A 57,671-nucleotide genomic window follows, 5' to 3' on the forward strand; every position below is an offset into this window, starting at 1 on the left:
TGGTGATCATGCGGAACGGGAAGGTCGCCGCGACCGGGACGCCCAACGAGCTGACCGCCGCGGCCGGGATCGACCTGCTGGAGGTGCGCGCCGATCCGGGACTGGACCTCAGCACGCTCCAGCGGACGATCACCGAGACGTCCCCCGGCGAATACTCGATCACGGGGGCGCTGGACACCCGCGACCTCGCCGACGTGCTCGGGTGGTTCGCGGCCCGGGGCGCGCACGTCACCGCCGTGAGCAGCCGGCGCCGGACGCTCGAAGACGTCTACCTCTCGTTGACCACCGATCTCGTGGGAGCCGCCAAGTGAGCGCCGGAACCTTCGCTCCCGCTCCCGGCCGGGCGCCGATGCGGACGATCATCGGCCGGCAGATCCGGATGGAGCTGCTGTTGACCGCCCGCCGCGGCGAGGCCGTGGTGCTGGCCATGGGCGTGCCGCTGCTGGTGCTGCTCGGGGCCGGCCTCTTCGAGGTGACGAACCTGCCGACCGACGACCGGCTCGGTTTCGTGGTGCCCGGCGTGCTGGCGCTGACCGTGATGTCGACGGCGTTCACCGGGCAGGCGATCACCACGGGCTACGAGCGCAGCTACGGCGTCCTCAAGCGCCTCGGCGCCTCGCCGCTGACCCGGCCCGGCCTGCTGCTCGCCAAGACCGCCGCGGTGCTCGTCCAGATCGTCCTCCAGGTGCTGGTGCTCGGCGCGGTCGGCTTCGCGGTCGGCTGGCGCCCGCACGGCGACCAGGTGCTCCCGGCCGTGGCGGTGACCGTGCTCGCGGCCGCCGGATACAGCGGGCTCGCCCTGCTCCTGGCCAGCGTGCTCAAGCCGGAGACGACGACCGGCGCGGCGACGCTGATCTACGTGGTGATGCTCTCGGTCGGCGGGATCATGTTCGCGGCGCCCGACCTCGGGACGGCCGGCTGGTTCCTGCTGCCGCTGGCGGCGCACGCCGAGGCGCTCCGGGCCACCCTGCTCCACGACTCGTCGGTGCCGTTCACGATCTGGCTGAGCCTGGGCCTGTGGGCGGTGGTGTGGCTGACCGCCGCGGCCCGCAATTTCCGCTGGGAGTAGCGCCTCTGTCCATCGATCGGTTGACAGCCGATGACGGTCGCCCGGTCGTCCTTTTCACAAGGCGTCCAGAGGCACGATCAGTGGCATGGAAGCGATCGAAGTAACTGGGCTTCGTAAGACTTACAAGGATCGGGAGGCGGTCGCGGGCGTCGACCTCGTCGTCGCCCGTGGCGAGATCTTCGCGCTGCTGGGCCCGAACGGCGCCGGCAAGACCACCACTGTGGAGATCCTCGAGGGTCACCGCCGGCGTACCTCCGGTGACGTGCGGGTGCTCGGCGAGGATCCGGGCCGGGCGGGGTCGGCCTGGCGCAGCCGGATCGGCATCGTGCTGCAGGACGCCGACGACGCCGCCGATCTGACCGTCCGCGAGATGGTCGGGCACATCGGAGGCTTCTACCCCGACGCGCGCCCGGCCGACGAGGTGATCGAGCTGGTCGGGCTCACTGCCAAGAGCAAGAGCAGGATTCGTACGTTGTCAGGCGGCCAGCGCCGCCGGGTCGACGTCGCGCTCGGCATCGTGGGGCGTCCGGAGCTGCTCTTCCTCGACGAGCCGACCACCGGGTTCGACCCGGAGGCCCGCCGCCAGTTCTGGGAGCTGATCCGCCGGCTCGCCGCCGACGGCACCACGATCGTGCTGACCACGCACTACCTGGACGAGGCCGAGGCGCTCGCCGACCGGCTCGTCGTGATCGCGGACGGGAAGATCGTCGCCGAGGGCACGCCGGCCACGCTCGGCGGCCGGGGAGCCGCGGCCGCGCAGGTCCGCTGGCGCTCGCCGGACGGGGTGGCGCACGAGGAGCAGCACGAGGATCCGACCGATCTGATCCGTCGTCTGGTCGCCACGGGGGCAGATCTGACGACGCTCACGATCACCCGGCCGACCCTGGAAGACACCTACCTTCGCCTGATCGGTGGTGCGGCATGAGCACGCTGGGTATGAGCGCCCGTCGAGGAAACGTCGAGCTGCTCCAGTTCGTCCGGGACAAGACGGCGCTGGTCTTCACGTTCGCCTTCCCGGCGATGCTCCTGCTGCTCTTCGGGACGATCTTCGGGGACGAGTACAACGACGCCGGCGTCAGCGCGAGCCAGGTCTTCACGGCCAGCATGATCGCGTACGGGGTGCTCAACACCGCGTTCGTGACGATGGGGGCCGGGCTCGCCATGGACCGGGAGGACGGGACGCTCAAACGCCTCCACGGGACGCCGATGCCGGTCTCCGCGTACCTGATCGGCAAGGCTCTTCTGGTCCTGGTTCTGAGCCTCGCCGAGGCAGCGCTGCTGATCCTCATGGGTGTGCTCGTCTTCGACATGCCGCTGCCGGACGCCCAGCACTGGGTCACGTTCTCCTGGATCTTCCTGCTGTCGGTGATCGCCTGTTCGCTGCTCGGCGTCGCGGTGAGCGCGCTGGTCCGCAACGCCCGCAACGCCGGCGCCATCCTCAACGTGCCGGTCGTGGCGCTCCAGTTCGTCTCCGGCGTGTTCATCCAGCCGATGAGCCAGCTGCCGGACTGGCTGATCACGGTCGCCTCGCTCTTCCCGGTGCGCTGGATGGCGCAGGGCTTCCGGTACGTCTTCCTGCCCGAGTCGGCGGCCAGCCAGGAACTCGACGGCTCCTGGCAGCTCGGCACGGTGGCGTTGGTGCTCGGCGCGTGGTGTGTGATCGGATTGGTGCTGTGCCTGGCGACCTTCCGGTGGAACAACAGCGAGCGTTAACGATTCCCCCCGAATAGGTTCGGGGGGTTTCCTCCCTGCACACCAGGGATTCCCCAGCTCGGACCGCAGTGATCCACCGTCCCGGGAGGAGGCGATCAGATGTCTTACGTCGTCAGCGCCGGCACGGTTGCGTTCAGCCGTGACGAGGATCGTCCTCGCGGCGTTGAGGTCGCGGTCTGCGATGTAGCCACAGATCGTGCACTCGAAGATGCGCAGACCCAATCCGAGGCGTTCCTTGGTTCTCGTTCCGCACTCGGCGCAGGTCATGGTGGTGTACGCGGGCGGCACCAACACCACCTTCCGGCCCGCCCGCTTACCTTGAACGATCAATTCTTTTTTGCAGGCGCCGATGGCTGCGTCGGCAGCCTTGCGGGCCATGCGTGTCTTGGCGAGGAACGTAGGCTTGAAATCCTCGACCGCGATCAGCGCGTGGTGCTCGGCCACCCGTCTCGCCCAGATGCGGGCGTCGTGGCTGTTCTGCCGCGCGGCCCGCTTCTCGACCCGGGCGGCTTGCCGCTTGGCGTTCAGGTAGCCCTTAGATGGCGCGAGACCCTCGGGGCGGCGTCGTCGGGCCATCCTGCGCTGGGCCTTGGCTCGTTCGGCGGCACAGCGGCGACGGTGGCCGAGATGCGGCAGGTCGAATGCCGGGTCGGTCGTGGTGGCCGTGCTCTTCACGCCCCAGTCGACGCCGATGCCAGGCAGGTCCGCCTCAGGAGTCTCGGCACGATCGCGGCGCACGACGAACGAGGCGTACCAGTGGCCGAGGTTGTCTCGATAGACCCGCACGCTGGTGGGATCGGATGGCAGCTTGCGGGACCACACGATCGGGACGGTGACCTTGCCGGGAAGGCGCAGGCGACCGTCCTTGATCCGAAAGCCCCGCGTGGTGTATTCCAGGCTCGGGAAGACCTCCTTGAGCCGCTTGACTTTCGGCCGGCCCCGGCCTTTGACCTTGAACGAGGCGTCCAGGGCCGCGGCGTAGGAGCGCAGCGTCTGCTGCTGAGCCACCTGGGAGCCCTCGCGCAGCCAAGTGAACCGGGCACGCGCCTCAGTCAGCATCCTCGACAGTTTGCAGAGGGTCGGCTTGCGGCCTGCCTTCTGTTGATGGACAGCCTCATTCCACAAGAACCGGCATTTGCCCCACTCGACCAGCATCGCGGCCTGCGCCTGAACGCCTGGCCGCAAACGGTAGGTGTATCGCACCGTCTCGATCATATTGATCATCATCATAGTCGAAGTTGTGGTCGGCAGGTGCAGGCGAAGCCTGGAAGTCCCACGGAAGTAGGTTCAATGAGCTCCACCACCTCACCTCCGGCGCTCTGGCTCTGGGATCTCTACTTCGCGGTGGTCGCGGTCGCGGTGGCGGCCGCGATCGTCATGGTGGACGGCTATTCGATCGCGCTCCGCGCCGGCGCGATCGCCGCCATCGCCGCGATGGCGGTCCTGCACGCGGTCGCCGGCCGGCAGCTGATCCGGCGGGAGGCGGCGAACACCTCGGCCCTGGTCGTCTGCGTGGCGCATCTGATGCTCTTCGCCGTGGCGATCGCCTGCGTGCCGGTGGCGACCTGGCTCATGTTCGCGGTCCTGCCGATCTTCTTCATGCTGGTCCCGCTGCGCCGGGCGATCGTCCTCGTGGTGGTCGCGAACGTGATCCCGGTCCTGCTGGAGCTCCGGGCCGACCCCGGCGGCATCGGCATCGACCTGGTGATCGCGGCGATCTCCACCGGCGCCGGGGTCTGCATCGGGGTCTGGATCACCAAGATCGTCGAGCAGAGCCAGGAGCGCGCCTCGCTCATCGCCGAGCTCTCCGAAAGCCGGGCCGAGCTGGCCCGGCTCTCCCACGAAGCCGGCGTCGCGGCCGAGCGGAACCGGCTGGCCGGGGAGATCCACGACACCCTGGCGCAGGGCTTCACCAGCATCATCACGCTGATCCAGGCGACCGACCCGGAGCTGAAGGACGAGCGCCTCGCCCTGGCGGTGCGCACCGCGAGGGAGAACCTGGCCGAGTCGCGGGCGCTCGTGGCCGCCCTCTCGCCCGCGGCGCTGGCCTCGGCCTCGCTGCCCGAGGCGATCCGCCGGCAGGCCGCCCGGTTCAGCGAGGAGGCCGGCGTGGATTCCACGGTCCGGGTCACCGGGGATGTGCGGGAGCTGCCCACCGCCGTCGAGGTGGTGCTGTTGCGGGCGGCGCAGGAGGCTCTGACGAACGTACGCAGGCACGCGAACGCCGGTTCGGTGTCCGTGGTGCTGGCGTACTCGGTCGATGCGGTGCGGCTCATGGTGCGGGACGACGGGTGCGGTATTTCCGACATTTCCGAAATGTCGGGTGGGTTCGGGCTTCCCGGCATGAAGGCCCGCGCCGATCAGGTCGGCGGCACGCTCACCGTGCACGGCTCCGACGGCACCACGATCGAACTGGAGATCCCCGCATGATCCGGATCCTGCTCGTCGACGATCATCCCGTGGTGCGGATGGGCCTGCGCGGCATGCTCGACGCCGAGAGCGACCTCACCGTGATCGGCGAGGCGTCCTCCGGTACGGCGGGGGTGGCCCAGGCGGTCGTCCTCCGCCCGGACATCGTGCTGATGGACCTGCGGATGCCGGACGGCGACGGGGTGGAGGCCACCGGCCGGATCCTCGCCGAGGCGCCCGGCGTCCGGGTCATGGTGCTGACCACCTACGAGTCGGACCGGGACATCCTGCGGGCCATCGAGGCGGGTGCCTCCGGATACCTGCTGAAGGACGCCTCCCCGGCCGACCTCGCCGACGCGGTCCGGGCGGCGGCCCGCGGCGAGACGGTCCTCGCGCCGAGCGTGGCCTCGACCCTGGTGCGGCAGGTCCGCACCCCGGCGCCGCCGGCGCTCTCGGCGCGGGAGACCGAGGTGCTGCGGCAGGTGGCGGCCGGCCTCACCAACGCCGAGATCGGCAAACGCCTGTTCATCTCCGAGGCGACCGTGAAGACCCACCTCCTGCGGATCTTCAACAAGCTGGACGTGGCGGACCGGACGGCGGCCGTCACCACAGCGATGCGGCATGGGCTACTTGAGGGCGATTCGACTTAAAAAACCGTTCTGCCGGTAAGGGGACGATACGCCGGTTAGATTACGGAAGGCGCGACCTCATGCCGGATCACGATCCGGTGTTTGCGCTGCTCACATACCGGTTCCCCGGTGCCTGGGCGGCCATTTTCGTTTTCGGCTGTCAGGCGCGGTACCCGAACAGGCAAACCCGTCGTGAGGCGGGGGCGCAAAGCCAGGGGCCTCCCCGAACGGAGGTAGCCCAGCCGCCGAAGGAGAAAGAAACACATGCGCTATCCACAAGCCCATGCGGCCAAGAGCGGCTCGATTCCGTTCGCGCTGCGTGGCCCGAAGTCGATGCGACGGGCCCTCTCGATCGCTGTTGCGGCGGCGGTGGGTCTCGTCCCGACGGTCATGATCACCTCGCCCGCACACGCGGCCGCCGGTGACGTGACGATCTCGTCGCCCACGATCACCGAGGGCGGTGACCTCGTCTTCACGCTGACCCGGGAAGGCGCCGGGTCCGGCCAGACCATCCCGACGGCGACCTACACGCTCCGGACGGAGGCGGGATCCGGTAACGCCGCGACGGCGGGCACCGACTTCGTCACCTCGCCGTCACCGACCTCCGTCAGTTTCCCGGACAGCGAGACCAACGTGACGCGGACCGTGACGGTCCGCACGATCGACGACGCGCTCTACGAGGGCGCCACGCCCGAGACGGTGAAGCTCGTCGCCACGTCGGGCGGGACCACGGTGGAGGGCTCCGGCTCGATCAGCGACAACGACGACGCGCCGGGATACACGCTGACCACGACCGGTCCGGTCACCGAGGGCAGCGGCGCGAAGGCGACCCTGACCGCCAGGCTGGACGCTCCGTCCGGGCTGGAGACCGTGGTCACCCTGACCGCGGTCGACGGCACCGCGACCAAGGGCAACGACTACACCGACTTCGGCTCCGGTCAGAACACGATCACGATCGCCAAGGGCAAGACGAGCGCGACCAAGGACATTGTGGTCGGCAAGGACGACGTCCGGGACTCCGCCGAGCTCGAGAACTTCACGGTGACCGGCACCGCGACCAACGTCGCGGCCCCGGCCAACACGTCGGTCCAGGTCGGCATCACCGACATCGACCCGCTTCCGAAGGTCAGCATCGCCGACTCGCTGACGGCCACGGTGTCCGAGGGCGCCGGCACCAAGACGATCCCGCTGGAGCTCGACCTCGGCTCGGACAAGCCGGTCACGGTCCGCTGGGACGCGATCCCGCCGACCGCCAAGAACGAGGACCACGAGCTGGCGACCCAGGGCACCGACTTCGGGTACCCCGCGTCGACGTCGCGGACGGTCACCTTCCCCGCGCGGGACACCGCCGAGGACGCGACCATCACCATCACCGACGACTCGTTGAACGAGGCGGACGAGGACTTCGGCGTTCAGCTGGCGAACCCGTCCAACGCCGAGCTCGGCACGCCGTCGAAGGCCGACATCACGATCACCGACAACGACAGCAGCCAGCCCGACGTCACCATCGACACCACCACGGTGCAGGAGGGCAACAGCGGGCGTGCCAGCCGTACCATCACGGCGAAGCTGAGCGCGGCCTCCGGCCGGACCGTCAAGGTCAAGTGGGCGACCGAGGCGGAGGCGCCGGCCATCGGCAAGGCCACGGCGGTGAAGGACTTCGTCTCGAAGTCCGGAACCCTCACCTTCCCGGCCGGCACCACCACCCAGACCTTCTCCGTGGACGTCGTCGGCGACACGGTCTACGAGCCGGGTGGCGGCACCGGTGAGACGTTCAACATCGTCCTGAGCGACCCGGTCGGCGCGGCCAACCCCACGCCCACCAACGCGGTGACCATCACCGACGACGACTCCAAGCCGACGTTCGTCTTCGACGACATCGCGATGCCGGAGGGGAACGAGACCAGCGCCGTGCTGCTGCCGGTCAAGCTCAGCAACGGCAGCGAGAGCCCGGTCACCTTCGAGCTCACCGACCCCGGATCCGGCACGGCGGTGACGACCAACAGCGGCGTCGGGGGGAACGACTACGCGGCCGGCAGCGCCGAGGTGACCATCCCGGCGGAGAGCACCACCGGTTACGGCGTCATGCTGATCAACGGTGACCTCGTCAACGAGCGCGACGAGACCGTGAACCTCACCCTCACGCCCAAGTCAGGTGACTCCTACCTCAGCAGCACCCGTGTCACCGGCACGTCGGACTCGCTGGTTCTGACGCTCGAGAACGACGACAAGGCGCCCGAACTCAAGATCAACGATGTCACGGGCGAGGAGGGCGGCACCGTTGCGGTGACCGGAACCGTCTCCGGCGTCTCGGACCAGGCGATGACCGCGACGATCGCCTTCGCCGGTGCGTCCGGCAACGGGGTGAAGGCCGCGGACGCCGCTGACTTCATCAACCCGGGCACCCAGACCGTCAGCATCGACCCGGGCACCGAGCCGGGCTCGGTCGTGGCGATCACCGATGTCCAGATCGCCGATGACGAGGTCAACGAGCCGAACGAGACCATCCGGGTCAGCGGCACGAGCCTCGGCGGCTTCGGTTCGGTGACCGAAGGCTGGATCACCATCGCGGCGAGCGACGGCGGGGCTCCGGAGACGCCGGGTGCGCCGACGATCAGCACGCCGGCCGCCTCGATCAAGGGTGCGGGCAACGCGACCATCACCGGTAAGGCCACGGCCGGCGCCACCGTCGACCTGTGGGGCGCGCCGTTCGGCGCCGAGGGTCCGGCGGTCAAGCTGAAGAGCGTCACCGCCAACTCGACGGGCGCGTACACCTTCACGCACGCGATCACCCAGGGCTTCATCTTCCAGGTCGCCGTCGGGGACATGAAGTCGAAGGAACTCGCGGTCCGGGTCATGCAGACCCCGGTCCTCACCGCCACCTCGCCGAGCCGGGGCAACTTCACGGTCACCGTCACCGGTAACCCGAAGGGCGCCGGCCAGGACATCCTGGTGCAGAGCTGGGTGAGCGGCGCGTGGAAGACCGTCTACAAGGGCAAGACCGGCACCAACGGTGTCTACAGCATCAACAAGAAGCTGACCAGCGGGAAGTCGCTGACGTTCCGGGCCTTCGTCGCCGGTAACACCGGCGTCGGCGTCCTGGGCGGCTGGAGCGTCTCCAAGAAGGTCACCGTCAAGTAGTCCTTGAGAAAAGGGGGCGGCCATGCGGCCGCCCCCTTTTTCCGTGGGTCAATCCACTTCGGCGACCGCCTGCGCGAACTGCGCAGAGTACAACCGCGCGTAGGCCCCGCCGGCCGCCAGCAACTCGTCGTGCGAGCCCTGCTCGACGATGCTGCCGTTCTCCATCACCAGGATCACGTCGGCGTCGCGGATCGTGGAGAGGCGGTGGGCGATCACGAAGCTCGTACGCCCGGTCCGGAGCGTGTTCATGGCGCGCTGGATCAGCACCTCGGTCCGGGTGTCCACCGAGCTGGTGGCCTCGTCGAGGATGAGGATGCTCGGCTCGGCCAGGAACGCCCGGGCGATCGTCATGAGCTGCTTCTGCCCGGCGCTGATGTTCGAGCCCTCTTCGTCGATCTTCGTGTCGTAGCCCTCGGGGAGCATCCGGACGAAGCCGTCGACGTGGGCGGCCTCGGCGGCCTGCCGTACCGCTGTCATCTCCGGCGAGCCGGAGGCCCCGTACGCCAGGTTCTCCGCGATGGTCCCGCCGAACAGCCAGGTGTCCTGCAGGACCATGCCGATCTGCTCGCGCAGCTGCTCCCGCGGCATCGTGGCGATGTCCACCCCGTCCAGGGTGATCCGCCCACCGGTCACGTCGTAGAACCGCATCAGCAGGTTGACCAGGGTGGTCTTGCCGGCGCCGGTGGGCCCGACGATGGCGACGGTCTGACCCGGCTCGACGGTGAGCGTCAGGTCCTCGATGAGCGGCTTGTCCGGCAGATAGCGGAACGAGACGTTCTCGAAGGTGATCCGGCCCCGCACGTGCGGCATGTCGAGGGGCGCCGGGTCGGGCGTCTGCTCGGCCGCGTCGAGCAGGGCGAACACCCGCTCGGCCGAGGCCACGCCGGACTGCACCAGGTTCGCCATGCTGGCGACCTGGGTGAGCGGCTGGCTGAACTGCCGGGAGTACTGGATGAACGCCTGCACGTCGCCGAGGGTCAGCGTGCCGGATGCCACCCGCAGGCCGCCGACCACCGCGACCAGCACGTAGTTGACGTTCGAGATGAACATCATGGCGGGCTGGATCAGGCCGGAGATGAACTGGGCGCGGAAGCTGGACGCGTACAGCTTGTCGTTGTGCTCGCGGAACGTCTCGGCGGCCTCCTGCTGCCGGCCGAAGACCTTGACCAGCGTGTGGCCGGTGAACATCTCCTCGATGTGGCCGTTCAGCTGGCCGGTGGTCTTCCACTGCGCCACGAACTGCGGCTGCGACCGCTTGCCGATCACCGTGGTCAGCCAGAACGACACCGGCACGGTCACCAAGGCGATCAGGGCGAGCAGCGGGGAGATCCAGAACATCACCCCGAGTACGCCGACGATCATCAGCAGAGCCGTGACGAGCTGCGCGAACGTCTGCTGGAGGGTCTGCGCGATGTTGTCGGTGTCGTTGGTGGCCCGGCTCAGCACCTCGCCGCGCGGCTGCTTGTCGAAGTAGGAGAGCGGCAGCCGGGCCAGTTTCGCCTCGACCTGGTTGCGCAGGTCGAAGACGGCGGTCTGCACCACCTTGGCGGTGATCCGGCCCTGGAGGACGCCGAACACCCAGGCGAAGAGGTAGATCACCGCGACCCAGGTGAGGACCTGCCCGAGCTTCGTGAAGTCGATGCCCTCGCCGGGGACGGCGCCGGAGCCGGCGACCAGGTCGGCCTGGCTGCCGTCGCCCCGGGCGCGGAGGGCCTCGACGGCCTGCTCCTTGGTGAGGCCGGCCGGCAGCATCCGGCCGATCACGCCGTTGAAGATCACGTTGGTGGCCTGGCCCAGGAGGTAGGGGCCGATCACCGAGAGCGTCACGCTCGCGATGCCGAAGATCAGCACCACGCCGACCAGGGCGCGCTGCGGCTTGAGCAGGCCGAGCAGGCGCTTCGTGGACCCCTTGAAGTCCTGCAGCTTCTCCGGCGGGCCGCCCGCCATCATCATCCGGGCGGCCGGCGGGCCACCCATGGGCCGCGGTTGCGGCCGGTTCTCGCTCATCGGGTGACCGCCTCCTTCTCGGTGAGCTGCGAGAGGACGATCTCGCGGTAGGTGGGGTTCGACCCCATGAGCTCGTCGTGCGTGCCGGTGCCGACGACCCGGCCGTCGTCCAGCACGATGATCCGGTCGGCGTCGCGGATCGTGCTGACCCGCTGCGCCACGATCACGACGGTCGCCTCCTGGCCGCCGCCGGCCGTCAGATAGTCGGTGAGGGCGGCCCGCAGCGCCGCGTCGGTGGCGTAGTCGAGGGCCGAGAACGAGTCGTCGAAGAGGTAGATCTCCGGCCGGTGCACGAGCGTCCGCGCGATGGCGAGGCGCTGGCGCTGACCGCCGGAGACGTTCGTGCCGCCCTGCGCGATCGGGGCGTCCAGGCCGCCCTCCATCGACTCGACGAACTCCCGCGCCTGGGCGATCTCCAGCGCCTTCCAGAGATCCTCGTCGGTGGCGTCGGGGTTGCCGTAGCGCAGGTTGGAGGCGATCGTGCCGGTGAACAGGTAGGGCCGCTGCGGCACCAGGCCGATCGTGCGGGCCAGCAGGGCCGGGTCGAGCTCGCGGACGTCGACGCCGTCCACCAGGACCGTCCCGCCGGTCGCGTCGAAGAGCCTCGGCACGAGGTTGAGCAGGGTCGTCTTCCCGCTCCCGGTGCTGCCGATGATCGCTGTCACTTCACCGGGAAGAGCCTTCAATCGTACGTCCGAGAGCACCGCGGCCTCGGCTCCGGGGTAGCGGAAGTCCACGTCCCTGAGTTCGAGCTCGCCGTGTCGCGCCAGCGTGGTGACCGGGGTGGCCGGCGGGGTCACGCTGGTGTCGGTGTCCACCACCTCCTTGATGCGCTCGGCGCACACCTCGGCGCGCGGGATCATCATGAACATGAAGGTGGCCATCATGATCGACATGAGGATCTGCATGAGGTAGCTGATGAAGGCCGTCAGCTCGCCGACCTGCATGCCGCCGGAGTCGATCCGGTGCCCGCCGAACCAGACCACCGCGACGCTGGAGAGGTTCACGATCAGCATGACGGTCGGGAACATCAGCGCCATGATCCGGCCGACCCGCAGCGACACGTCGGTGAGATCGTCGTTCGCGACGCCGTAGCGCTCCCGCTCGTGGTCGTCCCGGACGAACGCGCGGATCACCCGGATGCCGGTGATCTGCTCGCGCATGACCTGGTTGACCCGGTCGAGGCGCTCCTGCATGAGCCGGAACAGCGGCCGCATCCGCGAGATGATGAAGCCGACCACGGTGATCAGGAGCGGCACGATCACCAGCAGCAGCGAGGAGAGCGGCACGTCCTCGCGCAGCGCCAGCACGATGCCGCCGACGCACATGATCGGCGCCGACACCATGAGCGTGAAGGTGAGCAGCACCAGCATCTGGATCTGCTGCACGTCGTTCGTGGTCCGGGTGATGAGCGACGGCGCGCCGAACTGGCCGACCTCGCGGGCCGAGAAGGTCTGCACCCGTTCGAAGATGGAGGCGCGCAGGTCACGGCCGACCGCCATGGCGGTCCGGGCGCCGAAGTACACCGCGACGGCCTGCGCGGTGATCTGGACCAGCGTGATGCCGAGCATGCCGGCGCCGACCCGCATGACGTAGCCGGTGTCGCCCTCGACCACGCCGTTGTCGATGATGTCGGCGTTGAGCGCCGGCAGGTAGAGCGTCGCCAGCGTCTGCAGGAACTGGAAGAGCACCACGAGGGTGATCTCCGTTCGGTACGGACGCAGATGGACGCGAAGTAACTTGATCAGCACGGTGACTGATCCCCCCGCTCCGATTCGGTTGTCAGGATTCCGTCGAGCAGTAGTGACGCCAGGTCGGCGCCGCTGAAGGTGGACGGTTCGCCGAACGGCCCGAAGGCGTCGGCGCCGCAGTGCAGCAGGAGCAGGCGGGCGGCCCGCTCCGGGGAGATCCGGAGCCGGTCGGCGTCCGGCGCGAAGACGCCGACGACCGCGGCCGACAGCTTCTCCCGCGAGGCGACCATCCGCTGGTGGGCCTCCGGTTCCGGCCCGCTGCGATCGAAGATCAGCTTGCGGGCCGCGTTCATGAGGTGCGCGTGCTCCTGGAAGCGCTGGTGCACGAGGTCGGCCGCGGCGGCCACCCGTTCCCGCAGGCCGGCCGCGGGGTCGATGGCGGCGATCCCGTCGAGGGTGTGCTGCGGGTCGAGCGCCTTGATCACCGAGCAGACCACGAGCTGGCTCTTGCTCTCGAAGACGCCGAAGATCGTGCCCTCGGCGACGCCGGCGGCGTGCGCGATCTGCCGGGTGCTCACCTCGAGACCGTGCTCGTGCAGCAGCGGGATGGTCGCCGCGATCAGCGCCTCCCGCCGTTCCTCGGGTGCCATGGCCGGCACCCGTCTACGCCTGGCTTCCATACCGGGAACTCTAATGAGCGAGCACTCACTCATCCACTGACTTTTGTCATGGGTAGGCCGGTCGAACCGCTTTCAGGTAGGAGGCGTATCAACAGACTGTGAGCAACGAAAAGCCGTACCGCCGCGCAGCAAGGCACCTGACCACCGGTTTCGCCGCCGTTCTGGTCTTCCTGGCGCTCATCGTCCCGGACCAGATCTTCCGGCTGCCGCCCGGCAATTCGGCATTCACCGCTCTCCTGCGCATCCCGGTCGAGGCACTGGTGGCCGGCACGGTCCTGCTCCTGCTGCCGGAACGGGGGCGCCTCGGCCGGGCCCGCCGGCCGATCGTCCTCTCCCTCGGCGTGCTGCTCGGCCTGCTCACCGTCGTGAAGTTCATCGACATCGGGTTCTTCGCGGTGCTGGCCCGCCGGTTCGACCCGGTCCTCGACTGGATCCTGGTCGACGACGGCTTCAACTTCCTGACCGACTCGATCGGCAAACCGGCCGCGATCGCCGCGGCGGCCGGCGCCGTCGTGCTCGCCGCCGGCCTGGTCGCCGCGATGGCCTGGGCGGTCAACCGGCTGGCCGCAGTGCTGTCGGACCACCGTGGCAGCGCTCGCCGGGTCTGGGCCTGGCGGGGTCTCGGCACGGTGGGCGTCGCCTGGGTCGCGCTCACCGCCATCGGCTTCCAGCTGATCGGCGGCATCCCGGTCGCGTCGTACACCGCCGCCGAACTCGCCGCGCACACGGCGCTCGCGCTGCCCAACGACCTGCGCGACCGCAAGCGGTTCGCCGAGGAGGTCCAGGTCGACGCGTTCCGCGACCGGCCCGCCGACCAGCTGCTCACGGCGCTGCGGGATAAGGACGTGATCGTCTCGTTCGTGGAGAGCTACGGGCGGGACGCCGTGGAGAACCCGCAGTTCAACGGCCCGGTGCTGGCGAGCCTCGCGGCGAACGGGGACCGGCTCGCGAAGGCCGGCTTCGCGTCCCGCAGCGGATACCTCACCTCGTCCACGGCCGGCGGCGGCAGCTGGCTCGCGCACGCCACCTTCCTGTCCGGCCTGTGGATCGACAACGAGCAGCGGTACCGCAGCCTCGTCTCCACCGACCGGCTCACCCTGACCCGGGCGTTCAACGAGGCCGGGCACCGCGCCGTGGGCGTCGAGCCGGGGATCACCTTCGCCTGGCCGGAGGGACAGTTCTACGGGTACGACCACATCTACGACTCGCACACGCTGGGCTACAACGGTCCCGCGTTCAGCTGGTCCACGATGCCCGACCAGTACGTCATGTCGGCGTTCCAGAAGCTCGAGTACGCGAAGAAGGACCGCGGCAAGCTGCTCGCCGAGATCACCCTGACCTCCAGCCACACCCCGTGGGCGCCGGTGCCGGACATGGTCGGCTGGGACCGGGTGGGTGACGGCAGCGTCTACGGCCCGATGGTCACCGGCGCCGAGTCACCGCAGAGCCTGTGGAAGGACGGCGACCGGGTGAAGTCCGCATACGCCCGGTCGGTCGCCTACTCACTGGACAGCCTGCTCGGGCACGCCGCCGAGTACGGCCGGGACGATCTCGTCATGGTCTTCCTCGGCGACCACCAGCCGGCGCCGGTCGTGGTCGGGCAGAACGCCACCCACGACGTGCCGATCACGATCGTCGCGAAGGACCCGGAGGTCTTCCAGCGGATCGCGTCGTGGGGCTGGACCGACGGCCTCAAGCCGGCCCCGGACGCGCCGGTCTGGCGGATGGACACCTTCCGCGACCGTTTTCTGACTGCTTTCGGCCCGGACGGTGACCCACACTGACCTTTCTCCACCCTGGACCGGCCGGCCACAACGCCCCGTGGCCGGCCGGTTCGCCTTCCCAGCTGTCCCGGCGGCCGGGATCTTCCGGCCGCGGCCCTCCGAAGGGGCCGGTCAGTCGAGGATCTCGATGACCTGGCCGGCGGGGAGGCGCGGGGTCTTGGGCGGCGCCGAGTGGGCCGGGTCGAGGGTGCCGAGCCGGAGCGCCAGGAACGGCCAGCCCAGGCCGCCGAGCATCTGCCGCAGCGCGACCCGGCTCGACGGGATCTCCACCGGTCCGCTCAGCGGCAGCAGGCTCACCGCCTGCTCGGCCGCGGTCAGCCAGAGCCGGCTCAGCGCCTCGCCGCCCCGCAGCCAGTCGGCGGAGTCGTCGCCGGTGCCGTAGAGGACCGCGTACGTCGCCCCTTGATCATGCCCCCCACCTGCCGGAAGCGTCCCCCGGACCGAGAAGTCGCGCTCCGCGACGGTGGTGAGCGGAAGCTCCTCGGGGAGGGCCGAGGCCGGGATGCCGGTGCCCTCCTCGCGCTCGCCGCCCACCCAGTTCGCCGTCTCGGCGCGCAGCCGATCGTCGGTGTCCTGCGCCTTCTGCGCCTGCTCCACCGCGACGGCCAGCTCGATGACCTGGTCGCGCTTGAGCACGTGCAGCTTCGCCCCGGCCTCCTCGGCGGCCTTCGTCAGGAACGCCAGCACGCTCTCCGGGATCGCCTCGTCGGTGACCGTGCGCCGGTCGGTGCGCCGGACCTGCAACATCTGGAAGTGCCGGGTGGCCTCGGGCCGGATCGCCTCCCGCTCGGTCGGCCTGATCACGGCGAGCGGGCCGTTCTCCGGGGTCTCCGGCCGGGAGATCTCGTAGCGCCAGCCCTCGGCCTCGAGCGCCACCTGGGCGTGGTGCAGGGCGGTGCCGCAGCTGAGCAGCAGCATCCGGCCCTCCGGGTCCTGCTCGGCGAGCTGCCGCTCGGTGACCCCGAACAGTCGCAGCTCACCGCCCTGCACGACCCAGCGCCACGGCTGAGTGTTGTGGATCGAGGGAGCGAACCGGGCGGCGTCCGCAGCCTGCACCAGGGCCTTCTTGACCTCTTCCGCATTGCTCATGGCACCAGTATTGCCGGTACCTGGTGCTCCGAGTACGGCCTTCAGGCCCTAGTCTGCGCAGGTGTTCTCCATTGATCTCGGCGACGGCGCGCAGCTCCGGCCGATCGAACCCTGGCAGGCCGCGGAGTTCCTGGCGCACATGGACCGGGCCCGGGAGACCGTCGATCCGTGGATCCCCTGGGCCAGCATCAGCACCGACCTGGCGACTGCAAGAGCAACCCTTCAGAGGTACGCCGACAAGCAGGCCGCCGACACCGGACGCCTCCTCGGCATCTGGCGGGACGGGACGCTCGTGGGCGGCGTCATGTTCGTGGCGTTCGACACCGGATCGGGCAACTGCGAGATCGGCTGCTGGCTGGAGCCGGCCGCCACCGGCCGCGGCCTGATCACCACGGCGGTCCGGGTGCTGATCGACTGGGCGTTCCGGACGCGCGGCATGCACCGCGTGGAGTGGCACTGCGACCCGCGCAACGTGGCCAGCTCGAACATCGCCCGCCGGCTCGGCATGACCCTGGAGGGCACGCTGCGCGAGGCGTACCCGTGGAAGGGCACCCGGCGGGACACCGAGATCTGGGCCCTGCTGAATGTTCGCTGAACCCTCCCTCACCCATCGGCGGGAGGACGGCGCGGACGTCCCGCTGCTGCTCTGGCGGTTCCCGTCGCCGCTGCTCGGGGCGTCGACGGCGGTCCTCGGCGGCGGCGTCGGGCCCCGGGAGTGGCTGATCAACGCCAGCGTGCCGATGTCGTACTCCCGGCCGGACCCGGACGCGCACCTCGCCGGCCTCGCCGATCAGCTGGGCCTCACCGGTCCCGGCGTCGGCATGATGACCGGCGTGGACGTGGCCGACGTGGTGTCCGCGCGCGACGACGGCGTGCAGGTCTGTGCCACGGTCGGGCTCGGCGCGCCCATCCCGGCCGCGGATCCGGACGCGGTCGGCTTCGAGCATCACGCCGGGACGGTGAACATCGTGGTGTGGATTCCGCAGCGGCTCGGCGACGGGGCACTGATCAACGCGGTGGCGACCGCCACCGAGGCGAAGGCCCAGGCCATCGGTGATCTGGGGCTGGCCGCGACCGGGACGGCCACCGACGCGGTCGTGGTGCTCTGCCCGCTCGGCGGGCCGGTCGCGGCGTACGGCGGCCCGCGCTCGCGCTGGGGCGCCCCGATGGCCCGGGCCGTGCACCGCGCCGTGCTCGACGGCGGCGCGGTCAACCTCGCGACCGGCCGGTCCTGGTCCGACCGGCGCTCCTGAGACCGGCGCTCCTGAGACCGGAGTTCCTGAGATCGGCGCTCCTGAGACCGGCGCTCCGGTGGTGTCGGCATCGCGACGCTCGGTGGGCGGGTTCGGGGTCGTACCGGAGGAAAACGCCACGAAAGAATCGACATTCGCGGCGAATCGCCTGCGCGCAAGGACGTTGCGTACGTCACCCCGACGCCCCATGCTGGTGGGCGTGCCCGAACGCATCGCCGAAGTCACCGCCCTGCTCGCCGAGGTGCTGGCTCCGCGCGCCCCGCTCACCGTGATCGTCGACGGCGGTGATCCGGGCGCCGCCGCGGCGTTCGCCTCCCGCCTCGCCGCCGCGTTCCCGTCCGCGTCCCGGGCCTGGAGCATCGACGCGGTGCTCGGCCTGACCGGCCCCGGCGGCGGCCTGTCCGACTCGGCGCTCAACGTGCTCGAACCCGCCACCGACCGGATCCTGGTCTTCCTGCGCGGCGGCCCGCGGCACCGGTTCGCCGAGGGCGACGGCGAGCGCCGCGCCCAGGTGGTGATCGACCACCGCGACCCGGAGTGGCCGGTGATCAGGCAGATCGACCCCGACCTGGCCGACCCCGACCGGTGGTACCTCTCGGAGAGCCGGGCCTTCTTCGCGGCGAAGGCGGAGGACTGGGACGCCAAGTTCGGCGACGACATGCCGCGCTACGCCGAAGCGGTCCGGCTCGCCGGCGTCGAACCCGGCCACGTGGTCCTCGACGTCGGCTGCGGCACCGGCCGGGCGCTGCCCGCGCTCGCCGCCGCGGCCGGGCCCACCGGCCGCGTCCTCGGCCTCGACTTCACGCCCGAGATGCTGGAGGAGGCCCGCAAGGACCGGCGCGACGAGTGCGCCACCCTGATCCTCGCGGACGCCCGGCGGCTCCCGGTCGCCGACGCCTCGGCCGACGTGCTCTTCGCGGCCGGCCTGGTCCACCACCTGCCCGACCCGGTCGCGGGCCTGGCCGAGCTGGCCCGGGTGACCCGCCCCGGCGGCACGCTGGCGATCTTCCACCCCACCGGCCGCGCCCAGCTGGCCGCCCGGCACGGCCGCACCCTGCGCCCCGGCGAACCGCTCAGCGAGGAACGCCTCGGCCCGCTGCTCGCCGGGTCCGGGTGGGAGCTGCGCGACTACGAGGACGTCCCGGATCGCTTCCTGGCGCTGGCCGAGCGCTGTTGACGGCCCTCGATAGCCTCCGCTGCCATGACCGACGTCAGAGATGCCGCCCGGCGCTGGGCGGAGACCTGGACCCGGGCCTGGCCGGCGAAGGACGCCGCGGCGATCGTGGCGCTCCAGGCCGAGGCCGGTGACCACTGGGCGTCGATGTTCCGGCGCTATCCCGGGCGCACGGGGCTTTCGGCGTACCTGAAGGAATGTTTCTCGCAGGAGAGGCTCCCTGCCGAGGTCCGGTTCGCGGAACCGCGGGTGGACGGGGACACGGCCGCGGTGGAGTACTGGGCGGTCATCCATCCGGGCGACGAGCCGCTGACCATCTCCGGGTGCACGGTGCTGCGCTTCGACGAGGACGGGCTGGTGGCCGAGGCGCGCGACTACTCCCACGTCGAACCGGGCCGGATCCCGCTGCCGGACGGGTTGTTCCGATGATCGCGCTTCCGGTCTCTTCGGCCTAGGTTCCTAGGACGTCCATCGCCCCGCCCCGGCGTCGAGGTGTTTCAGTTCGTCGGTCAGCAGGGTGGTCAGGTAGTCGTGGCGTTCGCCGTCCGCGGGGATGCCCCGGCTCGGGCCCTCGGTCAGCATCAGCGTGTAGAGGTGGATGCGGTAGAGCGCCATCCGGACCAGGGCGGGCCTGTCCCAGGGCTCGGTGCGGGCGTAGCCGGCCAGGAAGGGGTGGCCGGGTTCCTCCTCGATGCGGCGGAAGAGGGCGGGGGAGACCAGGTCCAGCAGGGGGTCGCCGTAGAGGTAGCGCTCGCCGTCGACCACGCCGCTGAGGGAGCCGTCCGGGGCGACGAGCACGTTGCCGTCCCAGAGGTCCCAGTGCAGCAGCGCCGGGCGGGTCACCTCGGCGAGCGCGTCGTGGTAGCGGGCGACCAGGCCGTCGAGCGGGGGCAGCGGCACGTTCCAGTGGGCGGCGTCGGCGCGCAGCTGGTCGAGCATCGCCGCGAAGACGGCGGGCCAGGAGTCGCCGGAGGGGCGGTCGCCGGTGTAGCCGAAGTGCGGGCCGGTCACGGTGTGCACGCGGGCCAGGGCCGCGCCGAGCTGGCGGCGGGCCTGCGGGGAGTCGCCCTCGGTGAGCGCGCGGCCGGGGAGCAGGGTGGTGATCAGCCACGCCGGCTCGGCGCCGGCTTCCGAGGTGGCGAGGACCAGGGGCACGGGTACGCCGGGAACGCGCTCGCGGACCAGCCGGAAATACTCCGCCTCGGCGGCCAGCACGTTCTTCTCGTACCCGAGAAGGCGGGCCTGCGGCGGAGGTCCCACCTTGACCACCACCTGATCACCCGAATCGAGGGTGACCCGCCAGACGGTGGCGAAGCCGCCGCCGGTCAGCTCGGCGCCGTCCCGGACGCCGGAGCCGAGGCCGGAACGCACGATCGCGGCGACGTCGTCGAGGATGAGTGATCGCTGAGTCGGACTGCGCATGACAGGCATTGAACACCGGGACATCCCCGGCAGCGTGTGCGCCGCCACGGCGGAGGGTGTCGCCGAACACGTGACGGCGTGCAAGGCTGCTTAGGTCGCAACGGAAAGAGCGGGGAAGCTTCCATGGGGATGGTCAAGGTCGTGGGGCTGGTGCTGCACCCGCGGCGGGACTGCGGGTCGGCGGTCGACACCATCGTGAACTGGGCGGCCGAGCGGGGAGTCACCGTGCTCGGGCTGCCCGACGAGATCACCCGGATCGCGTGCACGGCCGTCGCGGTGCCGCAGGAGGAGATGGTCGAGCGGGCCGGGCTGCTGGTCAGCCTCGGCGGTGACGGCACGATGCTGCGGACCATGCGGCTCGTCGAGGGCCGCAAGACGCCGGTGCTCGGGGTCAACGTGGGCCGGCTCGGCTTCCTCGCCGAGGTGGATCTGCCCGACCTCAGCGACTCGCTCTCGGCGATCGACCGGCACGATTTCACGATCGAGTCGCGGACGGCGGTCCGCACGGTGCTGCCGGACGGCCGCGCGGTGACAGCGTTCAACGACATCGCCCTGGTCCGGGTGCCCGGTCACGGCCTCGCCGCGGTCGGGATCCGGGTGGAGGAGCACGGTTTCGTGAACTACGCGGCCGACGCCGTGATCGTGTCGACGCCGACCGGGTCGACCGCGTACAGCTTCTCGGCCGGCGGTCCGATCGTGTCGCCGAACGTCGAGGTCCTCATCGTCAGCGCGGCCGCGGCGCACTCGTCGTTCAACCGCTCGCTGGTGCTGGACACCTCGGAGAAGGTCGCGCTCGACGTGCTGCCCACCAGCGGCCGGCTCGCGATCGAGGTGGACGGCATCATCGAGGGCTACGCCGAACCCGGCACCCGGCTGGAGATCGAGCCGCTGCCCGCCGCCGCGCAGGTGATCCGGTTCGGCCGGACCTCGTTCTACGAGCGGGCCCGCCGCAAGCTCCGGGTCGAGGGCAGCGCCCAGGTCGGCGCCCCGGACACCGGCGACGCCGTGGTCGTCGACAGCTTCGAGCAGCAGCGCTACGAGGTGATGCTCGGCGGCGAGGTGGCCGGCGTGCTGCACTACCGCCGGCACGGCGACCGGGTCGAGCTGCTGCACACCGAGGTCGACCAGGCCTTCTCCGGCCGCGGCCTGGCCGGGCGCCTGGCCGCCGCCGCCCTGAACGACGCCCGCTCGCGATCCACCCCGGTTACCGCCACCTGCCCCTTCGTTGCCGGATATCTAGAACGCCACCCGGAGTTGAGGTTTTGATGGGCCAGCCCGCGATCCTGACCGTCGACGACGACCCCTCGGTCTCCCGTGCCATCGCACGAGACCTGCGCCGCCGCTACGGCGACCAGTACCGGATCATCCGGGCCTCGTCCGCCTCCGAGGCCCTCGACGTGCTGCGCGAGCTCAAGCTGCGCGGCGGCCGGGTCGCGGTCATGCTCGCCGACTACCGGATGCCGCAGATGAACGGCATCGAGTTCCTGGAGCAGGCGATGGACCTGTTCCCGCACGCGCGGCGGGCGCTGCTCACCGCGTACGCCGACACCGACGCGGCGATCCAGGCCATCAACGTGGTCGACGTCGACCACTACCTGCTCAAGCCGTGGGACCCGCCGGAGGAGAAGCTCTACCCGGTGCTCGACGCCCTGCTGGACGCGTGGCAGGCCACCGGCGACACGGAGCTGCCGGACATCCGCGTGGTGGGCCACCGCTGGAGCGAGCCGTCGTACCAGATCCGGGATTTCCTGGCCCGGAACCTGGTGCCGTACAAGTATTTCGGCGCCGACGAGCCGGAGGGCCGCCGGCTGCTGGAGGCCGCGGACGCCGGGCCGGAGTCGGTCCCGCTCGTGGTGACCGCGGACGGCAAGGCGCTGACCCGGCCGAGCGTGCAGCAGGTCGCCGAGGCGGCCGGCCTCTCCACCACCCCGGGACGCGACTTCTACGACCTGATCATCGTGGGCGGTGGCCCGGCCGGCCTGGGCGCGGCGGTCTACGGCGGCTCGGAGGGGCTCAAGACGCTGCTGGTCGAGCGCCGGGCGGTCGGCGGTCAGGCCGGGCAGAGCTCGCGGATCGAGAACTACCTCGGCTTCCCGGACGGCATCTCCGGCGCCCAGCTCACCGAGCGGGCGCGCCGGCAGTCCGAGAAGTTCGCGGCGGAGACCCTCAACACCCGCGAGGTGGTCGGGATCCGGGCCGACGGCTCGGCGCGGACGCTCACCCTCGCCGACGGCCGGGAGATCTCCTCGCACGCGATCCTGCTCGCGACCGGCGTCTCCTACCGTCCGCTGCTGGCCGACGGCGTGGAGGGGCTGACCGGCTCGGGCGTCTTCTACGGCTCGGCGTCGACCGAGGGACCGGCCTGCGCCGGCACCGACGTCTACATCGTCGGCGGGGCGAACTCGGCCGGCCAGGCCGCGCTCTTCTTCGCCAAGTACGCCCGGAAGGTCACCCTTCTGGTCCGGGGCGACTCGCTCGAGTCGTCGATGTCGTACTACCTCATCCAGCAGCTCGCCCGGATCGAGAACATCGAGGTCCGGACCCGCTGCGAGGTGGTCGGCGCGCACGGCGACGGCCACCTCCAGGCGATCACGATCTGCGACAGCAAGGACGGCACGAAGGCGACCGTGGAGTGCGGGTACCTCTTCGTGTTCATCGGCGCGGAGCCGCGGACCGACTGGCTCGGCGACACCGTCGCCCGGGACGGGAAGGGCTTCATCCGTACGGGTCCGGATCTCGTGGCGAACGGTGAGCGCCCGCGGGGATGGGATCGGGACCGGGATCCGTTCTATCTGGAGAGCAGTGTCCCCGGCATCTTCGCGGCCGGCGACGTCCGGGCCAACTCGATCAAGCGGGTGGCCTCGGCGGTCGGCGAGGGAGCGATGGCCGTCGCGCTGGTGCATCGTTATCTGGAGGCGCAGTAAGTCATGACCATCGAGACAGAACAAGTCCGGCTCGAACCCTGTGACCCCGGCCGGCTCACCGTGGACGAGCTGCGCACCCTGTTCCTCTTCGAGAAGCTGACCGACGACCAGCTGTCCTGGCTGGCCGGGCACGGCTGCACCATGCGGGTGCCGGCCGGCGGTCTCGTGCTGCGCGAGGGCGACCCGGCCGAGTCGTTCTTCGTCCTGCTCAGCGGCACGATCTCGCTGACCCGGCGGGTCGGCGCCGACGACGTCGAGACGAACCGCACCGAGCAGCGCGGCGTCTACATGGGCGCGACCCAGGCCTACCTGCGCGACGACGGCGTGCCCCGCAACTACATGGGCTCGATGCGGGCGCTCTCCGACAGCGAGTTCTTCGTCCTCTCCGCGTCCGACTTCGGGTCGCTCATGCGCGAGTGGTTCCCGATGGCGATCCACCTGCTTGAGGGCCTCGCCTTCGGAATGCGCAGCTCGCAGGCGGCGATCGGGGAGCGGCAGCGGCTGGCCGCGCTCGGCGCGCTCTCGGCCGGCCTCATGCACGAGCTGAACAACCCGGCCGCGGCCGCCGCCCGGGCCACCGGCGCGCTGCGCCAGCGGGTCGCCGCCATGCGGATGAAGCTCGGCAAACTGGCCGCCGGCAAGGTAGCCCCGGACCGCCTCGTCGCGCTGCTCGAACTCCAGGAGGAGGTCATCGAGCGGGCCGCGAAGGCGCCGGCGCTCACCGCCATGCAGACCGCCGACCGGGAGGACGAGCTCGGTGACTGGATGGAGGAGCGCAACATCACCAACGCCTGGGACGTCGCGCCGGTCTTCGCCCAGGGCGGCCTGGACACCGACTGCCTCTCCGAGATCGAGGAGCGGCTGGCTTCGGACGAGCTGCTCGACCAGGCGATCCACTGGATCGGGTACGCGCTGGAGACCGAGCAGCTGATGACCGACATCGAGGACGCCTCGGGCCGGGTGTCGTCGCTGGTGTCGGCCGCCAAGCAGTACTCGCACATGGACCGGGCCGCGCACCAGTGGATCGACGTGCACGGCGGCCTGGACAGCACTCTCGTGATGCTCGCCCACAAGCTCGGCGGGGGCGTCCGGGTGGTGAAGGAGTACGACCGTACGCTGCCGCAGGTCCCGGCCCACCCGGCCGAGCTGAACCAGGTGTGGACGAACCTCATCGACAACGCCGTGCACGCGATGGCCGGGGAGGGGACGCTGACGATCCGGACCTATCGGGAGAACGACCGGGTGGTCGTGTCGGTCGGCGACACCGGCCCGGGGATGCCGCCCGAGGTGCGCAAACGCGTCTTCGAGCCGTTCTTCACCACGAAACCGGTGGGCGAGGGGACCGGCCTCGGGCTGGACATCTCGTACCGGATCGTGGTGAACGGCCACGGCGGGGACATCCTCGTGGAGTCCCAGCCGGGCGACACGCGGTTCCTGGTCCGGCTCCCGATCGCGGAGCCGGCCTCGGCCTAGCCTTTCGACGCGCCTTTCAGAGCAGGCCGCGCACGTAAGCGGCCTGCCCGGCGTGCTGGACGTCGTCGTCGATCACGCTGACCAGGCGGACGCCGAGCGTGACCGGCGGGTCCCAGTTCTCGTCGACGACGCGGTCCAGGTCGTCGCCGGTCAGGCCGCGGAGGTAGCCGAGGGTGCGGGCGTGCACGGCCGCGTAGTAGTCGGCGAGGGCGTGCCAGTTCTCCGGCTGCACCGCGGCGACCTGCTCGGGCGAGTGGCCGTACCCGTGGTCGGACGGGTCGGGCTTGAGGCCGAAGCGCGGCGCCCACTCGCCGGTGAGATAGACCTGCTCGGCGTCGATCAGCTCGGCGATCTGGGCGTCCTGCCCGCGGGCGAGGTGCCAGACCAGCCAGCCGATCGTGTTGGCGCCCGCTTTCGGCGCCCAGCGCAGCTGCGCCGGGGTGAGGTCGCGGACGGCGACGTCGACCAGCTCGGGGAGGCGTCCGTGCGCCTCGATCAGGATGTCCTTGGCGTCCATGGTCATTCGGTGCCTCCCTGGATCTCGCTGCCGCCCGTGTCGCCGCCGCCGGTGGTCGTGTCGCCGCTGCCGGTGTCCTCGCCCGACGTGCTGTCGCCGCCCGTGGGCTGCTGCGTCTCCGCGGGGGCTTCCGGGGCGGCGGTCTCGGTGCCCTCCTCGGCCGGCGCGGTCGGCGTACTTGTCTCGGGCATTTCCTCCGAGGTCTCCCTCTGCTGCTCCTCCTCGGCCGAGGTCGCCGGCGCCGGCGTCTTCTCGTCCTCCGTCTTACCGGACTCCCCGGACGAGTCGCCACCGTTTCCGGAGAGCTGGAACAGCGTCGGGCTGCCGCTGTCCCCGCCGCGGGTGGCGTCCGCCGCGGACTTGCCGGTCATCAGCTCGACGGCGGTGAGCGTGCCCAGGCCGAGCACGAAGAGCGCGCCGGCCACCAGGGCGACCCGCTTCCACCGGATCGGGCGGGCCGGCTCGCCGGACGGCGGCTCGTCGGTGGCGGGCACGTCCGGGGTGCCCACCGCGGCCGGCGCCGTCACGAACGTGGCCTGCAACTTCTTGGTCCCGTGCTCGAGGTAGCGGTGGTAGACCTCGGTGGCGATCGAGCTGATGAGGCTGGCCACCGCCGCGCCGATCACGGTGCCCGCCAGGCCGAGGAACGAGCCGACCACGGCCGCCGAGACGGCCGCGAGAGTGCCGGCGATGGTCTTCGGAATGTCGATCTTCGACCAGATCCGGGGCTGCGCGAGGTCGGACATTTCCCTCCTCGGGAGTGTGGGGTGTCAGCGCCAGCCCTTGCCCTTTACCGCCACTCCCAGGGATAAACCTCTATCCCTGCCGGCCGGCCCCTATCCCTGCCGGCCGGCCACGGCGAAGCGGGACGCGAGCGCCTCCCGCAGCGGCCGGATCACGATGCCGTCCTCCAGCTCCATCTTGCGACGGGCCAGGCGGCGGGTCCGCAGGATGCCCAGCACGCCGATCGCGGCGACGGCGAACTGCACCGACATGGCGACCCGGAAATCGTCGATGTGATAGTCGGCACTGCCACCCGTACGGGCGTCCAGGACCAGGCCGATCAGCAGGATCGAGAGCAGCGACGCCACGAAGCCGCCGACGTTCACGACGCCGGTCGCGGTGCCGAGGCGGCTCGGCGGGTTGAAGCTGCGCGCGTAGTCGAACCCGATCATCGACCCGGGGCCGCCGAGGCCGAGCGCCACCACCAGCAGCACGAGCAGTGCCGTCGGCGCCTGCCCGGGCCAGGCCAGGACCAGCGCCCAGGCGCCCATGTTAGCGGCCACGATGCCGAGCACCATCAGCGAGCGGCGCAGCGGGAACCGCTGGGTGAGCATGCCGAGCACCGGGCCGGAGGCCATGCCGGTCAGGACGAAGACGATGAGCAGGGTGCTCGCGGCGCCCCGGCTCAGGCCCTCGCCGGCGATCAGGAACGGCACGCCCCACATGAGTGCGAAGACCGTGCCGGTGAACTGGGTGGTGAAGTGCGTCCAGAGGCCGAGCCGGGTGCCGGGGTGCCGCCACGCGCCGGCCAGGTCGGCGCCGAGCCGCTGCCAGGTGATCGCGCTGCCGCTGTTGACCCGGCGCTCCGGGGTGTCGTGCAGGGCCGCGAACGCGACGACCGCCACGAACACGCCGGCGCCTGCGGCACCGACGAAAGCGGTGGTCCAGCCGGGACCGGCGAGGAGCGCTGCCAGGGGTACGGCGGAGAGCAGCTGACCGATCTGGCCCACGATCCCGGTCACCTGGGTGAGGACCGGGACGCGCCGTGGCGGGAACCAGTGCGGCACCAGCCGCAGCACGCTGATGAAAGTCATGGCGTCGCCGGCGCCGACCAGGACGCGGGCCGTGACCGCGCCGGCCACGTCGCCGCTGAACGCCATGAGCGTCTGCCCGGCCACCATCAGCAGCGCGCCGGACAGCACGAGCCGCAGTGATCCGAATCGGTCGAGCAGCATCCCGACCGGGATCTGCAGGCCGGCGTAGACGAGCAGCTGCAGCACGGCGAAGCTGGCCAGGGCGCTCGCGCCGATGTCGAACCGGTGCTGCGCGTCGAGCCCGGCCACGCCGAGCGACGTCCGGTGCAGCACGGCGATGACGTAGGCGGCGAGGCCGGCGGACCACACCGCCCAGGCCCGGGTCTCGGGACGCAGGGGCATGGCTCGCCTCTCAGCCGGAAGTCAGGTTCCTCCCAAGCCTTTCTCGGCGAGCCGCCCGCGACAACGTGCGCTTGTTCACTGCTCCGCGGCGACCAGGTGGGTGTCCAGCCACTCCAGGACCACGCGGAGGTACTCCGCCCGGGACGACCGGCGCAGCAGCTCGTGGCCCTCGCCCGGGAAGAGCAGATAGCGATGCGGCACCCCGCGATCGGCGAGCGCCTCGACCACCTGCTCCGCCTCGATCACCGGGACGTTGCTGTCGTTCTCGCCGTGCACGACCAGCAGCGGCGCGCGCAGCCGGTCGATCCGGGTGATCGGCGACAGGTCCCGGAGCAGGTCGGCGTCGCGTACCGGGTCGCCGTACTTGCTGACGGCGGCCGCCGCGATCCACGGCTCGGTGTGCTCGTAGAACGTGGCGAAGTTCGACATGCCGCACACGTCGATGCCGACGTCGAAGAGGTCCGGGAACGTGGTCAGGGCCGCGAGCGTGAGATAGCCGCCGTAGGACCGGCCCATGCAGCCCAGGCGCGAAGCGATGCCGTTCTCCCGCAGGAAATCGGCGCACGCCCGGACGTCCTCGATCGCGGCGTACCGCCGGGCGCCGTTGTCGGCGTCCACGAAGCTGCGCCCGAATCCCGACGACCCGCGCACGTTGGCGGCGAAGACGGCGATGCCCCGGTTCACCAGCGACTGGAAGAGCGGCCCGTGTCCGGGCCGCTCCTGCGCCTCCGGGCCGCCGTGCAGCCAGAGCAGGGCCGGGTGCGGCCCGGGGGTGCGCGGCCGGAAGAGCCAGCCGGTCAGCGTGAGCCCGTCGTGCGCCGGGAAGACCTCGAGCGTCGGCCGGACCGCCCCGGGCGAGGCCGCGTCCGCCGAGACCGCGCTCACCTCCCCGGTCGCGCGGTCCCAGACCCAGACGCCGTGCGGCTGTCCCGGCCCCTCCGCCGTGAAGGCCAGCGCCGACCCGTCGAAGCTCCACGCGAGCTCCCCGACCACCAGGCCGGGGAGCGGCGAGATCAGCTCCGGGACGCGATCTCCGTCGTGGTCGAGGCCGATCAGCGCGACCTCCGACTCACCGCCGCGCACGTTCCACAACACCGCACAGGTACGGCCGTCGGCCGTCACCGCGAAGTCCTCCACCTCCCCGGCGTCGACCCTCCCGGCATCGGGGTCGCCACCCGGAGAGACCGTGCCGGTGAACGCCTCCACCGCGTCGCCGTCGACCCGGAGCAGGACCGGGCGCTCGCCGTCCTGGCTGAGCGCGTAGACGCAGCCGCCACCGGGGCTGAACACGGCCCGCTCGCCGCGCGTCACCGGCTTCTCCACGCCGCTCGCCAGCTCCCGCAGGACGATCTCGCGGGCGCCCCGGGGCCCGTACCGGAGCAGCGCGAACCGGCCGGCCGGGTCCATGTCCAGGAGCGAGAGCAGGTCGCCGCGCGCCACCACCGTCCGGGTCTCCTGCACCACGTCGACGAGGACCGCCGTGGTGAGGTTCTCGGTGAGCGCCAGCACCGGGCGGCCGGGCAGCCACCGCATGTTCTCCGCGGTGTCCGCGCCGAAGCCGCCCACCTGGTGCAGGTCGGAGCCGTCCGGGCGGACCAGCCAGACCTCGTGCCGGGGCGCGCCGCCGGGGGTGATCTCGCAGGCCAGCCAGCCGCCGCCGGACGACCAGCGGACCGCGGCGACCGGTTCCGGGCCGGTGTCGACCCGGAAGGTCAGCTCGCTGCCGACCGGCTGCACCCAGACGGCCGGGACGCCGCCGCGGTCGGAGACGTACGCCAGGTGCCGGCCGTCCGGGGAGAGGGTGGGCGACCAGTTCCCGGCGACCTCCGACTCCTGCCGATGGCGGGCCGGATCACTCCAGCCCACCGGCAGCACGGTGATGTCGGCACGGCCGAGCTGACCACCCATCCCAACCTCCAGATCCCTAGATCCCGTTGTTCTGCAACCACATCTCCAGCAGCGCGAGCTGCCACAACTGGTTCGCCCCGAGGGTCGTGCGCGGCGTGTTCGGGTCGGCCAGCAGCGCGTCGACGTACTCCGGCCGGAACAGCGCCCGGTCCCGGGCGGCCGGCGCGTGCAGCGCGTCGCGAACCTTCTCCAGCATCGTGCCTTCGAGATGCCGGATGCCGGGAACCGGGAAGTAACCCTTCGGCCGGTCGATCACCTCGTCGGGCACGATCCCGCGGGCCGCGTCCTTGAGCACCCCCTTGCCGCCCCGGGCCAGTTTCACCTCCGGCGGGCAGGCCGCCGCGAACTCCACAAGCTCGTGATCCAGGAACGGTACGCGTGCTTCCAGGCCCCACGCCATAGTCATGTTGTCGACCCGTTTGACCGGATCGTCGACGAGCATCACCTGGGAGTCCAGGCGCAGCGCGGCATCGACGGCCGTGGTGGCGCCGGGCCGGCCGAAACTCCGCCTCACGAACTCCAGCGAGGGATCGTCCTCGGCCAGCCACTCGGGGTTGAGCTGCCGGGCGAGGTCGCCGTGCGGCCGGTCGAAGAACTCCTTCGCGTACGCCTCGACGGCCTGCTCACGGGGGACGCCGGCGAGGGGCGGGTACCAGCTGTAGCCGGCCAGGATCTCGTCCGCGCCCTGTCCCGACTGGACGACCTTGACCTCCTTCGCGACGTCCTCGCTGAGCAGGTTGAAGGCGATGCAGTCGTGGCTCACCATCGGCTCGCTCATCGCCGCGACGGTCCGCTCGACGGCCGGCAGGAACCGGTCCCGCCCGATCCTGATCTGGTGGTGCTCGGTGCCGAACTTCCTCGCGATCAGGTCGGAGTACTCGAACTCGTCGCCGCTCTCCCCGCCGCCCGCGTCGAACCCGATGCTGAACGTGGTGAGCCCGGCCTGTCCCTGCTCGGCCAGCAGCGCCACGATGAAGCTGGAGTCGAGGCCGCCGGAGAGCAGCACCCCGACCGGGACGTCGGCGACCATCCGCCGCTCGACGGCGATCCGCAGCTTCTCCCGGACGCCCTCGGCCCAGTCGCCGGCGGAGACCGGCGAGGACGCGGGCCGGGTGTGGGTCGCCTCCCAGTAGACCCGCTCGGTCGACGTGCCGTCCTTGCGGATCACCCGCACGGTGGCCGGCGGCAGCTTGCGCACCCCGGCCAGGATGGTGCGCGGCGCCGGGACCACCGAGTGGAACGTCATGTAGTGGTGCAGCGCCACCCGGTCGATGCCGGTGTCCACGCCGCCGGCCGCGAGCAGGGCCGGCAGTGTCGAGGCGAACCGCAGGCGTCCCGGCGTCTCGGCGAGATAGAGCGGTTTGATGCCGAGGCGGTCACGGGCCAGGGTGACGGTCCCGGTCGCGTGCTCGGCGATCGCGAACGCGAACATGCCGAGGAACCGGGTGACACAGTCGGCACCCCACCGGTGGTAGGCCTTGAGGATCACCTCCGTGTCCGACGTGGAGAAGAAGCTGTATCCGTACGATTGAAGCTCCTCCCGCAGTTGACGGTAGTTGTAGATGCAGCCGTTGAAGACCACGGTGAGGCCGAGCTGCTCGTCCGTCATCGGCTGGCGCCCGGCGTCGGAGAGGTCGATGATCCTCAGCCGCCGGTGGCCGAACGCGAGGCGCTCCCTCGCCCACAGTCCCTCGCCGTCCGGGCCCCGGCTCTCCAGGCAGGGCAGCATCCGGCGGACCGCATCGGTGTCCGCGGACCGGTCGCCGTAACAGATCTCTCCGGCGATCCCGCACATGTGAATCCTCCTCCGTCATCCCAACAGCCAGGTGTCCTTCGAGCCGCCGCCCCGCGAAGAATTGACGATCATGCTGCCGGCCGGCGCCACCCGGGTGAGCGCCGCCGGGGCGACCGTCGAGTGCTTGCCGGTGAAGACGAACGCGCGCAGGTCCACGTGCCGCGGCGCGAGCCGGTGGCCGTCGAAGACCGGGTGCGTGGAGAGCTGCACCAGTTCCTGCGCCACCCAGCGGTGCGGCGCCGTCTGGATCTGGCGGCGCAGCGCGTCCAGCTCGTCGGCGGTGGCGTGCGGGCCGATCACGATGCGGTCGCCGCCGTAGCCGTCGACCGGCTTGCAGACCAGCTCGTCCAGCCGGGACAGCACCTCGACCCGCTGGTCCGGGATGCCGCACAGATAGGTCGGCACGTCCGCGAGGATCGGCTTCTCGCCGAGGTAGTACTCGATCATGCGGGGGACGTAGGCGTAGATCGCCTTGTCGTCGGCGATGCCGTTGCCCAGCGCGTTCGCCAGCACGACGGTGTCCGCGTGCAGCGCCGACACCAGGCTCGGGCCGAGCGGCATCCCGTCCGCGCCCGGCGAGTGCACCAGGCTGTCCTCGCCCATCCGCAGGTAGATCACGTCGACCGGGTGCCGGTGCCCGTCCCGCAGGCGCCACACCCGGCCCTCGTCCACGAAGAGCTCGGTGCTGCGGACCACCGGGACGTCCATGGCCTCGGCGAGCATCCGGTGCTCGAACCAGGCCGAGTCGTCCGGCCCCTGACTCAGCACCACCAGCTTCGGGTCGTCCCCGGCCGCCGGGCCGGCCGCCTCCAGCAACGCCCGCTTCAGCAGCTTCGGCGTGTCCTCGACCGAGATGAGCCCGGCCGGCCGGGGCAGCTCCGGCAGGACGCTCCAGGTGAGACGGCGGTTCTGCATCGCGTACGCGATCCCGGACGGCACGCGGAGATTGTCTTCGAGGACGCACCACCGGTTCTTCTCCGCGTCGTGCACGAGATCCACGCCTGCTACCTGCGTACGCACCGCCCGGCGGTGGATCAGGGCGCCGCTGGCCCGCAGCTCCGGCGACCCGTTCACGACCCACTCCGGGATCACGCCGTCGCCGACGATCTGCCGGTCGCCGTACACGTCGTTGAGGAACGCGTCGAGCGCCTGCACCCGCTGGGTGAGGCCGGTCCGCAGATGGCCCCAGTCCTGCGCGTTCACGAGCCGCGGCACCAGGTCGAACGGGAAGAGCCGGGTCGCCGCCTCGCCGGCCACGCTGAACGTGATCCCGCGGGCCCGCTGCTCGTCGTCCCGCTTGTCCTCCCGGTGGCGCAGCCCGGTCGCCCCGAGCGCGGTGAGCACCGGCAGGATGCCCGCGTAGCCGGGCTCGACCCGCCCGTCCGGGAACGCCTCGTCGCCGGCGGCGCCGTACGTCTCCAGCCGCGCCGGCTCCGGCACCCCGGCCGGTCCGGCGCCCGGGACACCGCCCCGGGTGTCCGCCACCAGCAGGTCCACCACGTCGGCGAGCCGGCCGCGCCGGGCCAGCGCGCGCCGCTGCCGGGCCGCCGAGCTGCCCCGGCTCAGCGCGCGCAGCGACAGGTCGAACACCTGCTCCCAGTCGCCGAGTTCCTCGAGCTGCGGGCGCAGCTCGCCGACCAGGCGCTCGACGGCGGCCGCGGCCGGGATCGGCACCGGCGAGCGCGGCAGGTCGAGCAGGTCGCCCTCGAGGCCGGAGCGGGCGGCCCGCCACATCGCGGCCCGGTGCAGGGGCGGCCGGGCGGCGGGCATCGGCTCGCCGGCCCGGTGCTGCTCGCGGGCCCGCAGCACGAGGGCCCGGAACAGGCCGGCGATCAGCACGACCGTCTCGGTGTCCGGGCTCGCGTCGGTCACCCGCAGCTCCACGGTCGGCACGTGCGCGGACGGCCGGACGTCGAAGTAGACCATCTTCGGGTCGCTGATCGTCCCCGACGCGATCAGGTCGCTGACCAGCTCCTCGTGCTCGGCGGCGGACAGCAGCGGGCCGCTGTCGCCGGCCGTGGGCCAGCGCATCCAGACCAGCGAGCGGACGCTCGCGTACCCGGAGTCCTCGCCCATCCAGTAGGGCGAGCTGGCCGAGAGGGCGAGCAGCACCGGCAGCACCGGCGACACCCGCTGGGCCACCGCGACCGCCTCGTCCCGGTCCGGGACGCCGACGTGCACCTGGGTACCGCAGATCAGCTGCTCCCGGACCAGCATCTGGTACTCGTGCAGCATCCGCTGGTAGCGGCTGGTGGGCGTGACCGGCAGCCGGTCCAGGTCGACGAGCGGGACCGTCCCGGACGCGACCAGGCCCAGGCCCAGCGACTCGGCGACCGCGACGGCCGTACGCCGGCGCGCCGTGATGCCGTCGCGCAGACCGTCCAGGGTGGCCGCCACCGGGGTGTTCGTCTCCACGACCGAGCGGTGCAGCTCGGCCGAGAACTGGCTGGCGTCCAGCCGGTCGAGGATCTCCGGCGCCCGGGGGACCAGCTCCCTGGTGGAGAGGTCGACCACGTGCAGTTCCTCCTCGACGCCGAGGGTGAGGTCCGGGCCCTTCCTCTGAAGAGCGACTGGTGCCTGAAGGGACTCCGTCATCGACCGCCTCCGCTTTCCGCCTGATTCATGGCGGGAGCTTTCCCACTTGATGTAGCGAATCTGTGACGTGCCCGTTTCGCGCTCTCGTCAAGCATCTTCCGGGTGTGAGGTCGACCGGCCCGTCCGGCGCGTGCCGGAGATGTGTAACCTCGGCCGGTGGCTGGTGTTCAACCTCGGAGGTCCTGATGAGCAGCGTCGTCGTAATCACCGGATCCGCCGGCCTGATCGGGTCCGAGGCGGTCCGGCACTTCGCCGGCCTCGGCATGGACGTGGTCGGGGTCGACAACGACATGCGCGGCTACTTCTTCGGCGCCGACGGCTCCACCAAGTGGAACCTCGAGCGGCTGACCAAGGAGGTCGGCGACCGCTACACCCACCACGTCGTCGACATCCGCGACCGCGACGGCCTCGACAAGCTCTTCGCCGGCCTCGGCCGGAACGTCGGCCTGGTGATCCACGCGGCCGCGCAGCCGAGCCACGACTGGGCCGCCCGCGAGCCGTTCACCGACTTCGACGTCAACGCGGTCGGCACGATCAACATGCTCGAGGCGACCCGGAAGCACGCGGTCGACGCGCCCTTCGTCTTCACCTCGACCAACAAGGTCTACGGCGACCTGCCGAACTCGCTGCCGCTGATCGAGCAGGAGACCCGCTGGGAGCTGCCCGCCGACCACCAGTGGTACCAGGGCATCGACGAGACCATGTCGATCGACCAGTCGCTGCACTCGGTCTTCGGCGCCTCCAAGGTCGCCGCCGACGTGATGGTCCAGGAGTACGGCCGCTACTTCGACATGCCCACGGCGGTCTTCCGCGGCGGCACGCTGACCGGCCCCGGGCACTCGGCGGCCGAGCTGCACGGCTTCCTCGCGTACGTGATGCGCTGCGTCATGGAGCAGCGGCTCTACCGGATCTACGGATACAAGGGCAAGCAGGTCCGCGACGCGATCCACTCGAGCGACCTGGTCTCCGCGTTCGAGGCCTTCCACAAGGCGCCGCGGGTGGCCGAGGTCTACAACATGGGCGGCGGCCGCACCTCCAACTGCAGCGTTCTGGAGGCCTTCCAGATCGCCTCGGAGATCGCCGGCGTCGAGGCGCAGACCGAGTACGTCCCGGAGAACCGCATCGGTGACCACCAGTGGTGGATCAGCAGCACGGCGCGCTTCGAGGAGCACTACCCGGACTGGAGCGTCAAGTACGACGTCCCGATGATCCTCCGCGACATGTACGAGTCCAACAAGGACGTCTGGAAGGCCTGACCCCTCCGTCTCCTCCGCAACCCACGGCCCGCTGTCCGGGTCGTGGGTTGCTGACGTTTCGCCCCACGGCGGGGCGTCCGGCCCATCGGGAGCCGGACCGGGCTCGCGGGATCTATCCGGCAAAGCGGAAGCGCGCGGCGGTTGCGGGCTCGGGCTCGTCGCCGTACCGATTCTCCGGTTTTGCAGTTGTTTAGAAGCGAAATTTCCTGACTTATCGGTGATCGGCTGCGGTATCTCCGGTTGGATCTTGCACGGAAAGCTGGGACCTCGCTGAGTGCCAGGCGGCAACTTGCTGTGTTTTGCGGGTAAGGCCCAATTGCGTAATGACCCGTTAACCAATATCCGCTATTTTGCTGAAATGTCCGACTTGACGCAGCTGTTGCGCCGGGACTTGCCGGCGTCCATCGTCGTGTTCCTGATCGCCATCCCGTTGTCGCTCGGTATCGCCGCGGCATCCGGGGCCCCGCTGTTGGCGGGGTTGGTCGCCGCGGTTGTCGGCGGCATCGTCGCGGGCGCCCTCGGCGGCGCCCCTCTCCAGGTGAGCGGCCCCGCGGCCGGCCTCACCGTGATCGTCGCCGGCGCCGTGGCCGAATTCGGCTTCCCCGGCACGGCCGCGATCGTCGCGGTCGCCGGCCTCGTCCAGATCCTGCTCGGCGCCTCCCGGATGGGCCGCGCCGCGCTCGCCCTCTCACCCGCCGTCGTGCACGGCATGCTGGCCGGCATCGGCCTGGTCATCGCGCTGAGCCAGATCCACGTGATGCTCGGCGGCGCGCCACAGAGCTCCGCCTGGCAGAACCTGCGGGACCTGCCCGCCCAGATCGTCACCCACCACGGGGCGGCGGCGCTGCTCGGCGTCGCCACGGTGGCGATCCTGATCTTCTGGCCGAAGCTCGTGAAGATCTCCCTGCTCCCGGCCGCCCTCGTGGCGGTGGTGTCGATGACGGCCGTCGCCACCGTGACCGGCGCCGACGTGGTCCGGGTGAACCTGCCGGACGAGCCGCTGTCCGGGCTCATCCGCCCGGCCTGGCCGGGTGCGCCGGTCCGCGAGATCGTCGTGGCGGTGATGACGATCGCCCTGGTGGCGAGCGTGGAATCGCTGCTCTCGGCGGTGGCCGTGGACCGGATGCACGACGGCAAACGGGCCAACCTCAACCGCGAGCTGGTCGGCCAGGGCGCCGCCAACACGGTGTCCGGCCTGCTCGGCGGCCTGCCGGTGACCGGCGTGATCGTACGGTCGTCGACGAACGTGGCGGCCGGCGCCCGGACCCGGGCCTCGGCGATCATGCACGGCCTCTGGATCGCGGCGTTCGTGCTGCTCTTCGCGAACCTGCTGGAGACCATCCCGATGGCGGTGCTCGCCGCGGTGCTGATCGTGGTGGGTCTGCGGCTGGTCAGCCTGGCCCAGATCAAGACCTACGCGCGGCACCGGGAGCTGCCGACGTACCTGGTCACGGCGCTCGGCGTGGTCTTCACCGACCTGCTGACCGGCGTGGCGCTCGGCATGGTCACCGCGGCCCTGATGATCCTCTGGCGGCTCACCCGCTGCGAGATCCGCCGGGTCCGCAAGGCGCCGGGGCAGTGGCTCGTCACGATCACCGGCACGCTGGCGTTCGTCGAGTCGGCCCGGCTCACCCGCGAACTGGGGGCGCTGCCCGCCGGTGAGGAGGTCGACGTCGAACTGCACCTCGACTACCTGGATCACGGGGCCTTCGAGACGATCCGCGACTGGCAGGAGGGCTACCAGCGGGCCGGCGGCCGGGTGCGGATCCGGGAGGTGCACGACTCCTGGTTCCACCAGGCGACGTCCGGCCGGCTCGGCGGCGGCAAGCGCACCCCGCGGCTGGTCGGCTCCTGGTCACGCTGGCAGGGCATGGACCACCAGCGCCGGGACGCCATGGCGGCCGGCATCGCCGAGTTCGAGCGCTCGGTCGCGCCGATGGTCCAGCCGCACCTGGCCGACCTGGCCCGGGACGGCCAGCAGCCGGAGCAGCTGTTCATCACCTGCGCCGACTCGCGCCTCGTACCCAACCTGATCACCGCGAGCGGGCCAGGGGACCTGTTCTGCGTCCGCAACGTCGGAAATATCGTCCCTGAGTACGGAAAAGCGGATTCGTCGGTCGGGTCGGCGATCGAGTATGCCGTGGACGTTCTCGGCGTCTCGACGATCACCGTCTGCGGCCACTCCGGCTGCGGCGCCGTCCGCGCGCTGATGACCGATGCCGCCACGCCTGGCTCGGACCTGGGGGACTGGCTGTCGCTGTCCAGGGTGCGGTTCGCCGACACCGGAGACGAGAAGAACTGCGTCACCGACAACGTGTCACAGCAGCTCGCGAACCTGCGGACCTACCCGACGGTCCGGGCCGCCGAGGCGGCCGGCCGCCTGCGCCTCACCGGCATGTACTTCGACCTGGCCGAGGCCAAGATGTACGAGGTGGACCCGAATTCGGGCGCCCGCCCGATGACCACGCCACCGACACCCGACGAATCCCTGACCGAAGCAGCCGCCTGAAACCCGCTCCCGTCTCCGTCTCCGTTCCCGTTCCCGCCCCCGCCCCCCGCAATCTTGTTGACTCCCACAGGCCCGTTCCTGCAAAAAGTCACAAGATCGCGGGGAAGGGGCGGGCCGGACAGCTCCTAGCGCGACACCTCCCGCGATCTTGTTAATTGCCACAGCAACGGTGCTGCGGCGTTCCACAAGATCGCGGGAAGGGGTGGGCGGCTGGCAGCTCCTCCCGCGTCTCCTCCCGCGATCTTGTTGATTGGCACAGGAACGGTGCTGCGGCGTTTCACAAGATTGCGGGGGAGGGCGGGCGCCTGGCGAATCCTCCAGCGATCTCGCGCGATCTTGTTGATTTCGACAGGAACGGTCCTGCGGGAAGTCACAAGATCGCGGGGAGGGGTGGGCGTGTGACGGCTTCTCCCGCGTCTCCTTGCGCGATCTTGTTGATTGGCACAGGAACGGTGCTGTGGCGTTTCACAAGATTGCGGGAGCGTGGGCGGCGGAGAGCTTCTGGTGCGGTTCCTCCCGCGATCTTGTTGATTCCTGCGGGAACGGGGCTGCGGGAAGTCACAAGATCGCGGGAGGAGCGGGGCGGGGCCTGGGTGCGGGGCGGGCGGGGCGCGGGGCTGGGTGCGGGGAACCGGCTAGTTGCGGGTGATGGTGAAGGTTGTGGTCGGGTTTTCGATGTCTCGGTAGTTGCCGCTCATCTGGAGGTTGGTGAACGTCGCCGAACCCACGGCCGGGCCCTGACCCGCCTCCGGCATCGGGTTGGCCCAGATGCCGTAGCCGGACTTGGCGTCGTACGCATCACCGCTCTTCTTCGCCCCGGTGATGGTGACGTTGGTGAAGACGGTGTCCTTGATGATGTTCTGCGGCTGGCCACCCACGTAGTTCGTCTGGAACATGATCCCGGAGTAGGTCGGGTCGACGATGTCGACGTTGCTGACCCGGATGCCCTGGAACGCCTTCGACGCGCTGAACAGCCAGATCGCCGGGAAGACCTGGTTGCCCCAGAAGTGGCCGCCGGCCCGGACGATCGAGATGTTGTCGAACACGGTCGGCGGCGAGGCGCCGAAACCGTTCATCGGGTAGCCGAAGTCGAGCGAGCTGATCGTGATGCCCGAGTAGACCAGGGTGTCCGCGATGTAGATGTTCTTGAACGTGTTGGCGTAGCCGCCGTAGACCGCGATGCCGGCCGCGCGCCAGGTCAGAATCGACGTGAGGTTCGAGTAGACGTTGTCGATCTCGTCGGCGCCGCCCGCGTCGATCGCCGAGAAGAGCGCGAAGCTGTCGTCGCCGGTGGCCCGGGCCTCGTTGTTGTCGACCAGGTTGCCGGTGCTGCCGTTGGTCATGTTGACGCCGTCGGCGAAGGTGTTCCGGATCCGCGAGTTCGTGATCTTCATGCGGTCGGTGTTGGCGCCCCAGTAGAGGCAGACCACGTGCTCGGCCCAGATGTTGTCGATCGTGATGTCGGCGACGTTGGCGAAGTCGAAGACCTTGCCGGGGCCGTCGATACGGATCGTGTAGTTGCCGAAGAACGCGAAGTTCGCGAACGTCGAGCCGTTGGCGGTGGCGTCGGCCCGGAAGCCGGCGTCGGTCTCGCTCTGGGTGGACGGGGTGTGGAACCGGGTGTACCAGGGCCCGGCGCCGACAACCCGCAAGGCCTTGCCGTAGACCTGGAACTTGTTGGACGTCTGATAGTCGCCGGCCGGCAGGTAGACGCCGATCTTGGACGAGTCCTGACGGGCGACGTCCAGCGCGTTCTGCACCGCCTGCTGATCGAAGCCATTCGGCACGACATATCGCGAAGAATCCGGATTTGCGATCGGCGCCACCTGCTCGGTGTTGATGAAGTCGATCGCGATCGGACCCGAGTTGGCGGCATCCTTCTGCAGCTTGATCGTGCTGCCCGCCGGGAACGAGCCGGTCAGCATGATGTTCGCCTCGTCGTAGATGTGCCGCGGCCCGGTCCCGGAGTTCTGCGGGCTGGCCTCGTTGCCGTACAGCCATGCGAAACGGGAGGTGAGCGGCAGCGTCCTGTTGAGCGCGCCGTTCACGTACACGTTGACCGAGCTGTTCGTGCCGTCCGGGATGGAGAATCGCGCCACCACGGTGTTCGTGGCGGCCCGGGTGGTCCACTGCACGTACGCGCCGGTCTGGTTCAGCGTCACGGCGCGGCGGCCGGACGCCTCACCGGCGAGATCGCCGACGGTGCGGTTCGGGCCGACGATCGCGGCGCCGCCGCCGGTCTGGCCGTCCTCGGCCTCGTAGAAGTCGAACGGCATGTTCGCGCCGCGCCCCACGAAGAACGGCTTCTCGCTGGTGTTGTTCGCCTGCTTGACCGGCAGTTCGTTGCCGTCGTTCGCGATCACGGTCCGGACCGTGTAGCGGCCGTTCGCGGCGGTCCAGGTGCCCAGGTTGACGGCGGGCGAGGAGGCGCCCGCCGCGAGCGTGCCGGTCCACGACCCGGTCAGGGTGCGGACCACGGTCGAGCCGTTCAGCACGGTCAGCGTGATGTTGTGCGCGCCGCCGGCCGAGGCCGCCGAGCCCTGGTTCTTCAGCGTCACCGAGAACGTGACCGTGCTGCCGGCCGCCGGGGTGGCCGGGGACCAGCCGACCGCCGAGGCGACCAGGTCGGAGCTGCTCACCGGGGTGACGACGAGCGCCGAGGGGTGGGTGAGGGAGTTGTTCGCCTCGTTGGTCTCGAGGACCGTGTTCGCCTCGTCGACCTTGGCGGACAACTGGTAGCTGCCGGCGTCGCGGGACCCGATGCTCACCGACACCGTCGTGGACGCGCCGGCGGCGAGGGCCGGCACGGCCACGGTGCCCGCTTTCGCCGTACCCAGATAGAAGTTGACGTTGCTGGCGCCCGACGCGGCCGATCCCGCGTTCCGCACCGTGGCCGACACCGTGATCGCGCTGGTCTCGACCGGCGCGGCCGGCGTGAAGCCGGTCGAGGCGATGGTCAGGTCCGGGTTGGGCGCCCAGGAGCCGTAGGCCTGCACCTCGGCGACCTGCCCGCTCGGTGCTCCGGAGTTTCCGGTGAAGGAGAGCCGCAGGTCGGCGACGGTCGCGCTGACCGGGATGGTCACGGTGTTCGCCGAGGAGGGATTGAATGTGTACGTGGCGCTCGCCTTCACCGTCGTGAAGGAGGTGGCCGACTGCTCCCGGCCGAGGACGGCGAAGGTCTGCGTCCTCGTGCCCCACGCGCTGCTCGGGTTGAGCTTCACCACGACCGAGGTCAGTGCGGCGTTCGCGCCGAGCTTCGTGGTGAGCGTCGCCGGGTACGCGCCGCCCTCCCAGTAGGTGTTGGTGTCCTCGTCGTTGGCGTTGGTCGCCACGAACGTGTGCACCGTCGAGGACGCCTCGATCGGCTTCTTCGCCGCGAGGTTCGTGCCGGTCGGCGGCTCGGGATCGGGGTTGCCGCCGCCGGTGGGCCCGTAGACCTCCAGCTCGGAGAGCTGCCCGGCGGGCCAGCCGGTGTTGCCGGTGAAGGTGAGCCGCAGGTAGCGGACGTTCGCCGTGGCGAGGTCGACGGTCACGGTGTTCGCCGAGGACGGGTTGAAGACGTAGCCGGCGCTCGCCTTGAGGGTGCTGAACGACGAGCCGTTGGTGCTGCCGGAGATGCTCAGCGTCTGCGTGCGGGTCGCCCACGCGGTCGCCGGCGGCAGCTTGAGGACGGCCTGGTTGACGTCGGCGGCGGTGCCGAGGTCGACCTGCAGCCACTGCGGGAAGGCGTTGTTCGCGCTCTCCCAGTAGGTGTTGGCGTTGGAGTCACCGGCGTTGCCGGCGCCGTAGACGTCGGAGGTGCTGCTGGCCGTGAAGGTCTTGCCGGCGGCGAGGTTGGGCCCGGCGGCCGATGCCGCCGGCGCGTGGACCAGGGCGGCGACGACAGTGGCCGCCGCCGTGGCCGCGATGAGCCTTCGTCGTAGTCGAGACATCTTGGGGAGCGCCTCTCTGAAACGGGGACGGGGGTGTTCCGCGCCGGGCCGCCCGCGGCGGTGGAACCGAGGGCGGCCCGGACGACTTCTAGAAGCGCAGCCAGGCGGCGGTGTCCGGGGGGAGGAGACCGCCGTCCTCGAGGGGGCCGCTGACCAGCAGCGGGGTCGCCTCCGAGGGCAGCGCGATCGGGGTGCCGGAGAGGTTGAGCACGCAGGCGAAGTCCGGCCCGCGGGTGTATGCGAGGACGTCGTCGCCGAGCGGGAGCCAGGTCATGGCCGGCTGGTGCAGGCCCGGTTCGGCGCGGCGGGCGCGCATCGCCGACCGGTAGAGCTCCAGCATCGAGCTCGGGTCGCCGGTCTGCGCCTGAACGGTCCGGTCCTTCCACTCGGCGGGCTGCGGCAGCCACGGCTCGCCCGCGGTGAAGCCGAACGGCGGCTCGTCGGCCGACCACGGCAGCGGCACCCGGCATCCGTCGCGGGTGTGGCCGCGCCGGGCGTACATCGGGTCCTGGATGGCCTCGGCCGGGATCCCCTCGTTCTCCCAGAGGCCCAGCTCCTCGCCCTGGTAGACGTAGGCCGAGCCGGGCAGCGAGAGCGACAGCAGGGCCGCGGCCCGGGCCCGGCGGGTGCCGAGCTCCAGGTCGACGGGGGTGCCGTCGAGGTTGTTGTCGAAGCTGAACGTGGTGTCGGCGCGGCCGTACCGGGTGACGTGCCGGGTGACGTCGTGGTTGGAGAGCACCCAGGTGGGCGGCGCGCCGACCGCGGCGTGCGCCTCGAGGGTCCGGTCGATGCAGGCCCGCATGAGCGCCGGGTCCCAGGCGCAGCCGAGGAAGTCGAAGTTGAACGCGGCGTGCAGCTCGTCGGGCCGCAGATAGTTGGTGAAGCGGTCCACCTCCGGCATCCAGACCTCGCCGATCAGGGCCCGGCCCTCGTACTCGTCGGCGACCCGCCGCCATGCACGGTAGACGTCGTGCACCGCGTCGAGGTCGTGGAACGGGTGCGGCTCGCCCTCGGTCACCTCGGGCAGCGCGGCATCCTTGAAGAGCAGCGCCGCCGAGTCGATCCGGATGCCGTCGACGCCCCTGTCGAACCAGAACCGGAGGATGTTCTCGAACTCCTCGCGGACGACCGGGTGCTCCCAGTTGAGGTCGGGCTGCTCCGGGGTGAACAGGTGCAGGTACCAGTCACCGTCGGGGGCCTGCGTCCAGGTGGTGCCGCCGAACTCCCCGGTCCAGTTCGTCGGCATTTTTCCGTCTTTTCCGGGGCGGAACCAGAAATAGTCCCGCTCCTTCGCGGACGGTGACGCCAGCGCCGCCTGGAACCACGGGTGCTCGCTGGAGATGTGGTTCGGGACGATGTCGACGATCATGCGGATGCCGGCGGCGTGCGCCTCCTCGATCAGCGCCTCCGCCTCGGCGAGCGACCCGAACACCGGGTCGATGTCGCGGAAGTCGGCGACGTCGTAGCCGGCGTCGGCCATCGGCGACGGGTACCAGGGGCTCATCCAGATGGCGTCGACCCCGAGGTCGCGCAGGTGCCCGAGGCGGGCGCGGATGCCACCGATGTCGCCGACGCCGTCCCCGTCCGAGTCGGCGAAGCTGCGCGGGTAGACCTGGTAGATGACCGCGCTCTTCCACCACCCGGGGGCATCTTTTGCGGACACGAGCACCTGCTTTCTGCGTACGTTCTTGGGCGTGGTTGTCCTGGCGGACGTCGTCGTCCACCTCGTCGGCGAGCGGGCTCAGCCCTTGAGGCTGCCCGTCGTCAGGCCGGCCATGATGTTGCGCTGGAAGATCAGGAAGATGATCACCGTCGGGATCGCGGCGATGACCGAGGCGGCGATGACCACGTTCATCGGGGTGCCGCCGGCGAAGGCGTAGATGCCGACGCTGACCGTGCGGGTCTCCGGCGACGGCATCACCAGCTTCGGCCAGAGGAAGTCCTTCCAGACCGCGGTTACCCCGAAGATCGCGACCACGCCGAGGATCGGCCGGGACATCGGCAGGATGATCGACCAGAGCGTGCGCAGCGGTGTCGCGCCGTCCACCTGGGCGGCCGCCATGAGGTCCTCCGGGATCGAGTCGAAGAACCGCTTGAGCAGGAAGATGTTGAACGCGTTCGCCACCAGCGGCAGCCAGATCGAGAACGGCGAGTCCAGCAGGTTGATGTGCAGGATCGGCAGGTCGATCACGGTGACGTACTGCGGGACGATCAGCACCATCGCCGGGATCATCAGGGTCGCCAGCATGAGGCCGAGGATCGCGTTGCCGAAGACCGGCCGCAGCTTCGACAGCGAGTAGGCCGCCGCCGTGTCGAACACGAGCTGGAACAGGACCGCGCCGGCCGCGTAGTAGAAGGTGTTGAAGAGCAGCTTGCCGAGGGCCAGGTTGTTCCAGGCGTCGACGTAGTTCTGCGTCTGCGGGTCCTGCGGCCAGATCGTCGGCGGCGTCTGGGCGATCTCCTGGCCGCTCTTCAGCGCGCCGGTGACCATCCAGTAGAGCGGCCCGATGAAGACCAGGGTGAAGACCGTCACGACGATCGCGAGCAGGGTCCAGTAGAGGACCCGGCCGCGGCCGCGCTGCAGCTGCGCCTGGGAGATCAGGGTGCGGCTCATGAGTTCTCCTTGGTGCTGAGCCGGACGTAGACGGCGGAGAACGCGGCCAGGACCACCAGCATGATCACGCCGAGGGCGGCGGCCCCGTTGAGGTCGTTCTGGAAGAAGCCGTGCTGGTAGATGAGGTAGGCGACCGAGGTGGCCGAGTCCTGCGTGCCGGCGCCGTTCGCGAGGATCAGCGGCTCGATGAAGAGCTGCATGGTGGCGACGATCTGGAGCATCGCGAGCAGTGCCAGGATCAGCCGGGTCTGCGGGATCGTGACGTGCCAGATGCGCTTGGCGATCCCGGCGCCGTCCAGCTCGGCGGCCTCGTAGAGCTCGCCCGGGATGTTCTGCAGCGCGGCCAGGTAGATCAGCACCGCGCCGCCCATGTTCATCCAGGTCGACGCGATCACCATGGCCGGCATCGTCATGGTCGGCGACTGCATCCACTCCGAGGTGGGCAGGCCGAGCCCCGCGAGGATGGCGTTGAACAGTCCCGCCTCGCTGGGGTCGTACGCATAGAACTTGAAAAGGAAGAGGGCCGAGGCCGGGGGAAGCATCACCGGCAGGTAGACCAGGACCCGCAGGTAGCCCTTGGCGTGGCGGAACTCGTTGAGCAGGATCGCCACGAGGAACGGGACCACGAAGCCGAGGACGAGCGCGAGGGCCGTGAAGTAGAAGGTGTTCTTCCACGCGGTCCAGAAGCTCGGGTCGGCGATGATCCGGGTGTAGTTGTCCCAGCCCACCCAGGTGGTCTCGCCGCGCCGCGTGCGCTGGAAGCTCATCACGACGCCGCGGATCATCGGGTACCACATGAAGAGGGCGAAGCAGAGGACCGCGCCGATCAGGAAGGCGTGACCGGTGAGGTTGTCCCGGATCTTGCGGCTGCGCCGGGCCGACGCCGGTGGCGCGGCGGTGCTCGGGGACGGCGCGGGGGCAGTGAGGATCGCCAAGGGGAACTCCTAGATCGAAAGGGTGCGGGGGCCGGGCCCCCGCACCCATGACGGTCAGCTACCAGCGGCCAGCAGCTGGTTGACCTTCTCCTCGGCGGTCTTGAGCAGATTGTCGATGTTCGCGTCCGGGTCGGTCAGGACACCGGACATCGCCGAGTCGAGCACCGCGTAGATCGCCTGGGCGTTCTTCGGCTCCCCCTTGATCGGGACCGGGGTGGCCTCGAAGAGCGCGAAGTTCGCCGTGTCGACGTTGGCGTTCGCCTTGCGCAGGTCGAGCTCCTGCTTCTGCGCCTCGGTGCCGTTCGCGAAGAGCAGCGGCTGGGGCAGGCCCACCGGGTAGTTCTGCGGCTTCGCCCGGGCGTAGTCGAGCTGGCCCTTGCCCGGCGTGAGCTTCTGGTAGGCGATCCACTTGAGACCGGCCTCGACCTGCTCGGGGGAGAGGTCCTTCTTGAAGAAGTAGCCCTCGCCGCCGCCGAGCGTGCCCAACGCCTTCCCGGCCTGGCCGGGCAGCGGGGCCATCGCCCAGTCCTCGTACTTCCCCTGGAACTGGCTGACGATCGCCTGGGTGGTGTCCGGCGCGCCGATGAACATGCCGACCTTGCCGGCGCCGGCGTTGGTCAGCAGGTCGCCCCACTGGAGCAGCTGCCGGCTGCCCATGCTGTTGTCGCCGTAGCGCATGTCCTTGAGATTCTGCAGGACCTGCTTGCCCTCGGGGCTGTTGAAGGCCGCGGCCTTGCCGTCCTCGCTCAGGACCGTGCCGCCCTGCGAGTAGATCAGCGAGGTGAAGTGCCAGCCGCCGGTGTTGCCGGCGCTGTACTCCGAGTATCCGGCGATGCCGTCACCCAGCGCGGAGATCTTCTTGGCCGCCTCGCGGACCTCGGGCCAGGTCTTCGGCGGGTTGGCGGCGTCCAGGCCGGCCTTCGCGAAGAGCGCCTTGTTGTAGACGAGGCCCATCGAGTAGTTCTTCACCGGGACGGCGTAGAGCTTGCCGCCGTCGGTGAAGACCTCCTTGAGCGCCGGGTCGACGCTGTCCCAGGTCGGGATGTTCTGGGCGGTCGCGTACTGCGTGATGTCCAGGGCCTGGCCGGAGTCCAGCACCTGCTGGAGGTCGGTCATGTAGCCGTAGAAGACGTCGGTCATGGTGCCGCCGGCCAGGCGGGCCGTGAAGTCCGGCGGGTTGTTGCACTGCTCGCCGACGCTGACGCTCTTGATGGTGATGTCGGGGTTCTCGTTCTGGAACGCCGCGACGTCCGCGTTCCAGTTCGCCAGAAGCTCCTTCTGGGCGCCGACTGGCTGGCAGTCGACCGTGATGGTGACCTTGCCGCCGGCCTCCTGCCCGTCGTCGTCGCTCTTCGTGGAGCAGGCCGTCAGGCTGAGGCCCAATCCGGCCACGAGCGCTGCGGCCGCGACCTTCCGGTACTTCGGTACGGACATCTGTCCATCCCTTCTATATGCACGGCGATCGCTGTTTGCTGTGAGTGCAGTCACTGTAACGACGCCCACTTATTTCGGCAAGGTTTCGATCGCGCCTTGCAAAGAATCGACTTTGTAACGGCAGATTGCGACAGGATCGGGATTGCGCCCTCTTTGAGGGGGTTAGGACCCACTTCAAGAGCCTTATTGGGTACGAAAAAAGGCCGCCGACCGCGGGAAGCGGTCGACGGCCTGACGCCGTGGTGGGCCGGTCGCTAGGGAGCCGGGGCCGGTCCGGTGGATCCGCGGACCACGAGCTCCGGCTCGAAGAGCAGCTCGTCGCTGAGCACCCGGGCCTCCTCGATCTGGCTCACCAGGATGTCCACGGCGGCCTGGCCCATCGTCTCGATCGGCTGGCGCACCGTGGTCAGCGGCGGGTCGGTGCAGGTCATGAACGCCGAGTCGTCGAAGCCGACCACCGAGACGTCGGCCGGCACCGCCTTACCGAGCCGGCGGGCCGCCCGGATCGCGCCGAGCGCCAGCACGTCGCTCGCGCAGATGATGCCGGTGACGCCCCGCTCGACGAGCTTGGTCGCGGCGACCCGGGCCCCCTCCATGGAGAAGCTGGACCGCTCGACCGACGCCGGTTCGTCGCCCGCCACCTGGATCATCGCGGCGAGCTTGCGGCCGGACGGCACGTGCCCCTCCGGCCCGAGCACCATGCCGATCCGCTCGTGGCCGAGCGAGCGCAGGTGGCCGTAGGCCTGCTCGACCGCGACCGCGTCGTCGGTGGAGACCCGGGGGAAGCCGAGCTCGTCGACGCCCGCGTTGACCAGGACCACCGGCAGGCCCCGGTCGGTGAGGCGGCGGTAGTGCTCGTGCGAGGCGTCGGTCAGCGCGTACGAGCCGCCGGCGAAGATGACGCCGGACACCTGATGGTCGAGGAGCATCTCGACGTAGTCCGACTCCGGGACGCCGCCGATCGTGCGAGCGCAGAGCGCCGGGGTGAAGCCGCGCTGGGCGAGCGAGCCGGTGACCACCTCGGCCAGGGCCGGGAAGATCGGGTTCTGCAGCTCGGGCAACACGAGGCCGACCAGGCGGGCGCGCTCGCCGCGGAGTTTGGTGGGCCGCTCGTAGCCGAGAACGTCGAGGGCGGTGAGCACCGACGTGCGGGTCGCCTCGGAGACGCCGCTGCGCCCGTTGAGGACCCGGCTGACGGTCGCCTCACTGACCCCGGCCTTCTTCGCCACCTCGGCGAGACGTTTGGTCACCACGGAATCCTACGTCAGATTCTTGCAAGAAATGAACAGGCGGAAGCGCTTCGAGATCGATCCTCTTGTCATGATTTTCGACACGGTTCCATGAGGCGTGCCTGTCGATTCCCGCGGCCCCCGTTCGTCAGGGAGGTACGACATCGGCTGCGAGAAGGGAACCGAACCGTGCGCTACGTCATGATCCTCACCGGTGACGAGTCGAACTGGCAGGAGCCGAAGGTGCCGGAAGGACTGATGGACGAGGTCGGAGCCTGGTGGACCCGCTGGTTCGAAGCCGGGAAGATCCTCGAAGGCGGCGCCGAGCTCCAGCCCACCAGCACCGCGAAGACGGTGGGCCCGGGCCGGGACGGCACGCCCGAGGTCACCGACGGGCCGTACCTGGAGCTGAAGGAGGTCGTCGGCGGTTTCATCATGCTGGAGGCGGACGACATCGACGAGGCGGTCGCGGTGGCCGCGGGATGGCCGGGGATCGCCGCCGTCGGCGACAAGGTCGAGGTGAGGCCGTTGCTGGAGCGCTGAGTTTCGCGAGGCCGGCCCAAACCTGGCCCAAACCCGGCCCAAACCTGGCCCACCCTCCCGGGGGAAGCCCCCGTCGGCCAGTGTGGCCTTCGGGGGCGATCTTCTCTCGGGGGTCTGTGGACGAAGGCTGACTGTGGATAACCGTCACAGCAGTTCGTTGAGGCGGCGGGTGAGGAGTTCGCGCTCGGCCGGGTTGGTGGCCAGCGCGAGCGCCCGCCTCGTCGCCTCGGCGGCCTCCGGGGTGCGGCCCAGCCGGCGCAGCAGGTCGGCACGGGTGGCGTGCCAGAGGCGGTAGTCGCCGAGCCGGTCGGCCAGGCCGTCCACCTCGGCGAGCGCTTCGGCCGGGCCCTGCGTGAAACCGGTCGCCACGGCGCGGCCGAGCAGCACGACGGGGGTGGGCCGCGCTCCCGCCAGCAGGTCGTAGAGCTTGCGGACGGTGACCCAGTCGGTGTGCTCGTACGCGGGGGCCATCGCGTGCTGGGCCGCGATCGCCGCCTCCAGCTGGTAGGGCCCGGGACGGTCGGCGCCGGCCGCCCGGGCCAGCCGCCGGATCGCCGCGGTGATCAGGGCGGTGTCCCAGCGCGACCGGTCCTGGTCCTCGAGCAGCACGAGCCGGCCGGCGTCGTCGAAGCGGGCCGCGGCCCGGGCCTCGTTCAGCTCCAGCAGCGCGGCCAGCCCGGCCGTCTCCGGTTCGCCGGGCATCAGGGCGGTCAGCTGGCGGGCCAGGTCGAGCGCCTCGCGGGCCAGTTCGCGGCGCTCCGCGGTGGCCCCGGCGCTGAGGTAGCCCTCGTTGTAGAGCAGGTAGATCACCCGGAGCACGGAGGGCAGCCGGTCCGGGTATTCCTCCGGGGACGGCGCTTCCACCCGTACCCGATGATCCCGCAAATGTCGCCGGGCCCGGACCAATCGCTGGGCGGCCGTGGCCTTCGGCAGAAGGAACGCCGCCGCGATGGTCTCCGCCGTCAGGCCGGAGGCCGCGTGCAGGGTGAGCGCGATGCGCGAGCTCTCCGGCAGGGCCGGATGGCAGCACGCGAAGATCATCGCCAGCCGGTCGTCGCCGGTGGGCGTCCCCGGCGGCGAGGCCTGTTCCAGGACGGCCAGCTCGGCGAGTTTCTGCCGGCCGCTCGCCTCCCGGCGGAGCCGGTCGAGGGCCTTGCGCCAGGCGGTCGTCACCAGCCAGCCGGGCGGATTGCCGGGCACGCCCTCCTCGGGCCAGCGCCGCAGCGCCTCGGCGACCGCCTCCTGGAGCGACTCCTCGGCCCGGTCGAAGTCGTCGAGGCGGCGGGCCAGGACGGCGAGCATGCCGGCGGCGTCGGTGCGCCACACCCGATCGAGGATCATCCCGGCGTCGCCCATCCGGACAGTGTGCTCGGTGAGGCCGGATCGGGGAAAACCCCTCGCGGACCGTGGGCGGGATGACATGTTTTGAGGCGAACGGTAGAAAGGGGCCGCCACCACATGTCCGACTGGCAGCAGAACGACAGCTGGTCCTCCGGCGGGGTGCAGGACGACTGGTCGGCGGGGGCGTCGGACCGGCAACGGGACTCGGTGCACCGGCTCGCCAACGTCAGCAACGACATGGCGACGGCCACCCAGGCGGCGGTCCGCGCGGCCGAGACCGCGGTGCAGGTGATCCAGCGGCTCGAGGCGAGCAGCACCGAGATCGGCAAGGTGGTGCAGCTGATCGCCACGATCGCGAAACAGACCAACCTGCTGGCACTGAACGCGACCATCGAGGCGGCCCGGGCCGGCGAGGCGGGCCGCGGCTTCGCCGTCGTGGCGAGCGAGGTCAAGGACCTGGCGAACGAGACCGCCACGGCCACGAGCGAGATCGGTACGCAGGTCGGCGGCATCCGGTCGGACACCCAGAACGCGGTGTCGGCGATCGAGGAGATGCAGGGCCTCATCGAGGAGCTCGACCGCTGCCAGAAGGTCATTTCCGGCATCGTGGTGGAGCAACAAGCTGGCTGATTCAGGCATCTGCTCTCTCCAGCGCCTCCCTACAAGGCGCGGGCTTCGAGGCGCGGGCTTCGAGGCGCGGGCTTCGAGGCGCGGGCTTCGAGGCGCGGGCTTCGAGGCGGATCTTCGATCCGGGAGAATGGCTGCATGGTCAAGCGGCGTCCCTCCTCCGTGTGCCCGTGCGGCAGCGGTTCCCCGTACCCGAGCTGTTGTGGTCCTCTCCATGACGGGAAGCCGGCGGCGGACCCGGAAGCTCTCATGCGCTCGCGCTTCAGCGCGTATGCGCTGGGGCGCACCGACCACGTCCACCGCACCTGGCACCCGGAGACGCGTCCCGGGCATGAGGCAGACCTCGCCGACGAGCCAGGCCTCACATGGGTACGCCTCGAAGTGCTCGACACCGCGGGCGGAGGCGTGTTCGACGCCGAGGGCACCGTGCGGTTCCGGGCGCACTACCGCGAAGGCGGCCGGCCCGGCGTCATGGAAGAGCTGAGCCGGTTCGTGCGGTACGAGGGACAGTGGGTCTACTGGGGTCCCCTACCGCTATAGGAGTGTGTGAGATGTCGGCTCAGCGGCCGCTCGAGGACGGGATCGTCCGCGACTTCAAGGTCAACCTTTCGTACGGGGAGTACCTGCACCTCGACGAGATCCTCGGCGCGCAGCACCCGGTCAGCCGGCCGGAGCACCACGACGAGCTGCTCTTCATCCTCCAGCACCAGACGTCCGAGCTCTGGCTCAAGCTGGTGATCCACGAGCTGCAGGCGGTGCAGCGGCACCTCGCCAAGGACGAGCTGCGGCCGGCGCTCAAGGGCCTGGCCCGGGTCAAGCACATCCAGCGCACGCTGACCGAGCAGTGGTCGGTGCTGGCGACGCTGACCCCGAGCGAGTACGCCGAGTTCCGCAGCTTCCTCGGCACCTCCTCGGGCTTCCAGTCCTACCAGTACCGGGCCATCGAGTTCCTGCTCGGCAACAAGGACCGCCGGATGCTGTCGATCTTCGACGAGCAGCCGGCCGCGCGGGCGCTGCTGGAGGACGCGCTCGCCACGCCGTCGGTCTACGACGAGTTCCTGCACTTCCTGGCGCGACGCGGCCACGACGTACCGGTGGAGGTGCTCCAGCGCGACGTCACCGAGCCCTGGGACTACCAGCCGTCGCTGCTCCCGGTCTTCCAGCAGATCTACGAGAACGCCGAGCAGAACTGGGATGTGTACGAGGCGTGCGAGGAACTCGTCGACCTGGAGGAGAACTTCCAGCTCTGGCGTTTCCGGCACCTCAAGACGGTGGAACGGACGATCGGCTTCAAACGGGGCACGGGAGGTTCGAGCGGGGTCTCGTTCCTGAAGGCCGCCCTCGATTTGACATTCTTCCCGGAGCTCTACGCCGTCCGTACCGAAATTGGAGTCCCTCGTTGATGCTCGCCCGTGCCGAGGCCCTGGACGCGGCCGACCCGCTCGCCGCCTTCCGTGACCGGTTCCTGACCGCGCCCGACTCCGACCTGCTCTCCTACCTCGACGGGAACTCGCTGGGCCGGCCCCTGGAGGCGACCGCCCGGCTGATGGACTCGTTCATCCGGGAGCAGTGGGGCGGCCGGCTGATCCGCGGCTGGACCGACGGCTGGCTGGACTGGCCGCTCACCCTCGGCGACCGGCTCGGCGCGGTGGCCCTCGGCGCGGCCGCCGGGCAGACCGTGATCGCCGACTCCACCACGGTGCTGATCTACAAGCTGGCGCGGGCCGCCGTCGACGCCCGGCCCGGCCGCAACCGGGTCGTGCTCGACACCGACAACTTCCCGACCGATCGGTACGTCCTGGAGGGCATCGCCGCCGAGCGGGGCCTCGAACTCGTCTGGATCACGACGGATCCGGTCACCGGGATCCACCCCTCGCAGGTCTCCGCTGTCGTGGACGAGCGCACGGCACTCGTGCTGTTCAGCCACGTGGCCTACCGGTCGGGCTGGCTGGCGGACATCCCTTCGATCAACCGGATCGCCCACTCCGCCGGCGCGCTGACCATGTGGGATCTGTGCCATTCGGCCGGGTCGGTGCCGATCTCGCTGGACGAGTGGGGTGTCGACCTGGCGGTCGGGTGCACGTACAAGTACCTCAACGGCGGACCGGGCGCCCCGGCCTTCGCCTATCTGCGGCGCGAGCTGCAGGATTCGCTGCGGCAGCCGATCCAGGGGTGGATGGGGCACCGGGCGTCCTTCGAGATGGGGCACGGCCACGAGCCGGCGCCGGGCATCCGCGCGCTGCTCAGCGGCACCCCGCCGATCCTCGCGATGGTGCCGCTGCACGCCAACCTCGACATGCTCGCCGAGGCCGGCATCACCGCGGTCCGCGACAAGTCTCTGCTGCTCACCGGCTATGTGCTGGAGTTGGCGGACACGCTGCTGGCGCCCTTCGGCGTCGAGGTGGTGAGCCCACGCGACCCGGAGCGGCGCGGCGGCCATGTGACGCTGCGGCGGCCGGGGTTCGAGCAGTTCCTGGAGCCGCTGTGGGACAGCGGGGTGATCCCCGACTATCGGCGGCCGGATGGGCTGCGGATCGGGCCGGCGCCGCTGAGCACCAGTTTTGTCGAGGTCTATCGGGGGTTGACGGTGCTCCGCGACCTGCTGGAGAAGCAGCGATGACGTCCGCGGCGGCCGGCTCTGCAGCGGCTGGTTCTGCGGCGGCTGGTTCTGCGGCGGCCGGCTCTGCAGCGGCTGGCTCTGCGGCGGCCGGCTCTGCAGCGGCTGGCTCTGCGGCGGCTGGTTCTCCTGCGGCGGCGGGCGGCTCTGTGGCGGCGGCTAGTTCTGCGGCGGCGGCTGGTTTTCCTGCGGCAGCGGGCGGCTCGGCGGCGGCTGGCCCCGCGGCGGCGGGCGGCTCGGCCGGCGCTTCGGCGGCGGCTGGTGGTGCGGGGGCCGGGCGGGAGCTCTGCTGTGGTGGGGCCTCGGGCGGCGGGTGCGCCGCCTCGGCCCTGCGCGGCGACTGCGCGGACGACGGAACTCCGCGGGTGCGCTGGCTCGTCGCCGACTCGATCTGGTGGGGAGGGCGGGTACGCAAGGGCGTGGCGCTGCGGATCGCCGAGAACGGGACGGTCAAGCCCGTGCCGGCCGAGCTCGCCCCTCTCGCCGGCACCCGCCGCTTCCCCGGGACGCTGCTGCCCGGCCTCGTCGACGCGCACGTGCACTCGGCGCTCGTCGACCTGGCCGAGGTCCGGGCCGGCGGCATCGCGGCCGTGTGGGATCTCGGGGGCGTGCCCGCGCAGGTCCGCGACCTCGCGGAACGAGCCGAGCGCCAGGCCGCCGGCGCCGGTCGCGGGGCCGGCGGTGCCGGTGGTGCCGGTCGTGGGGCCGGTGGTGCCGGTCGCGGGGCCGGCGGTGCGGATGGCGGCTCGGGCCCCGGAGCGGCCGCCGGCGATCTCGCGAGCGGCACCGAGGGGCGCCTGCCGCGGATCCGATATGCCGGACCGTTTCTGATCGCTCCGGGCGGCTATCCGAGCGACCGTTCGTGGGCGCCCGCCGGCAGCTGGCGGGAGATCTCGTCGGCGGCCGACGCGGGTGTTGCCGTGGCCGAGGCGTGGTCGCAGGGCGCTTCGCTGATCAAGGTGACCGCTCATACCGGCGGGCCGCTGCTGCCTCAGGACACGCTGACGGCGCTCGTCGCGGCGGCCCGCGCGTCCGGGCTCGAGGTCGTCATGCACGCCGAAGGGCCCGGGACGGTGGCCGCCGCGCTCGCCGCCGGAGTCGGGTCGCTGGCGCATACGCCCTGGACAGAGCCGCTCGACGACGCGCTCGTGCGGGCCTGCGCCGCGCGCATGCGGTGGATCAGCACCCTCGACATCCACGGCTGGGGAGATCCGGACCCCGCGCGCGAGATCGCCGTCGCCAACCTGCGGCGCTTCATCGCGTACGGGGGGAGCGTCCGCTACGGCACCGACCTCGGCAACGGGCCACTGCCGGCCGGCATCAACGCCCGGGAGATCCGTTCGCTGCTTGAGGCGGGCCTCGCCCCGGACGCCGTCCTCACCGCCATGACCGAAAAGGACAGCACCGAGCTGTCGTGGGTGCCGGACGGGCTGGACCTCTCGCCGGAGGCGTTCGCCGAGTCCCTGACGGCGGCGCGCGTCATCGACGACACCACGCGCCCCCGCTGACCCGCCACCCTCCACCAGATCTTGGACGATCGTCCCCCAGTCCACGCAGATCTTGGACCATCGCCCCCGACCCGCGCGGATTTTGGACGATCGCCCCCGCCCCACGCGGATCTTGGACGATCGCTCCCCGCCCTACGCGGATCTTGGACGATTCGCCACCCTTCGGCGGATCTTGGACGGTCGGCCACCGAATTCGGTGGTCGATCGTCCAAGATCGCGGAGAGGAGGGCCGGCGGCCGCGGCGTCAGAGGACGACGGAGATGCCCTCGGTGGCGCTCCGGCGGGCGGCGTCGAGGATCTCCATGGCCCGGACCGAGTCCCACGGGTCGACCGGCAGCGGGCCGTTGCCGAGGACCGCGTCGGCGACGGCCGGGTAGAAGGTGTCCCAGCGTCCGCGGCAGCTCTCCACCGGGGCGCCGGTCGCGCCGCGGAAGAGGTGGCCCCAGCGGTGCTCCGGCTCGACGCCCCAGCGGTCGCCCAGCTTGGCCGGGGACTTACCGGCCTTCAGCAGGGTCTCCTGGTAATCGAGGTCGGGGGAGATGTAGGTGCCGGCGCTGCCGGTGACCCGGAAGCGCGGGCCCGGGCCGGCCTGGCGCCAGCTGCCCCACAGGTGCGACTCGACGCCGCTGGCGTGGTGCAGCGCCACGAAGAAGTCGTCGTCGAGGGGCTCGCCGCGCATCTCGGCGTGCACCCGGACGGCCGGGCCGTGCAGCTGCAGCGCCTGGTCGACCAGGTGCGAGCCGAAGTCGAGAAGCGTGCCACCGCCGGCGGCGGGCGGTTCGCGGTCCGGCGCCCAGCGCTCCATGCGGGACTCGAAGCGGCGGATCTCGCCGAGCCGGCCGTCCTCGATCAGCTTGCGGATCGTCAGGAAGTCGGAGTCCCAGCGGCGGTTCTGGTAGACGGTGAGCAGCACGCCCGCCTCCTCGGCGGTCGTCACCACCTTGCGGGCGGCCGCCGCGTCGAGCGCGAACGGCTTGTCGACGACCACGGCCAGGCCGGCCGCGATCGCCTCGGCGGCCAGCGCGGCGTGCGTCGACGCCGGGGTGGAGATGGCCACGGCCTGGACGCCGTCGGCGGCCAGCGCGGCGATGCTGTCGTACGCGGCCACGCCCGGCAGTTGCTCCGCCACCTGGACCCGGCGCTCCTCCGAGGTGGTGACCACGCCGACGAAGTCGATGTTCGCCGCTGAGGCGATCAGAGGCGCGTGGAACACCCGGCCGCCGGTGCCGTAACCGACCAGCCCGAACTTAACCCGCTCGATCATGTCCGGAAGTTTTTCATATCCATTGCCGTCCTGTTGCACATGATCTTCGTCGTGACGTGTGATGCACGCCCCATCACTCAGGGTGTATCGCAACCCCGGGCCGCCCGGTGTGCGGATCGCGCACACAACGACGTCGATCTAGCGAAACGGCAGGTACCGTGCCTGTCGGATGGATGACGACCACGCCCTACGGCCAACGCGTGCATGTTCAATCTTTCCCATGGAACCCGCGCAGAAGGAACGGACCCCGTTCGCCGACATCGACGGCTTGCCGGCCCCGATGTCCGCGATGGTGCTGGATGCCCTGACCGAAATGGGACGGCATCCCGAGATCCGGCGGGTTCGCCGTGCCGCCTTCGAGGCGCTGTGCCCGCGGCCCGGTCAGCGGCTCCTCGACGCGGGCTCCGGCGCCGGTGACGTGAGCCGCCGGCTCGCCGCCACGGTGTCGCCGTCCGGCGAGGTGGTCGCCCTCGACCACTCGGCGTCGATCACGGCGGCCGCGATCGCGCGGCACGACGGCAGCAACGTGCGCTACGTGACCGGCGACGTCGGCCGGCTCGACCTGCCGTCGTCGAGCTTCGACGGCGTGTGGTGCGAGCGGGTCCTGCAACACGTGGACAGCGCCGACCGGGCGATCGGCGAGCTGATCCGGGTGACCCGCCCCGGCGGCCGGATCTGCCTCGTCGACACCGACTGGTCGTCGCTTGCGTTCGACGGGATGCCGGCCGGGCTGGGCGAGGTGGTGATGGCCCACGTGCGCGGGCACTTCACGCCGAAGCAGCACGACATGGGCCGCACGCTCCGGCGCCGGCTTGTCGCGAACGGGCTCACCGACATCACCGCGACGCCGGTGACCTGCGTGTTCAGCAGCCCGGAGTCGGCCGCCGTGGTGCTGCCGATGGTCAACCCGCGAGTGCCGGAGGAGTCCTGGCAGACCCCGCCCGGCCTGCGCGACGAGTGGCTCGCCTGCGTCGACGCGGCCGGCGCGAGCGGGACGTTCCTGGCCGTCCTGACGATTTGGGTGGTCACCGGAACGGTGCCGGCCTGAGAAGGCCGGCACCGCCGCGAGAACAAAAGCCGCCAGAGAACAAAAGCCGCCGAAGAACAAGAGCCGCCGAAGAACCGGTGATCAGTTGACCGGCACCATGCGGTGCAGTAGCCGGTCCAGCGGCATGCTGGCGAAGGCGATCCGTACGTCGCTGGAGGCGTACGGCAGCCAGAACCGTCCGTCGTGCACGAGGCCGCCGCAGGAGTAGAGCACGTTCGGCACGTACCCTTCACGCTCGGTCTCGTCCGGGTCGATCAGACCCTGCGGCAGGTCCGCGATCACCTTCGACGGGTCGTCCAGGTCGAGCAGCATCGCGCCGATGGCGTACCGCCGCATCGGCCCGACACCGTGGGTGAGTACCAGCCAGCCGGCCTCGGTCTCGATCGGCGAGCCGCAGTTGCCGACCTGGATCAGGTCCCAGCCGCGGTGCGGTACGAGCAGCGGCCCGGCCGGCTGCCACCGGTGCTTGTCGTCCCGGACGGCCAGGCCCAGGGTCTCGCCGTCGGAGCGGCAGAGCGCCATCTTCCGGCCGTTGATGTAGCGCGGGAACAGCGCCATGCCCTTGTTCCGGGCGGCCGGCCCGTGCAGCGTGGTGACCTCGAAGTGCCGCAGGTCCCGGCTGTAGATGACCCGCCCGGAGATGTTGAACCCGTCGTACGCCGTGTAGGTCGCCTGGTAGGCGGGCCGGCCGTCCGGGTCGATCACCTGGACGAACCGCGCGTCCTCCATGCCCCGGCTCTCGCTCGGCGTGGCCGGCCAGAGCACCCGCTGGTGCAGCGGCATGGTGGGCGGGAAGGTGACCGCGTAGTCGTCCATGACGATGCGCCGGATCAGCTCCAGCGTCATCGGCGTGGTCGGCCGGGCCAGGATCTCCGGCGGCAGGTGGCTGAGGACGTCCTCGAAGACCTGGTCGTCGAAGCGGTCCGGAAGCGCGCCGAGCACGTACGCCGACGCCTCGTTGTCGATGTCGTCGTCCCCGAGGGCGGCGAAGAGCTGGTGCTTCATGTGCTTCGCGCCGACCCGCTGGCCGATCGCGAGCGGTCCGTCCCGGTCCTCGAGGCGGATCGCGGCGCCCGGCCCGAGGATCACGCTGCAGAAGCCGATCGACGAGATGTGCCCCTCGCCGATCTGCCGCAGGCTGAGCGCGGCCCGCAGCTCGCCGGGCGCGAGGTCGGCCTGGTCGGGGTGCGGGACGATGGACGGGTTGCAGAGGGCGGCCGCCTCGACCGAGAACTCGTGGCTGAAGTACGCCCCGATCAGGGTCCGGGCCTGCGGCGACAGGTCGATCTCGGCCGGCACGCGGTGCTGGACGACCTCGTAGTGGTGCTGGAAGGTCGACAGGATGTCGTGGTGCCGGCCGGAGAACCGGCTCAGCACGTCCT

The 57,671-nt window shown here is 70.7% G+C and carries 44 protein-coding genes, 1 pseudogene and 1 riboswitch (2 of these 46 only partly in view); of the genes and pseudogenes, 24 read left to right on the forward strand and 21 right to left on the reverse strand.

The window, feature by feature from the left end:
* The 4 genes from AB0G10_RS05245 to AB0G10_RS05260 form a co-directional block, all read left to right on the forward strand.
* On the forward strand, positions 1–311 hold the 3' portion of the coding sequence (locus AB0G10_RS05245) for an ABC transporter ATP-binding protein (RefSeq protein ID WP_360916744.1). It extends 613 nt beyond the left edge of the window; 311 of the gene's 924 nt are visible here — the last part of the coding sequence; its start codon lies beyond the left edge, outside the window; its stop codon occupies positions 309–311.
* Positions 308–1,069, forward strand: coding sequence for an ABC transporter permease (locus AB0G10_RS05250; protein ID WP_360916746.1), 762 nt, complete (start codon positions 308–310; stop codon positions 1,067–1,069). The genes AB0G10_RS05245 and AB0G10_RS05250 overlap by 4 nt, the downstream gene beginning before the upstream one ends.
* 85 nt (positions 1,070–1,154) lie before the next feature.
* Complete coding sequence (locus AB0G10_RS05255) at positions 1,155–1,994, forward strand: ABC transporter ATP-binding protein (protein WP_360916749.1); 840 nt, start codon at positions 1,155–1,157, stop codon at positions 1,992–1,994.
* Positions 1,991–2,782, forward strand: a complete 792-nt coding sequence (locus tag AB0G10_RS05260) for an ABC transporter permease (RefSeq protein ID WP_360916752.1) — start codon at positions 1,991–1,993, stop codon at positions 2,780–2,782. Before AB0G10_RS05255 ends, AB0G10_RS05260 begins: the two co-directional genes overlap by 4 nt.
* A 156-nt stretch (positions 2,783–2,938) precedes the next feature.
* Here the strand turns inward: AB0G10_RS05260 and AB0G10_RS05265 are convergent.
* Positions 2,939–4,012 (reverse strand): annotated as a pseudogene (locus tag AB0G10_RS05265) (transposase); the annotation flags it as partial.
* A gap of 60 nt (positions 4,013–4,072) precedes the next feature.
* On the opposite strand from AB0G10_RS05265, the gene AB0G10_RS05270 reads away from it, so the two are divergent.
* The 3 genes from AB0G10_RS05270 (at position 4,073) to AB0G10_RS05280 (ending at position 8,961) form a co-directional block, all read left to right on the forward strand.
* Positions 4,073–5,212, forward strand: coding sequence for a sensor histidine kinase (locus tag AB0G10_RS05270; protein ID WP_360916755.1), 1,140 nt, complete (start codon positions 4,073–4,075; stop codon positions 5,210–5,212).
* Complete coding sequence (locus AB0G10_RS05275) at positions 5,209–5,841, forward strand: response regulator transcription factor (protein ID WP_360916758.1); 633 nt, start codon at positions 5,209–5,211, stop codon at positions 5,839–5,841. Before AB0G10_RS05270 ends, AB0G10_RS05275 begins: the two co-directional genes overlap by 4 nt.
* A gap of 149 nt (positions 5,842–5,990) precedes the next feature.
* A riboswitch (cyclic di-GMP riboswitch) is annotated at positions 5,991–6,070 on the forward strand.
* Positions 6,071–6,084: 14 nt separating this feature from the next.
* The gene (locus tag AB0G10_RS05280; protein WP_360916761.1) at positions 6,085–8,961 is read left to right on the forward strand and encodes a Calx-beta domain-containing protein; all 2,877 of its coding nucleotides are present in this window, start codon (positions 6,085–6,087) and stop codon (positions 8,959–8,961) included.
* 48 nt (positions 8,962–9,009) lie between these two features.
* Here AB0G10_RS05280 and AB0G10_RS05285 read toward each other — a convergent pair whose 3' ends face one another.
* Genes AB0G10_RS05285 through AB0G10_RS05295 form a run of 3 tightly spaced genes read right to left on the reverse strand, consistent with a single transcriptional unit; the run spans position 9,010 to position 13,309 of the window.
* Entirely contained in the window at positions 9,010–10,911 is a 1,902-nt protein-coding gene (locus AB0G10_RS05285) for an ABC transporter ATP-binding protein (protein ID WP_360917964.1), read from the reverse strand.
* Positions 10,912–10,964: 53 nt separating this feature from the next.
* Positions 10,965–12,719 carry an ABC transporter ATP-binding protein gene (locus AB0G10_RS05290; protein ID WP_360916763.1) on the reverse strand — a complete coding sequence of 585 codons (1,755 nt, stop codon included), beginning with the start codon at positions 12,717–12,719 and terminating at the stop codon, positions 10,965–10,967.
* The gene (locus AB0G10_RS05295) at positions 12,713–13,309 is read right to left on the reverse strand and encodes a TetR/AcrR family transcriptional regulator (RefSeq protein WP_360916767.1); all 597 of its coding nucleotides are present in this window, start codon (positions 13,307–13,309) and stop codon (positions 12,713–12,715) included. The genes AB0G10_RS05290 and AB0G10_RS05295 overlap by 7 nt, the downstream gene beginning before the upstream one ends.
* A 128-nt stretch (positions 13,310–13,437) precedes the next feature.
* Between AB0G10_RS05295 and AB0G10_RS05300 the strand changes: the two genes are divergently transcribed.
* Positions 13,438–15,123 (forward strand): sulfatase, encoded by a 1,686-nt coding sequence (locus AB0G10_RS05300; RefSeq protein ID WP_360916770.1) that lies wholly within the window; start codon positions 13,438–13,440, stop codon positions 15,121–15,123.
* Positions 15,124–15,234: 111 nt separating this feature from the next.
* Here AB0G10_RS05300 and AB0G10_RS05305 read toward each other — a convergent pair whose 3' ends face one another.
* On the reverse strand, positions 15,235–16,212 hold the full coding sequence (locus tag AB0G10_RS05305; protein ID WP_360916773.1) for a nitroreductase: 978 nt from the start codon (positions 16,210–16,212) through the stop codon (positions 15,235–15,237).
* A 61-nt stretch (positions 16,213–16,273) separates the two neighbouring features.
* Here AB0G10_RS05305 and AB0G10_RS05310 point away from each other — a divergent pair, with 61 nt between their 5' ends.
* The 4 genes from AB0G10_RS05310 (at position 16,274) to AB0G10_RS05325 (ending at position 19,068) form a co-directional block, all read left to right on the forward strand.
* The gene (locus tag AB0G10_RS05310) at positions 16,274–16,807 is read left to right on the forward strand and encodes a GNAT family protein (RefSeq protein ID WP_360916776.1); all 534 of its coding nucleotides are present in this window, start codon (positions 16,274–16,276) and stop codon (positions 16,805–16,807) included.
* Positions 16,797–17,465: an adenosylcobinamide amidohydrolase gene (locus AB0G10_RS05315; RefSeq protein ID WP_360916779.1), complete on the forward strand. Its 669-nt coding sequence runs from the start codon at positions 16,797–16,799 to the stop codon at positions 17,463–17,465. Before AB0G10_RS05310 ends, AB0G10_RS05315 begins: the two co-directional genes overlap by 11 nt.
* Positions 17,466–17,664: 199 nt before the next feature.
* A complete protein-coding gene (locus tag AB0G10_RS05320; protein ID WP_360916782.1) occupies positions 17,665–18,642 on the forward strand; it encodes a methyltransferase domain-containing protein in 978 nt (325 codons plus the stop codon).
* A gap of 24 nt (positions 18,643–18,666) precedes the next feature.
* Positions 18,667–19,068 (forward strand): nuclear transport factor 2 family protein, encoded by a 402-nt coding sequence (locus AB0G10_RS05325; protein ID WP_360916785.1) that lies wholly within the window; start codon positions 18,667–18,669, stop codon positions 19,066–19,068.
* Positions 19,069–19,098: 30 nt separating this feature from the next.
* On the opposite strand, the gene AB0G10_RS05330 is transcribed toward AB0G10_RS05325, so the two are convergent.
* Positions 19,099–20,061, reverse strand: a complete 963-nt coding sequence (locus tag AB0G10_RS05330) for an aminoglycoside phosphotransferase family protein (protein WP_360916787.1) — start codon at positions 20,059–20,061, stop codon at positions 19,099–19,101.
* A 123-nt stretch (positions 20,062–20,184) separates the two neighbouring features.
* Here AB0G10_RS05330 and AB0G10_RS05335 point away from each other — a divergent pair, with 123 nt between their 5' ends.
* Genes AB0G10_RS05335 through AB0G10_RS05345 form a run of 3 tightly spaced genes read left to right on the forward strand, consistent with a single transcriptional unit; the run spans position 20,185 to position 24,458 of the window.
* Positions 20,185–21,327 (forward strand): NAD(+)/NADH kinase, encoded by a 1,143-nt coding sequence (locus AB0G10_RS05335; RefSeq protein ID WP_360916790.1) that lies wholly within the window; start codon positions 20,185–20,187, stop codon positions 21,325–21,327.
* Complete coding sequence (locus AB0G10_RS05340) at positions 21,327–22,985, forward strand: FAD-dependent oxidoreductase (RefSeq protein ID WP_360916793.1); 1,659 nt, start codon at positions 21,327–21,329, stop codon at positions 22,983–22,985. Before AB0G10_RS05335 ends, AB0G10_RS05340 begins: the two co-directional genes overlap by 1 nt.
* Before the next feature lie 3 nt (positions 22,986–22,988).
* Complete coding sequence (locus AB0G10_RS05345; RefSeq protein ID WP_360916796.1) at positions 22,989–24,458, forward strand: ATP-binding protein; 1,470 nt, start codon at positions 22,989–22,991, stop codon at positions 24,456–24,458.
* A gap of 16 nt (positions 24,459–24,474) precedes the next feature.
* Here AB0G10_RS05345 and AB0G10_RS05350 read toward each other — a convergent pair whose 3' ends face one another.
* The 6 genes from AB0G10_RS05350 to AB0G10_RS05375 form a co-directional block, all read right to left on the reverse strand.
* Entirely contained in the window at positions 24,475–24,975 is a 501-nt protein-coding gene (locus AB0G10_RS05350) for a DinB family protein (RefSeq protein WP_360917965.1), read from the reverse strand.
* 2 nt (positions 24,976–24,977) lie between these two features.
* On the reverse strand, positions 24,978–25,721 hold the full coding sequence (locus AB0G10_RS05355) for a hypothetical protein (RefSeq protein ID WP_360916799.1): 744 nt from the start codon (positions 25,719–25,721) through the stop codon (positions 24,978–24,980).
* A 90-nt stretch (positions 25,722–25,811) separates the two neighbouring features.
* Positions 25,812–27,134: an MFS transporter gene (locus AB0G10_RS05360; RefSeq protein ID WP_360916802.1), complete on the reverse strand. Its 1,323-nt coding sequence runs from the start codon at positions 27,132–27,134 to the stop codon at positions 25,812–25,814.
* 75 nt (positions 27,135–27,209) lie between these two features.
* Positions 27,210–29,042 carry a S9 family peptidase gene (locus tag AB0G10_RS05365; protein WP_360916805.1) on the reverse strand — a complete coding sequence of 611 codons (1,833 nt, stop codon included), beginning with the start codon at positions 29,040–29,042 and terminating at the stop codon, positions 27,210–27,212.
* A gap of 16 nt (positions 29,043–29,058) precedes the next feature.
* On the reverse strand, positions 29,059–30,837 hold the full coding sequence (locus AB0G10_RS05370; protein WP_360916808.1) for an N-acetylglutaminylglutamine amidotransferase: 1,779 nt from the start codon (positions 30,835–30,837) through the stop codon (positions 29,059–29,061).
* A 15-nt stretch (positions 30,838–30,852) separates the two neighbouring features.
* On the reverse strand, positions 30,853–33,432 hold the full coding sequence (locus tag AB0G10_RS05375) for a carboxylate--amine ligase/circularly permuted type 2 ATP-grasp protein (protein ID WP_360916811.1): 2,580 nt from the start codon (positions 33,430–33,432) through the stop codon (positions 30,853–30,855).
* A 185-nt stretch (positions 33,433–33,617) separates the two neighbouring features.
* On the opposite strand from AB0G10_RS05375, the gene AB0G10_RS05380 reads away from it, so the two are divergent.
* Both AB0G10_RS05380 and AB0G10_RS05385 read left to right on the forward strand, forming a co-directional pair.
* Positions 33,618–34,688: an NAD-dependent epimerase/dehydratase family protein gene (locus AB0G10_RS05380; RefSeq protein WP_360916814.1), complete on the forward strand. Its 1,071-nt coding sequence runs from the start codon at positions 33,618–33,620 to the stop codon at positions 34,686–34,688.
* 358 nt (positions 34,689–35,046) lie between these two features.
* The gene (locus AB0G10_RS05385) at positions 35,047–37,197 is read left to right on the forward strand and encodes a bifunctional SulP family inorganic anion transporter/carbonic anhydrase (RefSeq protein WP_360916817.1); all 2,151 of its coding nucleotides are present in this window, start codon (positions 35,047–35,049) and stop codon (positions 37,195–37,197) included.
* A 635-nt stretch (positions 37,198–37,832) separates the two neighbouring features.
* Here the strand turns inward: AB0G10_RS05385 and AB0G10_RS05390 are convergent.
* The 6 genes from AB0G10_RS05390 to AB0G10_RS05415 all read right to left on the reverse strand — a co-directional run bounded on the left by AB0G10_RS05390 (position 37,833) and on the right by AB0G10_RS05415 (position 47,362).
* Complete coding sequence (locus tag AB0G10_RS05390) at positions 37,833–41,129, reverse strand: CARDB domain-containing protein (protein ID WP_360916820.1); 3,297 nt, start codon at positions 41,127–41,129, stop codon at positions 37,833–37,835.
* Between the two features lie 88 nt (positions 41,130–41,217).
* Positions 41,218–42,792, reverse strand: a complete 1,575-nt coding sequence (locus AB0G10_RS05395; protein ID WP_360916823.1) for a glycoside hydrolase family 13 protein — start codon at positions 42,790–42,792, stop codon at positions 41,218–41,220.
* Between the two features lie 78 nt (positions 42,793–42,870).
* Positions 42,871–43,743 (reverse strand): carbohydrate ABC transporter permease, encoded by an 873-nt coding sequence (locus tag AB0G10_RS05400; protein ID WP_360916826.1) that lies wholly within the window; start codon positions 43,741–43,743, stop codon positions 42,871–42,873.
* Positions 43,740–44,678 carry a sugar ABC transporter permease gene (locus AB0G10_RS05405; RefSeq protein ID WP_360916829.1) on the reverse strand — a complete coding sequence of 313 codons (939 nt, stop codon included), beginning with the start codon at positions 44,676–44,678 and terminating at the stop codon, positions 43,740–43,742. Before AB0G10_RS05405 ends, AB0G10_RS05400 begins: the two co-directional genes overlap by 4 nt.
* A 54-nt stretch (positions 44,679–44,732) precedes the next feature.
* Positions 44,733–46,112 carry an extracellular solute-binding protein gene (locus AB0G10_RS05410; protein ID WP_360916832.1) on the reverse strand — a complete coding sequence of 460 codons (1,380 nt, stop codon included), beginning with the start codon at positions 46,110–46,112 and terminating at the stop codon, positions 44,733–44,735.
* Between the two features lie 254 nt (positions 46,113–46,366).
* Complete coding sequence (locus tag AB0G10_RS05415; protein ID WP_360916835.1) at positions 46,367–47,362, reverse strand: LacI family DNA-binding transcriptional regulator; 996 nt, start codon at positions 47,360–47,362, stop codon at positions 46,367–46,369.
* Between the two features lie 168 nt (positions 47,363–47,530).
* On the opposite strand from AB0G10_RS05415, the gene AB0G10_RS05420 reads away from it, so the two are divergent.
* Positions 47,531–47,884 (forward strand): YciI family protein, encoded by a 354-nt coding sequence (locus AB0G10_RS05420; protein WP_360916838.1) that lies wholly within the window; start codon positions 47,531–47,533, stop codon positions 47,882–47,884.
* A gap of 144 nt (positions 47,885–48,028) precedes the next feature.
* On the opposite strand, the gene AB0G10_RS05425 is transcribed toward AB0G10_RS05420, so the two are convergent.
* A complete protein-coding gene (locus tag AB0G10_RS05425; RefSeq protein WP_360916840.1) occupies positions 48,029–49,240 on the reverse strand; it encodes a DUF6596 domain-containing protein in 1,212 nt (403 codons plus the stop codon).
* 102 nt (positions 49,241–49,342) lie between these two features.
* On the opposite strand from AB0G10_RS05425, the gene AB0G10_RS05430 reads away from it, so the two are divergent.
* The 5 genes from AB0G10_RS05430 (at position 49,343) to AB0G10_RS05450 (ending at position 53,977) form a co-directional block, all read left to right on the forward strand.
* Positions 49,343–49,855, forward strand: coding sequence for a methyl-accepting chemotaxis protein (locus AB0G10_RS05430; protein ID WP_360916843.1), 513 nt, complete (start codon positions 49,343–49,345; stop codon positions 49,853–49,855).
* A 135-nt stretch (positions 49,856–49,990) separates the two neighbouring features.
* Entirely contained in the window at positions 49,991–50,392 is a 402-nt protein-coding gene (locus AB0G10_RS05435; protein ID WP_360916846.1) for a YchJ family metal-binding protein, read from the forward strand.
* Positions 50,393–50,403: 11 nt separating this feature from the next.
* Positions 50,404–51,255: a tryptophan 2,3-dioxygenase gene (kynA, locus tag AB0G10_RS05440; protein WP_360916848.1), complete on the forward strand. Its 852-nt coding sequence runs from the start codon at positions 50,404–50,406 to the stop codon at positions 51,253–51,255.
* Positions 51,255–52,472, forward strand: coding sequence for a kynureninase (kynU, locus tag AB0G10_RS05445; RefSeq protein ID WP_360917966.1), 1,218 nt, complete (start codon positions 51,255–51,257; stop codon positions 52,470–52,472). The genes kynA and kynU overlap by 1 nt, the downstream gene beginning before the upstream one ends.
* A gap of 362 nt (positions 52,473–52,834) precedes the next feature.
* Positions 52,835–53,977, forward strand: coding sequence for an amidohydrolase (locus AB0G10_RS05450; RefSeq protein WP_360916851.1), 1,143 nt, complete (start codon positions 52,835–52,837; stop codon positions 53,975–53,977).
* A gap of 244 nt (positions 53,978–54,221) precedes the next feature.
* Here the strand turns inward: AB0G10_RS05450 and AB0G10_RS05455 are convergent, their stop codons facing one another.
* Positions 54,222–55,241 carry a Gfo/Idh/MocA family oxidoreductase gene (locus AB0G10_RS05455; RefSeq protein ID WP_360916854.1) on the reverse strand — a complete coding sequence of 340 codons (1,020 nt, stop codon included), beginning with the start codon at positions 55,239–55,241 and terminating at the stop codon, positions 54,222–54,224.
* A gap of 220 nt (positions 55,242–55,461) precedes the next feature.
* On the opposite strand from AB0G10_RS05455, the gene AB0G10_RS05460 reads away from it, so the two are divergent.
* The gene (locus AB0G10_RS05460; RefSeq protein ID WP_360916857.1) at positions 55,462–56,289 is read left to right on the forward strand and encodes a methyltransferase domain-containing protein; all 828 of its coding nucleotides are present in this window, start codon (positions 55,462–55,464) and stop codon (positions 56,287–56,289) included.
* A gap of 81 nt (positions 56,290–56,370) precedes the next feature.
* Here AB0G10_RS05460 and AB0G10_RS05465 read toward each other — a convergent pair whose 3' ends face one another.
* Positions 56,371–57,671: the 3' portion of a glycoside hydrolase family 130 protein gene (locus AB0G10_RS05465; protein WP_360917967.1), read on the reverse strand. It continues 136 nt past the right edge of the window; the window shows 1,301 of its 1,437 coding nt (coding positions 137–1,437); its start codon lies beyond the right edge, outside the window — the gene reads right to left on this strand; the stop codon is at positions 56,371–56,373.

This window comes from Actinoplanes sp. NPDC023714, assembly GCF_040639855.1.
Lineage (GTDB): Bacteria > Actinomycetota > Actinomycetes > Mycobacteriales > Micromonosporaceae > Actinoplanes.

Coding starts and splice junctions, on each gene's coding strand:
- AB0G10_RS05255 (WP_360916749.1), top strand. CDS start 1,155: ATGGAAGCGATCGAAGTAACTGGGCTTCGTAAGACTTACAAGGATCGG.
- AB0G10_RS05260 (WP_360916752.1), top strand. CDS start 1,991: ATGAGCACGCTGGGTATGAGCGCCCGTCGAGGAAACGTCGAGCTGCTC.
- AB0G10_RS05270 (WP_360916755.1), top strand. CDS start 4,073: ATGAGCTCCACCACCTCACCTCCGGCGCTCTGGCTCTGGGATCTCTAC.
- AB0G10_RS05275 (WP_360916758.1), top strand. CDS start 5,209: ATGATCCGGATCCTGCTCGTCGACGATCATCCCGTGGTGCGGATGGGC.
- AB0G10_RS05280 (WP_360916761.1), top strand. CDS start 6,085: ATGCGCTATCCACAAGCCCATGCGGCCAAGAGCGGCTCGATTCCGTTC.
- AB0G10_RS05285 (WP_360917964.1), bottom strand. CDS start 10,911: ATGATGGCGGGCGGCCCGCCGGAGAAGCTGCAGGACTTCAAGGGGTCC.
- AB0G10_RS05295 (WP_360916767.1), bottom strand. CDS start 13,309: ATGGCACCCGAGGAACGGCGGGAGGCGCTGATCGCGGCGACCATCCCG.
- AB0G10_RS05305 (WP_360916773.1), bottom strand. CDS start 16,212: ATGAGCAATGCGGAAGAGGTCAAGAAGGCCCTGGTGCAGGCTGCGGAC.
- AB0G10_RS05315 (WP_360916779.1), top strand. CDS start 16,797: ATGTTCGCTGAACCCTCCCTCACCCATCGGCGGGAGGACGGCGCGGAC.
- AB0G10_RS05325 (WP_360916785.1), top strand. CDS start 18,667: ATGACCGACGTCAGAGATGCCGCCCGGCGCTGGGCGGAGACCTGGACC.
- AB0G10_RS05330 (WP_360916787.1), bottom strand. CDS start 20,061: ATGCGCAGTCCGACTCAGCGATCACTCATCCTCGACGACGTCGCCGCG.
- AB0G10_RS05335 (WP_360916790.1), top strand. CDS start 20,185: ATGGGGATGGTCAAGGTCGTGGGGCTGGTGCTGCACCCGCGGCGGGAC.
- AB0G10_RS05340 (WP_360916793.1), top strand. CDS start 21,327: ATGGGCCAGCCCGCGATCCTGACCGTCGACGACGACCCCTCGGTCTCC.
- AB0G10_RS05345 (WP_360916796.1), top strand. CDS start 22,989: ATGACCATCGAGACAGAACAAGTCCGGCTCGAACCCTGTGACCCCGGC.
- AB0G10_RS05350 (WP_360917965.1), bottom strand. CDS start 24,975: ATGGACGCCAAGGACATCCTGATCGAGGCGCACGGACGCCTCCCCGAG.
- AB0G10_RS05355 (WP_360916799.1), bottom strand. CDS start 25,721: ATGTCCGACCTCGCGCAGCCCCGGATCTGGTCGAAGATCGACATTCCG.
- AB0G10_RS05360 (WP_360916802.1), bottom strand. CDS start 27,134: ATGCCCCTGCGTCCCGAGACCCGGGCCTGGGCGGTGTGGTCCGCCGGC.
- AB0G10_RS05365 (WP_360916805.1), bottom strand. CDS start 29,042: ATGGGTGGTCAGCTCGGCCGTGCCGACATCACCGTGCTGCCGGTGGGC.
- AB0G10_RS05370 (WP_360916808.1), bottom strand. CDS start 30,837: ATGTGCGGGATCGCCGGAGAGATCTGTTACGGCGACCGGTCCGCGGAC.
- AB0G10_RS05375 (WP_360916811.1), bottom strand. CDS start 33,432: ATGACGGAGTCCCTTCAGGCACCAGTCGCTCTTCAGAGGAAGGGCCCG.
- AB0G10_RS05380 (WP_360916814.1), top strand. CDS start 33,618: ATGAGCAGCGTCGTCGTAATCACCGGATCCGCCGGCCTGATCGGGTCC.
- AB0G10_RS05385 (WP_360916817.1), top strand. CDS start 35,047: ATGTCCGACTTGACGCAGCTGTTGCGCCGGGACTTGCCGGCGTCCATC.
- AB0G10_RS05390 (WP_360916820.1), bottom strand. CDS start 41,129: ATGTCTCGACTACGACGAAGGCTCATCGCGGCCACGGCGGCGGCCACT.
- AB0G10_RS05400 (WP_360916826.1), bottom strand. CDS start 43,743: ATGAGCCGCACCCTGATCTCCCAGGCGCAGCTGCAGCGCGGCCGCGGC.
- AB0G10_RS05410 (WP_360916832.1), bottom strand. CDS start 46,112: ATGTCCGTACCGAAGTACCGGAAGGTCGCGGCCGCAGCGCTCGTGGCC.
- AB0G10_RS05425 (WP_360916840.1), bottom strand. CDS start 49,240: ATGGGCGACGCCGGGATGATCCTCGATCGGGTGTGGCGCACCGACGCC.
- AB0G10_RS05430 (WP_360916843.1), top strand. CDS start 49,343: ATGTCCGACTGGCAGCAGAACGACAGCTGGTCCTCCGGCGGGGTGCAG.
- AB0G10_RS05435 (WP_360916846.1), top strand. CDS start 49,991: ATGGTCAAGCGGCGTCCCTCCTCCGTGTGCCCGTGCGGCAGCGGTTCC.
- kynA (WP_360916848.1), top strand. CDS start 50,404: ATGTCGGCTCAGCGGCCGCTCGAGGACGGGATCGTCCGCGACTTCAAG.
- kynU (WP_360917966.1), top strand. CDS start 51,255: ATGCTCGCCCGTGCCGAGGCCCTGGACGCGGCCGACCCGCTCGCCGCC.
- AB0G10_RS05455 (WP_360916854.1), bottom strand. CDS start 55,241: ATGATCGAGCGGGTTAAGTTCGGGCTGGTCGGTTACGGCACCGGCGGC.
- AB0G10_RS05460 (WP_360916857.1), top strand. CDS start 55,462: ATGGAACCCGCGCAGAAGGAACGGACCCCGTTCGCCGACATCGACGGC.